This is a genomic window from Paracoccus sp. L-17 (assembly GCF_056857655.1).
The window spans coordinates 167,677-224,190 of record NZ_JBSXNM010000039.1 but is presented as its reverse complement, the minus strand read 5'-3'; the positions used below and the strand labels follow the sequence as shown (position 1 = coordinate 224,190).

Below are 56,514 nucleotides of genomic sequence, written 5' to 3'. Positions count from 1 at the left end.
TCCTGTTCCAGCGCGCGGGCTACGACATCCCGCAGACCCCGATCCCCTATACGTCGGACGACACTCATCTGCGTGCGGCCATTGTCGGGCTGCTGAACACGATCATCGTCTCGGTCCTCGGCTGCGTCGCGGCGACCATCCTGGGCGTCGGGGTGGGTGTGGCGCGCTTGTCGAACAACTGGCTGTTCGCCCGGCTGATGACCATCTATGTCGAGATGTTCCGCAACATTCCCCTGCTGCTGTGGATCCTGATCATCTACGCGCTTTTCACCGAGATCATGCCGGCGCCCAATGCCTATCGCGGCGAGAATCCGGCCTGGTCGAAGATCCTGTTCGACAATGTCGCCCTGACCAACCGCTATACCGCCATTCCCGGACTGGGCATGACCAACGATCCGGGCAGTCTGGATCTGGGCGCGCGCGTGACCATCAGCTGGGCCACGATCGCCTTCGCCGCCGCCCTGATCGCGGGCTGGTTCCTGCGCCGCGCGATCCTGGCATGGGCGCAGGTCACGCAGGACCGGACCGGCCGCCGTCCGACCACCTGGTGGATCAATCTCGGCGTGATGGTCGTGCCCTCGCTGCTGCTGATCTGGTTCTTCGGCCTGCATCTGCTGCCACCGGAGTTGAAGGGTTTCAACTTTACCGGCGGGCTGAACGTCCAGAACGCGCTGGTCGCATTGTGGCTGGCGCTGACCCTCTATACCGGCGCCTTCATCGCCGAGATCGTGCGCGCGGGCATCCTGGCCGTGAACAAGGGTCAAAGCGAGGCGGCCTTCGCGCTTGGCCTGCGGCCGAACCGGACCATGAACCTGGTGATCCTGCCGCAGGCGCTGCGGGTGATCATCCCGCCGCTGATCTCGCAATATCTGAACCTGATGAAGAACAGCTCGCTGGCCATCGCCGTGGGCTACATGGATCTGCGCGGCACGCTGGGCGGGACGACGCTGAACCAGACCGGGCGAGAGCTGGAATCCATCTTGCTGATGATGCTGATCTACTTGCTGCTCAGCCTGATCATCTCGGCCGGGATGAACGTCTTCAATTCCCGCGTGAAGCTGAAGGAGCGTTGACATGAGCGAGATGCACGCCGAAACCGTTCCCTTCGTTCGCGAGACCATGCTGCCGCCCGCGCCGCCGCCCATCCGCGAGGCCGGCGCAGTCAGATGGCTGCGACAGAATCTGTTCTCGGGCCCGGTCAACACGATTCTGACGCTGCTGGGTATCGCGATCATCTGGTTCATCGTCAGCCATTTCTGGCCCTGGTTCGCCCATTCCGTCTGGCGCGCCGACAGCCTGGCGCAATGCCGCGAGATCATCGCCCGAACCTGGGGCGAGGGCGCGTCGGGCGCCTGTTTCGCGGTAATCCGGGAACGCTGGCATCAATACATGTTCGGCTTCTATCCGCCCGAGCTTTACTGGCGTCCGCTTCTGGCCTTCGGCCTGCTGATGGTGGCTCTGGCACCGATCCTGTTTTCGGAATCGCGCATCATCCGCCGCATCGTGCTGATCGTCAGCGCGACGGCGACACTGATCCTGGCGCTGGCGCTTGGCATCCCCACACCGGCGCTGATCCTGGCCGCCACCGCGATGATCGGCGCCATCGCCGTGGCCGAACGGCAGCCGACCCGGCTGCTGATCTTCTCGGCGCTCTATCCGTTTCTGGGCGTCTGGCTTCTGTGGGGCGGCAGCCTTTGGGGGCCGCTGATGGTGCTGGCCAGTTTCGGCCTCGGGGCGCTGGCATGGGTCGTGGTCGCCCGGCTTTTGCCGCTGCTTGCGGCAGCGGCGGCGATCATCGTCGCGCTGGTCTGGTGGATCGGCTTCGCCGGACGGGCCGCCGAGGATCTGCAGAACCTGCTTCCGCTGGCGATCACGCCGGTCGCCTCGGACCAGTTCGGCGGTTTCCTTCTGGCCATCACCATCGGGATCGCCGGAATCGCGCTGTCGCTGCCCATGGGAATCATGCTGGCGCTTGCGCGGCGGTCGGACATGTTCCTGGTGAAATCCCTTTCGGTGATGTTCATCGAATTCATTCGGGGCGTGCCGCTGATCTCGCTTCTGTTCGTGGCCTCCTTGCTGCTGAACTATTTCCTGCCGCCGGGCACGAATTTCGACATCATCCTGCGGGTCATCATAATGGTAACGCTGTTTGCCGCGGCCTATATGGCCGAGGTGATCAGGGGCGGTCTGGCCGCCTTGCCGAAGGGGCAATACGAGGCGGCCGATGCCCTGGGTCTGGATTACTGGAAGGCGCAACGGCTGATCATCCTGCCGCAGGCGCTGAAGATCTCTATCCCCGGGATCGTCTCGACGTTCATCGGCATGTTCAAGGACACGACGCTGGTGACCTTCGTGGGCCTGTTCGATCCGCTGAAGGGCATTTCCGACTTCGTCCGTGCCAATTTCGCCTGGAAGGGCATCTACTGGGAGCCGTTCATCTTCGTCGGTGCCATCTTCTTCATCATCTGCTTCAGCATGTCGCGCTATTCGATGTTCCTTGAACGCCGGCTTGCCCGCGACCACCGATAGGATCCCGCCATGAGCGAAGCCATTGACCGCGACATCAACCGCAGCCACATGAAGGTCAGCGACGAGATCGCCATCGACATCCGCAACATGAACAAGTGGTTCGGAACCTTCCACGTGCTGCGCGACATCGACCTGACGGTGCACAAGGGCGAACGGATCGTCATCGCCGGTCCCTCCGGATCAGGCAAATCGACGCTGATCCGCTGCATCAATCGCCTGGAAGAACATCAGGCGGGCCATATCACCGTGGATGGCGTCGAGTTGACCAGCGACATCAAGAATATCGACAAGGTGCGCTCGGAAGTCGGCATGGTGTTCCAGCATTTCAACCTGTTCCCGCACCTGACCGTGCTGGAGAACTGCACCCTGGCTCCGATCTGGGTGCGCAAGGTGCCGCGCAAACAGGCGGAATCCACCGCCATGGCCTTTCTGGAAAAGGTCAAGATTCCCGAACAGGCGTATAAATATCCCGGCCAGTTGTCGGGCGGCCAGCAGCAACGGGTGGCGATCGCGCGCTCGCTCTGCATGCAGCCCAAGATCATGCTGTTCGACGAGCCGACCTCGGCACTTGATCCCGAGATGATCAAGGAGGTTCTGGACACGATGATCGAACTGGCCGAGGAAGGGATGACCATGCTGTGCGTGACCCATGAGATGGGCTTTGCACAGGCGGTCGCGAACCGGGTGATCTTCATGGATCAGGGCCAGATCGTCGAGCAGAACAATCCCTACGATTTCTTCAACAATCCGCGCTCCGAGCGGACCAAGCTGTTCCTGAGCCAGATCCTGGGGCATTGATCGCGGCCCGATAGGCAGTCTGGGTCGCGGGCGGCCAGAGGCAACCTGCCCGGCCGGCAAGATGATCGAACGGTCAGAAAGGCTCTGCCCGCGGTCAGGCCCGGCCGTCGAAGCGGACGAAATCCATGACGCTGCCCTGACCGGGTTCGGCCTGCGACCATGTGTCGATCTGGAAATCGACGACCAGAGTGGCGCAGGTCGGATAGCGGCGGAAATCCGGGTCCATCGGCGGCCGCGCGGGCAGCAGCGCGGCCAGTTCCGCGATGCCGGGATTATGGCCCAGCATCATCACCGTGGGATGGCTGGCCGTGCGCAGGATCGTCAACATCTTGTCCGGGCTGGCATGATAAAGGCCGGGTTCTATCCGCAGCAGCGGCCGCACCTCCAGCGGGGCGCCCTCGACCATGGCCCAGGTTTCCTTCGTGCGTTGCGACGACGAACACAGGACCTCTTCCGGCTCATGGCCGCGGCTTGCCATCCAGTCGCCCAGTTCGCGCGCCGAACGGCGGCCACGATCGTTCAGCGGGCGGTCGTGATCGCTGAGAGCCGGATCGTCCCATGCCGATTTTGCATGGCGGGTGAGGATCAGTCGTCGATGTCCAAGTGGGGTCATGGGTGGAACTGCCTCATATGCCATTCCGATTGCTGGCGCAGCCTGCCACAGCCCAAGCTGATCGGGCAAGCACGTCTGACACGACAGCCCCCGGTCATGCAGTCGCGCCCTTGGGGCTGGTCGAGAAAATCGTGGCAGCGGGCCGTGATGTAGCCGTCGTCGAATGCCCCGGCCGGGCAGGCGTCGCGGCAGGGCTGCGGGCAGGCCTCGCAGGGGCTGGTGGCGGCAGCGGGCAGGGGCAGAAGCCCCCCCGGCACCCGCAGCGCGCCGCGAAAGCTGATGAGAAGGCCGGCTTCGTCATGGACCAGCATCCCGACCGGCGATGACCAGCAGCGACCGCTGGCCAGCGCCCAGGCGAAGAATTGCGGATAGGGCGGCCCGTCAGAGGGAAAGATCGCCTGCGCATCCAGTCGCCCGGCCCAGGCCCCGATGATCCGCCTGGACCAGCGATCCATCGGATGCGGCCTGCCATCGGCATATTCCGCGGATCGGGTAAAGCGGCGCCAGAACGCGGCGCCCTCGGGCGCGATCAGAACGATCGTCGCGGCGTCGTCGGGGCAAAAGCCCGCGATCATCAGCCCCGCCGGCGCCGTCAGGTTCGGCTCACAGACCATCCTCGCCCTGCCGCAATCCATGTGCCTTGATTCGCGGCTCGGTTGAGCGGATCAGGCTGCCCGCGCCATGTTCGGTGAACAATTCCAGCAGGCAGGCATGGGGCACCCTTCCGTCTAGGATCACCACCGCACGAACGCCCTCGTCGATCGCCTGCAGCGCGGTTTCGGTCTTGGGGATCATGCCGCCGCTGATCCGGCCATCGCCGATCATCTCGCGGACCTGATCGGGGTGAAGTTGCGTCAAGACCTCGCCGGACTGGTCCTTGACGCCCGCGACATCGGTCAGCAGCAGCAGGCGGTCGGCCCTGAGCGCACCGGCAATGGCACCCGCCGCGGTGTCGCCATTGACGTTGAATGTCTCGTTATCCTCCATGCCCGTGGCGACCGGCGCGCAGACCGGGATCATGCCGGCATTGTACAGATCGCGGATGATCTGGATGTTCATCTCGACCGGACGGCCGACAAAGCCCAGTTCGGGGTCGTCCGCCTCGCAGACCATCATGTCGTCATCCTTGCCGCTGATCCCCACCGCGCGGCCGCCCGCATCATTGATTGCCTGCACAATGCGCTTGTTGACCAGGCCCGACAGCACCATTTCGACCACTTCGACGGTTTCCTTGGTGGTGACGCGCTTGCCGCGCACGAAGCGGCTTTCGATACCCAGGCGGGCCAGTAGGTCGTTGATCATCGGTCCGCCGCCGTGACAGACGATCGGGTTCATGCCGACCTGCTTCATCAGGACGATGTCGCGGGCGAATTCGGCCATCGCTTCGTCGTCGCCCATCGCGTTTCCGCCAAATTTCACCACCACCACGGCGCCGGAATAGCGTTGCAGGTAAGGCAGAGCCTCGGAAAGCGTGCGCGCTGTGGCGATCCAGTCCCGGTTCATGTTCTGCTTTTTCATCCCTCAAAGGCCCCCGATGCGACGACGCGGAGCCTAGGACGCCGGCAAGGATCAGTCCAGAGCGGCGATGATCGATCGCAGGGTGGCGATTCCCTGGCCCTTTTCGGAAGAGGTGACCACCAGTTGCGGAAAGGCTGCCGGATGCTTTTGCAGCGCGTCCTCGACCTGCGCCAGCACCGGCTTGATCGCATTCGGGCCGGGCTTGTCAGCCTTGGTCAACACGACCTGAAACGGCACCGCTGATCTGTCCAGCAACGTCATGATCTCGTGATCGACGGGCTTCACGCCGTGGCGCGCGTCGATCAGACAGAAGGCCCGGCGCAAGGTGGGGCGCCCGGCCAGGTAGGATTTCAGCAGGCCCTGCCATCTGGACACGACAGCAACAGGCGCCTTGGCAAAGCCATAGCCCGGAAGATCGACCAGATAGGCCCGATCGCCCAGGGTGAAATAATTGATCTCTTGCGTGCGTCCCGGCGTGTTCGAGGCCCGCGCCAGTCCCTTGCGGCCGGTCAGCGCATTGATGAGGCTTGATTTTCCGGCATTGCTACGGCCGGCAAAGCAGACCTCGGGCCGGTCCGGGGGCGGCAGGCCGTCCATGGCGACGACGCCTTTCAGAAAATCGACGGGGCCCGCGAACAGCAGCCGGGCCGCCTCGGCCGCCTCGGCTTCGGGCTGAGGCGCGACGGGGAAGGCGACCTTCATGCCGAAACCCCGTCGCCGATGGCGATCTCGCCGCCGGTGACGACTTCGGCGAAGATCCCGAAATCGTGGTGCCCGTAGAGGCGTTCCAGCGTCGCAACCATATCCAGATCCCTCGCGCCGGTCCGGGTATCGGCGCTGGTGGCGTCGCAGCGGGCAATGGTGTCGGTCACCCGCAATTCGGTCGCGCCGATGCGGATGATCCGGCCGATCAGTTCGCGCTCGGCAAAGGGGGCCCAGCCCTCGACCCACAGATTGCCGCGCCAGCGGTGAAGACCCAGCGGATGGCCGATCCTTTCCTCCAGCGCCGACAGGCTGGAAAGCGACAGGATCGACAGCCAGGGCCACTTCTGGTCGGTCCAGATCGCGACACCCCTGACCAGGCGGGTCGGCGCCGGCGCGTCGGCGGGCCAGAGCGGACGCAGCCATTCGATCAGGCGGTCCGCTTCCGTTTCGGGATCGAAGCTCAGATCGGACTGCGCCGGTTGCGACAGCGCGATGCGACCATTCCGCCAGCCACCCGCGATGGCCTGAACCGCAGCCGATGAGACGCCGCGGACAAAGCAGGATTTCGGCAGCCAGCGATCCGGCGCACCGCCGCTTTCGCTGGCCCGCGCATGGCGTTCGCCGGCCTCGGTGACGACAGCCCATTCGCGATCGCCGGGCAGCCGGCGCGCGGCTTGCAGGGTCACCTTGTCCAGCCCTTCACCGCCGACCGACTTGATCGGATGCCGGCGGATATGGGCCAGCCGTGCGCTCACTTGCCCTTGCTTCCGGATTTGCTGTCGCGTTTCGGACGTTTCGGGATCGAGGCCTTGATGTTGCCGAACAGATCGGGACGGTGCCCGTGCATCGACATGATCGTGTATTGCTGGATGATGGTGATGGTGTTGTTGGTGATCCAGTACAGCACCAGCCCCGAGGCAAAGCCGCCCAGCATGAACATGAAGACCCAGGGCATCAGCGCAAAGATCATCTTCTGCGACGGGTCGGCCGGGGTCGGGTTCAGCCGCTGCTGCATCCACATGCTAATTCCCAGAATGATCGCCAGCGCCGGCAGCGACAGCGAATGCAGCAGAGTGCCCTGTGCGGGCGGCGCGAAGGGCAAGATGCCGAACAGGTTCAGCAGGCTCGAGGGGTCGGGCGCGGACAGGTCGCGAATCCAGCCGATCCAGGGCGCGTGCCGCAATTCGATGGTGACGAAGATGACCTTGTAGAGCGAGAAGAAGATCGGAATCTGCAGCAGAACCGGAAGGCAGCCCGCGGCGGGGTTCACCTTCTGGGACTTGTAAAGCTCCATCACTTCTTTCTGGTATTTCATCCGGTCATCGCCGGTGCGTTCCTTGATCGCCTCCATCTGTGGCTGCAATTCCTTCATCTTCGCCATCGAGATGTAGGATTTGCGCGCCAGCGGGAAGACCAGCAGCTTCAGGATGAAGGTCAGCGCAATGATCGACCAGCCCATGTTGCCGATCTGCGCGTTCAGCCAGTGCAGGATGCGGAAGATCGGCTTGGTCAGGAAATAGAACCAGCCCCAGTCGATGGAATCGACAAAACGCTGGATACCGGGCGAATCTTCGTAGGCGCTGATCACCCCCCAGACCTTGGCGCCCGCAAAGAGATAACCCTGCGCGGTATAGCTGGCGCCCGGCTGGACATTCTGCATCGGATAGCGCGCCTCGGTCTGATAGATGTCGGCGCCTTCGGCGTATTTTACGACCGCGGTGAAGGATTGACCGGGCGCGGGCGCCAGCGTCGTCATCCAGTATTTGTCGGTAAAGCCGATCCAGCCATTGTCCTTGACGTCGATCACATCCGCACGACCCTCGCGGGCAACCGGGGCCAGATCGGCGATATTCTTGTATTTCAGTTCGACCAGTTCGCCATCACGCATCCCCACCGCACCTTCGTGCAGGACGAAGTAATTCTGCGTGTCGGGTCGGCCGTGGCGGGCGATGATGCCGTAGGGCGCGGCGCTGAAGCTGGCCTCTCCGTTGTTCTCGACGCTCTGACTGACGGTAAAGAGATAGTTGTCGTCCAGTTCGAAGGTCCGGCGAAAGATCTGGCCCGCGCCGTTGTCCCATGTCAGTGTCACCGGCTTGCCGGGTGCCAGCGTGTCGCCGGATTCGAGCGTCCAGATTGTCGATGGGCCGGGCACCGACGCGGGATCGACGCCGGGGCCGGGCGTCCAGCCATAGACGGCGTAATAAGGTTTCGATCCGGTCGTGTCGATGCGGGGATCGGCGGTTGCCGAGGACGGCGCCAGCAAACGGACATTGGGCGAGGACGGATCCAGCGTTTCCTGGTATTTCAGCAGCGACAGATCGTCGATACGGCCCCCGGCCAGCGAGATCGAACCCGCGAGCGCGGGTGAATCGATTTGGACGCGGCCAGCCCTGTCCGCAGCCGGCACGGCTTGGGCCGACAGATCGGCAGTGGCTGTCGCATCGCCCGTCGCCTCGGGCGCCGCCGGCTGGGCGCCGGTGCCCTGCTGGGCCACGGGCTGTGCGGGCTCTGTCGGTGCCGGGGGCTCGGGCGCGAAGACCGTGTACCAGATCAGGATCACCAGAAACGACAGCACCGTCGCCAGGATCAGATTGCGGTTGTTGTCGTCCATGTCCCAAGTCCACCGTCATCGCGTCAGTCGCGCCGGTTCAACAGAAGGGGCCGTCAAAGGTCAAGCGGAATTGGGCCAGACGTCTTTTGCGCGGTCCGTTTCGCGGGGGGGGCTGGCCGTCAAGATAGCCGACCGCGAAGGCCGTCGCACCCGCGGGTCGCGGCGGTGTCAGCCCGCCTTCCGGGGCGGCATCAGGCGCATCGATTCGGCGCGGCGGGCGTGATCGTCGAGAAAAGCGCAGGCTTCCTCGAGGGGCAGGGGGCGCGCGATCGAATATCCCTGGACCTGATCGCATCCCATCTGGGCAAGAAAGGCATGTTCCTCGGAGGTCTCGACGCCTTCGGCCAGCGTCGCGACGCCCAGATGTTCTGCCAGCGCCAGGATGGCAAGGATCATTCGCTGTTGGCCGGGGTCGATATCGCAGCCCATCACGAAACTGCGATCAATCTTGATCCTGTGCACGCCGAACAGCCGGATTGCATCCAGGCTGGCATATCCGGTGCCGAAATCATCCAGATCCAGCCGGCAGCCCGCCTTGGACAGCATTTCCAGATTGGCGCGGGCCTCGCTGTTCGCGGTGACGGGGCCCACGCTTTCGAGAAGTTCAAGCACCAGCCGGTTGGTCGGAATGTTCTGGCGATCCAGTTCCCACAACAGGCTGGCCGCAAAACCGCTGTCGCCCAGTTCGCAGTTCGATATGTTCAACGCCACCGTCGGCACATCGCGGCCTTCGCTATCCCACCGCTGCAGCGCCGCCAGCGATTGTCGCAGCATCGACAGCGTGAGCGCGGCGTGATCCGCTTCGGTCATCTTGGGCATGAAGGCTGCGGGGGGCAGGATCCCGTGGACCGGGTGGTTCCAGCGGGCCAGCGCCTCGAAACCGGTGACCTTGCCGGTGTGGCAACACAATTGCGGCTGAAAATAGGCGATGATCTGACCGTCGGCCACGGCATCCGCGACGCAGGCGGGGATGGCGTCGGTGATCCGCTGCGGATCGTGACTGTAAAGACGCAGATTGCCCAGCCCTTCCGCATCCAACCGCTCCAGACGATGGCGCGCATCCTCGATCATGTCGGCCAGTTCGGCCGATGCGTCGGCATTGGCATGGACCATGACCCCGGTCAGAACCGGGGCCACGGTCCGCCCCGATGCTGCGACCGGTCGCTGCACCTCGCGTTGCAAACGGCTGGCGATTCGCATCGCCTCGATCTCGCAGCGGTCGGAGACGACGACCGCGAAGACGCCGGGCGCGATGATCTGCACCGGATCTTCCGGGCGCATCGCGCGGTTCAGCCTCATGCAGATGCTGACCAGCAGGTGCCCGATTCCGGCCCTGCCCAGATGGTCGGTCAGAACATCGAAATTTTCGAGCCGCATCAGCAGGACGCTGAGGGGGCCCGTGCGATCGCGGGGCTTGCCGTCACGCAACAGTCGCGTTTTCAGCCAGTTCGCGGATCTCATCATTCGGTGGCGCATTCTGTCCCTTCCACGGGTTACCTTTGGCAGGTCTAGCGCAGAATGCTTGTTGTTCAGTTAATGTTCACACAGGGAATCGTCAGCCGCTTGCATCGCATTTGAACGATCCGCGACGAGGCCGGCGAAATTGAACAGGTTCGGGTCCAGCAGATGCGAAGGGCGTGCATTCATCAGGGCACGAAACATGATCTGCCTGCGGCCGGGGCTGCGCGATTCCCATTCGTCCAGCAATTTCTTGACCTGAACGCGCTGCAAGCCTTCCTGGCTGCCGCAAAGATCGCAGGGAATGATCGGATAGGCCATCGCCCGCGCGAACCGGTCGCAATCGGCCTCGGCCACGAAGGCCAGGGGGCGCAAGACCATCAGATCGCCTTCTTCATTCAGCAATTTCGGCGGCATGGTTGCCAGATGACCGCCATGAAAAAGGTTCATGAAGAAGGTTTCCAGAATGTCGTCGCGATGATGTCCCAGAACGACAGCCGAACATCCTTCTTCCCGTGCGATCCGATACAGATTGCCGCGCCGCAACCGCGAGCACAGGGCGCAGTAAGTCCGTCCCTGCGGCACCTTTTCCTTCACGATCGAATAGGTGTCCCGATATTCGATGCGATGTGGCACGCCGCGCGCCGCCAGAAATTCCGGCAGGACCGTGGCCGGGAAACCGGGCTGGCCCTGATCCAGATTGCAGGCCAGCAGGTCCACCGGCAACAGGCCGCGCCACTGCAATTCGTGCAGCACTGCCAGCAGCGTATAGCTGTCCTTGCCGCCCGACAGACAGACCAGCCAACGCGCGCCGGGCCGGACCATGCCATAATCCTCGATCGCGGCGCGGGTTTCGCGCACAAGGCGCTTGCGCAGCTTGCGGAACTCGGTCGATGAGGGGGCGCCGGCGAAAAGCGGATGAATTTCGGTATCGTCAGTGTTATCCGGCATCGCCTGGGCCTTCTCATTCATGATCATGACCCGAGTCTCGGGCCCCGGGAACGGGATCGTGGCCATGTCCGCCCCAGGGGTGGCACCGCGCGATGCGCCGGATTGCCAGCCAGCCCCCCCGGAACGCGCCGTGTCGCTGCAGCGCCTCCAGCGCATATTCAGAGCAGGTCGGCTGAAAGCGGCAACCATTTCCCAGCCAGGGCGAAGCGACCAGGCGATAGGCGCGCACCGGCAGCGCCAGGAGGCGGGCCAGCGGGCTCATCGGTGAATCTTGCGCAGCGCGACCGACAAATCCCGCTGCAAGTCGTCGAAATCGCGCGCGATCGTCGCCTCGGGGCGACCCACCAGGACATAGTCCCAGCCAGCCCGCCCCCCATGCCGCAAGCCCAGCCGGGCGATCTCGCGCAGGCGGCGCCTGGCGCGGTTGCGGGCAACGGCGTTGCCGATCTTCTTCGAGCAGGTGAAGCCCACGCGAAGCGGGCCATCATCGCCGCGATCCCGCGCCTGAAGCATGAAACCCGGCGTTCCCTGACGCCGGGCGCGTGCGGCGGCAAGAAAACCGGCGCGATTCGCAATTACCACGGGCATCTTGCCGCATCCGGCGAGGGGCACGGCAAATGCCGCCCCGCCATCATCCCTTGGCTGCGGTTCAGCGCGGGGATGGGGCAGGGGCGGCATGGTCATTGCCTCGACGTGCGGGGATGTTACCCGGCGGAAAGGCTTACGCCGACAGACGCTTGCGGCCCTTGGCACGGCGGGCGTTCAGCACGCGGCGGCCGCCCTTGGTGGCCATGCGGGCGCGAAAGCCGTGGCGGCGCGCACGAACAAGGTTCGACGGTTGGAAAGTGCGCTTCATGGTCGGTCTCCGGGTCGGTCTTTTGCGGTTTCGATCAATTGTAATTGCGTATGGCGATGTGCAGGGGCAATAACCCCGCGCGATGCGCCGGTTGCAGGAAGTCCGCTGGATAATGCAGCCCAAAGCCCGCGTCAACTGCCGCCGGCAATCTTTCCGACTGCCTCTGGAAAGGGAACCAGCGAATGATCACATTCGTTTGATGTGCAAACCGGCCCCGCGAAAGCCGAAAACACGCAGGCGACGAGCAAGACGATCCGGACAAGATGCGATTGAACACCATTTCCGGCCGATTCGCTGCACTGACGATCATTTTCGTCGTGCTGGCCGAGTTGTTCATCCTGCTGCCGGCCTTGTCACGCTTTCGGCTGGACTTTCTGGAATCGCGTCTGGAGCGGGCGCAGATCGCATCGCTGGCGCTGCTGGCGACCGATGAATCGCTGACCAGCGACCTGGAATCGGAATTGTTGCAGAATGCCGGCGTGCTGAACGTTGTGCTTCGCCGCGATAACGTGCGCCAGCTGGTCCTGTCCTCGCCCATCCGCGATCAGGTCAGCGCGACCTACGATCTGCGCGAAGAAGGCGTCGTGCAGACGATCGACGATGCTCTGGTCACGCTGCTGGACGACAGGGACGAAACCGTGCGCGTCATCGGCTCTCCGGTCAATCAGGCGGGCCAGCTGATCGAGATCACCATGAAGACCGCCCCCCTGCGCGGCGCGATGATCGATTACGGGCTGCGGTTGCTGGTGCTGTCGGCGGCGTTTTCGATACTGACCGGGATCCTGCTCAACATCGCGGCTCAGCGGCTGATCCTGGTGCCGATCCGGCGCGTGATCAGCCATATGACCTCTTACGCGCTGGAACCCGACAACACGCGCCACATCATCACCCCCAACGCCCGCCTGGCCGAATTGCGTGACGCCGAAACGGCGCTGGAGGCGATGCAGAAGACCGTCACCTCGTCGCTGAAGCAGAAGGAGAGGATGGCGCAGCTTGGCGAGGCTGTGGCCAAGATCAGCCACGATCTGCGCAACATCCTGACGACGGCCCAGATCTTTGCCGACCGGCTGGAGGATAGCGCCGATCCCAAGGTTCGCCGCGCCGCGCCCAAGCTGGTGAACTCGATCTCTCGCGCAGTGAACCTGTGCGAAACGACCCTGGCCTTCGGCAAGGCGGAAGAGCCTGCGCCGTCCCTGTCGCGTTTCAACCTGACCCAGCTTGCCGCCGAGGTGATCGAGGCCGAGACGCTGGCGGGCGAAGCCGCGGGGCAGGTCGAATTCGTCACCGACATCGCGCCCAGCCTGACGATCCGCGCCGACCGCGATCAGCTTTACCGTGTGCTGGCGAACCTGTCGCGGAACGCGCGACAGGCGATCGAGGGCACCGGCAGCCCCGGCGCAATCGAGATCGGAGCGGGCGAGACCGATTCCGAATGGTGGATTCGCGTTGGCGATTCGGGCCCGGGTCTGCCCGAGAAGGCGCGCGAATACCTGTTCAAGCCTTTCAGCGGCAGTTCGCGGAAGGGCGGCACCGGACTGGGCCTGACCATCGCCGCCGATCTGATCCGCGGCCATGGGGGCCGGCTGGAACTGGTCCGCAGCGACGAAGAGGGCAGCGAATTCATGATCCACATTCCGCGCGACATGGCGATCTTGCCGGCGCGTGCGGGCGCCGCCGCGCGATAGGGAAAATGGCGTGGAAAATGCGCCGCACCCTCTTGCATCCGCTGGGAGGGGGGGGTAGACCACCGCCCTACGACGGACCCGTAGCTCAGCTGGATAGAGCACCAGACTACGAATCTGGGGGTCGGGCGTTCGAATCGCTCCGGGTCCGCCATTACAGCATCCAACCGTCCCAAGCCGGACTCACATGCCCATCTCTCGCAGGACGGCGGGCAGTGTCTGGGGCAGATCGTCGCCGATCAGTCCGGGGCCGAAGGCGCGAGCCGCCTTGGCATGCAGCAGGGTTCCCCAACCGGCGGCCTCCGGCGCAGGCAGGCCGCGCGCCAGCAGGCCGGCGATGATCCCGGCCAGCACGTCGCCCGCGCCGGCCGTTGCCAGCCAGGGAATGTCGAAGGCGGAGTGAATGATGACCCTGCCATGCGGGTTGGCGCCGTCACAGGACGGCGGCGCAGCGATCACCGTGTCGGGGCCTTTCAACAGCACAATCGCACCGCAGCGCGCGGCGGCCTCGCGCGCGGCGTCTATTCTGGAAAAGGCCGGGCCGCGCTCGGGCAGCGCCCCGAGACGGTCGGCCAGGTCGGGAAACAGCCGCGCGAATTCGCCTTCATGCGGTGTCAGCACGCAGCCTTGGTGCAGCGTCGCGCGCATGGCCGGCGCCCCCGCAATCGCCGTGATCGCGTCAGCATCGATCACGCAGGACCGGCGCGAAGCCAGAAGCGCCGGCAGCAAGACCCCCGCACGGTCCACCCCGCAGCCGGGACCGATCGCCACAGCACGGATCCGGGCGTCGCTCAGCATCCGCTCAAGATCGTCGGCGCTGTCCACACACCGCCGCATCAGCGCGTCGGGCGGTCCAACATGATCGCCCATCGCTGCCTCGGGCGGGCCGATCGTCACCAGACCGGCGCCCACGCGCAGGGCTGCCCGCGCCGTCAGTCGCGCAGCACCGCCCCTGCCGGCCGGACCCGCAAGGACCAGCGCGTGACCATGGACGAATTTATGCGCCGCCTGATCCGATCGTTTGGCCAGCCTTGCGATGCCGGACTCGCGCATCCGTGTCGGGCCGATCGGAGGCCATATCGCTGCAAGCGACGGCGGGACGGGCTTTTGGTCGCGCCAGCCTGAAAGCCCGATATCCGCGATCACCAGATCACCGCAGAGGACAGGGCCGAGGCCGATGAGATGGCCAGGCTTGGGGCTGTCGAAGGCCACGGTCAACGCGGCGCGGGGATCATCCGGGCTGCCCTTGCGCGGCCTGCCCAGCATCGCGCCGCTGTCCATGCACAGGCCGCTGGGGCAATCGACCGCGACCATCCGGTTCCCGAATCTGTCTGTCCCGAGGCCGGCCAGAACGTCTGCGATCGCGCCCTCGGGCGGGCGGGTCAGACCGGTGCCGAAGATCGCATCGACGCAGAGATCCTCGCCCTCGGCGCGCCGCAGGGATTGCCGGGTCAGGGGTTCGACAGGGCCGATCTGGCGCCAGCGTCGCTGCATCTCGGCGGCATCGGCGCCGCGCCGGCTGTCCACGCCCAGAACCCGTGCCCGCCAGCCCGCGCGGGCCAGATGACGGGCGATCACATAGCCGTCGCCACCATTGTTTCCGGGGCCGCACAGGACGGTGACCTGTCCCGGCCTGGGCCAGCGCAGGCGAATCTGGCCCGCTACCGCGGCGCCAGCCCGCTCCATCAGGGTCAGTCCCGAAACCCGGCCGCCGGACATGGCGGCGGATTCGATGGCGCGCATTTGGGCGGTGGTCAGGATTTCCGTGCCTGTCAGCATTGTGTCTGCCTGATATATTGCCATTATGCCTTAAAAACGGGCAATGAATCGCGGTCCGGTGGTTTGCGCCCCCGATCCCCGCCGCGCCGCATTTACCCGCGTGATGAAACCCGCCAATCAGACGTCAGGCAAGCCGCGAGGAAGGATCATTTGTGATGAAAAAGATCGAGGCGATCATCAAGCCGTTCAAGCTGGACGATGTGAAGGAGGCGCTGCAAGAGGTCGGCGTGCAGGGTCTTTCCGTCACCGAAGTCAAGGGTTTCGGTCGCCAGAAGGGGCATACCGAACTGTATCGCGGCGCGGAATACGTGGTCGATTTCCTGCCCAAGGTGAAGATCGAGATGGTGTTGCCCGACGATCAGGTCGAGGCCGCCGTGGATGCGATCGTGGGCGCCGCCCGGACCGAGAAGATCGGCGACGGCAAGATTTTCGTATCGCCTGTCGAGCAGGCAATCCGTATTCGCACTGGCGAAACCGGCGACGACGCAGTCTAAGAGAACCGGCAAGGTCAACACCACTTCCGCACCCGGCGCCCTGACACGCCGGGTCGCAATGACGCAGAAAGGGAAGAGATGAAAATCAAGGATGTCTTGCAATTGATGAAGGACGAAGACGTCGCCTATGTCGATGTCCGCTTCACCGATCCCAAGGGCAAGCTTCAACACGTGACGCTGGATGTCGATCTGGTCGACGAGGACTTCTTCGAGGAAGGCTTCATGTTCGACGGCAGCTCGATCGCGGGCTGGAAGTCGATCGATCAGTCCGACATGAAGCTGATCCCCGATCCGGCATCGTCCTATATCGATCCGTTCTATGCCGAAAAGACGCTCTGCGTTCACTGCAACGTCGTCGAGCCCGATACCGGCGAGGCCTACAGCCGTGATCCGCGCGGCACCGCCGTCAAGGCCGAGGCCTACCTGAAATCGTCCGGGATCGGCGACGCGGCCTATTTCGGCCCCGAGGCCGAGTTCTTCATCTTCGACGATGTGCGCTATTCCGTGACGCCGCAGAAGGTGGCCTTCCAGATCGATGCCGTCGATGCGGCGTGGAACACCGATACCGAATACGAGATGGGCAACCAGGCCCATCGCGCAGGTCACAAGGGCGGCTATTTCCCGGTCAACCCTGTCGATGCCGCTCAGGATATCCGCGGCGAGATGCTGTCCACGATGAAGCGGATGGGCATGAAGGTGGACAAGCACCACCACGAGGTCGCCAGCGCGCAGCACGAGCTGGGGCTGATCTTCGGATCGCTGACCGAACAGGCCGACAATATCCAGAAATACAAATACGTCATCCACAACGTCGCCGCCGCCTATGGCAAGTCGGTGACGTTCATGCCCAAGCCCATGAAGGGCGACAACGGCAGCGGGATGCACGTCAACATGTCGATCTGGAAAGAGGGCAAGCCGCTGTTCGCCGGCGACAAATACGCCGATCTCAGCCAGGAGGCGCTGTATTTCATCGGCGGCATCCTGAAGCACGCCAAGGCGCTGAACGCGCTGACGAATCCCGCGACCAACAGCTACAAGCGCCTGATCCCCGGCTTCGAGGCGCCGGTGCTGCGCGCCTATTCGGCCCGCAACCGGTCCGGCTGCGTGCGGATCCCGTGGACGGAATCGCCCAAGGCCAAGCGCGTCGAAGCCCGCTTCCCCGACCCGGCGGCGAATCCCTATCTGGCCTTTGCCGCGCTGCTGATGGCCGGTCTTGACGGGATCAAGAACAAGATCGATCCCGGCGCCGCCTCGGACAAGGATCTCTATGACCTGCCGCCCGAGGAACTGGCCGAGATCCCGACCGTTTGCGGCAGCCTGCGCGAAGCGCTGGAGGAACTTGAAAAGGACATGGACTTCCTGCTGGCGGGCGACGTGTTCACCCGCGACCAGCTTGAAGGCTATATCGCGCTGAAATGGGAAGAGGTCTATGCCTATGAGCATACCCCCCATCCGGTCGAGTATCAGATGTATTATTCGGTCTGATCGCCCCTGGACAGTGATCGGGAGAAGGGCGCCGCGAGGCGCCCTTTTTCGTCGGCCGGTTTCGCCGGCGCCAAGCCTGCGCTAAAGCGACAGGGATTGACGGTGAGGCAGGAGCGGCATGAGACAGGCCGGACAGATACGATGACACCGGCCGCGCGCATTGCCGCCGCCGCCGATATCCTGGACCGGATCCTCGCCGGCGATCCGGCCGAGGCGGCGCTGCTGCGCTGGTCGCGCGGCAGCCGCTTTGCCGGCTCGGGCGACCGCGCGGCCATCCGCGATCTGGTCTTTCATGCCCTGCGCTGCCGCAACAGCCTTGCCCATCGTAGCGGCGTGATGAGCGGGCGCGGCCTGATGATCGGCCTGCTGCGCGACGAGGGCCGCGATCCCTGCGCGCTGTTCACCGGCGAGGGTCACGCCCCGGCCCCGCTGACTGCCGAGGAAATGACCGACCATCCGGGCGATGCCATCGATCTTCCCGACTGGATCCTGCCGCGCTGGCGGGCGTCGCTGGGGCCGCGCGCCGATGACGAGGCCGCGGCCTTGCGCCTGCGGGCACCGGTCTGGTTGCGGGTGAACCCGTTGCGCGCCACTTTGCCCGAGGCCCTCGCAGCCCTGGCGGAGGACGAGATCGCGGCCGAATCCCACCTGCAACTGCCCTCTGCGCTGCGCGTCACGCGCAACGAGCGGCGTCTTTCCACCAGCCGCGCCTATCGCGACGGAGTGGTCGAGCTTCAGGATCTGTCGGTGCAACTGGCCTGTGCGACGGTTCCGGTTCGGGCGGGGCAGCGGATCCTCGATTACTGCGCCGGCGGCGGTGGCAAGGCGCTGGCCCTTGCCGGGCGTGCCGAGAACCTTCGGATCGCCGCCCACGACGCCGATCGCGCTCGGATGCGCGATCTGCCCGTCCGTGCGGCGCGGTCCGGCGCGAAGGTCCAGATCGTGCCGCGGCCATCGGGGGTCTTCGATCTGGTGGTGGCGGACGTGCCCTGTTCCGGTTCGGGAACATGGCGGCGCAGCCCGGACGCCCGATGGCGCTTGTCCGAACCCGATCTGCAAGCTCTTGTCGCGGCGCAGGCAAGGATCCTGGACGACGCCTCGGGCCATGTGGCGACCGGCGGACTGCTGGCCTACATGACCTGCTCGATGCTGGATGACGAAAATACCAGGCAGATCGCGGCCTTTCTGGCGCGCCGCCCGGATTTCGCCCTTCGCAGCGCGCATCGCTGGTCGCCCCTGTCCGCCAGCGACGGCTTTTTCCTGGCCCTGCTGGAGCGGTCGCGATGAAAAATGTCCACAGGCGCATTAACGCAATCTTAAGCTCGTCCGACCTATCCAGAACGAAACCGCGCAGAAGGGCGATTCGGATGGATCAGTTGGACCGGATGTTGGGATTGTCGCGCAACGCCATGGCTGCCTTGCCGCTGCTGTTGCTGCCGATGGCGATCGGCGCGCTGATTCTGGTGGTGATGCCGGGCAATCCCAGCGGCGCCGCGGCGATCGTGTTCTCGACCATCGCCGTGGCGTGGTATCTGCTGGGCGGCGCGATTTCGCTGGCGCATGGGTTTCAGGGCTACATGGCCCGGCGCGGGCTTTCGGCGCTGCGCCGCGAGGTGGCGTTGGCCGCGGAACCTGTCTGGGTCTGCGATGGCGAGGGTCAGGTTCTGTTTCAAAACGAGGCCAGTGAGGTCTTCGGCGATCTTCTGGGACGCAATATCGTGGCGCTGCTGGGGCAGATGCGCGCCGATGCCGAGGGCGATGCCGAGGATATGCTGGCCCGCGCGGGCAAGGGCGGATACGCCGAGCTGGCGCTTGATACCGGCGCCATGATCGCGCTGACCCGCTCCAGGGATGCGCCACTGCAATTGTGGTCTTTCCACATGCCTGGCGTGTCTCCGGTCGATGACGCGGCCATGGGCCATGCGCGGCCGGACGACGATTTCGACGCCCTGCCGGTCGCGCTGCTTCGGTTGTCGCCGGACGGTCTGATCCGGCGTGCCAATATCGCCGCACGAAAGCTGCTGGATGGCCGCCTGCCGTCCGAGACGCCGATCCAGCTTTCATCGCTGCTGGAAGGTCCGGGGCGGCCCATCGGCGACTGGCTGATCGACGCTCTGTCGGGGCGGCTTGACGGCCGTGCCGAGATGCTGCGGATGCGTGGTGCCGAAGGTCGCGCGGGCGAGCCTGCGCGCGATCGATACTTCCAGGTTGCCCTGGCCCCGGATCCCGTCGATCAGCCGGGTCTGATCGCGGTCTTGCATGACGCCAGCGCGCTGAAGACGCTGGAGGCGCAGTTCGTGCAGAGTCAGAAGATGCAGGCGATCGGGCAGCTTGCGGGTGGCGTCGCGCATGATTTCAACAATCTTCTGACGGCGATCCGGGGACATTGCGATCTGCTGATGTTGCGCCACGACAAGGGCGATCCGGAATTCGCGGATCTCGACCAGATCAGCCAGAATACCAACCGCGCGGCGGCGCTGGTCGGGCAGCTTCTGGCCTTCTCGCGCAAGCAGACCCTGAGGCTGGAGACGCTGGACCCGCGCGATACGCTGGCCGATCTGACGCATCTGCTGAACCGTCTGGTGGGTGAACGGGTCGGGCTGACGATCACCAACGATCCCGCACTGCGTCCGATCCGCGCGGACAAGCGGCAACTGGAACAGGTCATCATGAATCTGGTGGTCAACGCGCGCGATGCCATGCCGCAGGGCGGCGAGATCAACGTTCGCGCCGACAACGTCTCGCTGCACAAACCCTTGTCGCGTGACAGGGTCGATTTGCCGAAAGGCAGCTATGTCCGCATCCGCGTGTCCGACGAAGGCTGCGGCATGTCGCCGGAAGTGCTGGACAAGATCTTCGAGCCGTTCTTCACCACCAAGCGCACCGGAGAGGGTACCGGCCTGGGCCTGTCGACGGCCTATGGTATCGTCAAGCAGACCGGCGGCTATATCTTCTGCGACAGCGAGCCTGGGCGAGGCACCTGCTTTTCGCTGTATTTTCCGGCGCATGATGCCGCCGCCGAAAGTTCGCCCGCAGCCTTGCCCGAACCGGTATCGGGGCGTGAACACGCCCCCGACCATCCCGCCTCGGTCCTTCTGGTCGAGGACGAGGCCCCTGTCCGGGCCTTCGCGGTCCGCGCCCTGCGGCTGAAGGGCTATGAGGTTCACGAAGCCGACAGCGCCGAAAGCGCGCTTGAAATGCTGTCCGACAGCCGGCTGAAGATCGATGTCTTTGTCACCGACGTCGTGATGCCAGGCATGGATGGACCAAGCTGGGTCAGAACCGCGCTGAGGGACCGGCCGAAGACCAGGGTTGTGTTCATGTCCGGCTATACCGACGACATTTTCGGCGAAGGCAGCATGCCGGTCCCGAATTCAGCCTTTCTCGCCAAGCCCTTCACCCTGGCCGAATTGACCCAGACCGTCGCACGTCAATTGTCGGCGCCGCCGGGACCGACGCTGCATTGACCCGCCGGATCGGATCAGCAGACCGGCACGGAGCGGGGCGAAAAAAACGGCAAAGGCAGGCAAAAGCCGACGATCGGGGAATCCGGTAATGATTCGTTAACCGCTCGTCGCGCATCATCGGAGGCAGAATCGCCTCGGTTAACCAATTTCACTTGAAACGAGGTCCCGGATCGGGCATTCAGGCGTGAGAACAAGAAGTGAACAATTCGCGGCGGCCCGGCAGATTGCTACGCCCGGATGGCTGTGAAATACATGTGAGGACGACATGGCACAGGCGAGCATTTTCGACATGAACGACAAACGCGGCGCGGACAAGCAGAAGGCGCTGGACAGCGCGCTGGCTCAGATCGAGCGCCAGTTCGGCAAGGGCTCGATCATGAAACTGGGCGCCGACAATCCGGTGGCCGAGATCGAGTCAACCTCGACCGGATCGCTGGGGCTGGACATCGCGCTTGGAATCGGCGGTCTGCCCAAGGGGCGCATCGTCGAGATCTATGGACCCGAGAGCAGCGGCAAGACGACGCTGACCCTTCATGCGGTGGCCGAGGAACAGAAGAAGGGCGGCGTCTGTGCCTTTGTCGATGCAGAACACGCGCTGGATCCGCAATATGCCCGCAAGCTGGGCGTCAACCTGGAGGAGCTGCTGATCAGCCAGCCCGATACAGGCGAGCAGGCGCTGGAGATCGTCGATACTCTGGTCCGTTCCGGCGCGGTCAGCATGGTGGTGGTCGATTCCGTCGCCGCGCTGACACCCAAGGCCGAGATCGAGGGCGATATGGGCGACCATCAGGTTGGCGCGCAGGCCCGATTGATGAGCCAGGCGATGCGCAAGCTGACCGCCAGCATCGGCCGCAGCAATTGCATGGTCATCTTCATCAACCAGATCCGCATGAAGATCGGCGTGATGTTCGGCAGTCCCGAGACCACGTCGGGCGGGAACGCGCTGAAATTCTATGCGTCCGTGCGTCTGGACATTCGCCGCATCGGCTCGATCAAGGATCGCGACGAGGTGATCGGGAATACGACGCGGGTGAAGGTCGTCAAGAACAAGGTTGCCCCGCCCTTCCGGCAGGTCGAATTCGACATCCTGTATGGCGAGGGCATCAGCAAGGTCGGCGAACTGGTCGATCTGGGCGTCAAGGCCGGCGTGGTCGAGAAATCGGGCGCGTGGTATTCGCATGGCGACGAACGGATCGGCCAGGGACGCGAGAACGCCAAGCAATATCTGCGCGACAATCCCGATATCGCCTATGCGATCGAGGACAAGATCCGGGCCAGCCATGGTCTGGATTTCGGCGTCGCGGGCGGCGAGGACGAAAAGCTGACCGAGGATTGAAGCAACGGGCAGACCGACCATTCGACGCGCGCGGGGGGCAATCCTTCGCGCGTTTTCTTTTCCGGTCGGCGCCTTTCTCCGGCTGGGTATCAGCGCGCGGCGGGATCGCTGGACAGCGGGCACGGCGGACGATAGACCGAACGCCAGCTTTTGCGGCGCGGGGACGCCGCGATATTCCTGCGATGAAGGCCGCTCATGCCAAGTCTGAACGACATCCGATCAACGTTTCTGGGCTATTTCGAGAAAAACGGCCATCGCGTGGTCGAAAGCAGCCCCCTGGTGCCGCGCAACGATCCGACGCTGATGTTCACCAATTCCGGAATGGTTCAGTTCAAGAACCTGTTCACCGGACTGGAGACGCGGGACTACACCCGCGCGACGACGGCGCAGAAATGTGTCCGCGCCGGCGGCAAGCACAACGATCTGGACAATGTCGGCTATACCGCTCGGCACCACACCTTCTTTGAAATGCTGGGCAATTTCAGCTTTGGCGACTATTTCAAATCCGAGGCCATCGCCTTCGCCTGGGAATTGCTGACCCGGGATTTCGGGCTGTCCAGGGACAGGCTGCTGGTCACGGTCTATCATACCGATGACGAGGCCGCGAATATCTGGAAAAAGGTGGCCGGATTGCCGGACGACCGCATCATCCGCATCGCCACGGCCGATAATTTCTGGCAGATGGGTCCGACCGGTCCCTGCGGCCCCTGCACCGAAATCTTCTACGATCACGGCGATCACATCTGGGGCGGGCCGCCGGGTTCGGCCGAGGAAGACGGCGACCGCTTCATCGAGATCTGGAACCTTGTCTTCATGCAGAACGAGCAATTCGAGGACGGCTCGATGCGCGCGCTCGACATGCAATCCATCGACACCGGCATGGGACTGGAACGGATCGGTGCGCTCTTGCAAGGCAAGCACGACAATTATGACACCGATCTGATGCGCAGCCTGATCGAAGCCAGCGCCCATGCCACGAGCGTCGATCCGGACGGCTCGGGCAAGGTGCATCACCGGGTGATCGCGGATCATCTGCGTTCGACCGGCTTCCTGATCGCGGATGGGGTCATGCCCTCGAACGAGGGGCGCGGCTATGTGCTGCGGCGCATCATGCGGCGCGCGATGCGTCACGCGCACATGCTGGGTGCGCAGGATCCGGTGATGTATCGGCTGGTCCCGGCCCTGGTCGGGCAGATGGGCACGGCCTATCCGGAACTGACCCGCGCGCAGCCGCTGATCGAAGAGACCCTGCGCAGCGAGGAAACCCGGTTCCGGCAGACTCTGGACCGGGGATTGCGGCTGCTGGACGAGGAAGTGGCAAAGCTGCCGGAGGGCGCGAATCTGCCGGGCGAGGCGGCCTTCAAGCTGTATGATACCTATGGTTTCCCGCTGGATCTGACACAGGATGCCTTGCGTGAAAAAGGCCGCGCGGTCGACATCAGCGGCTTTGATGCCGCGATGGCCGAACAGAAGGCCAAGGCCCGCGCGGCCTGGGCGGGCAGCGGCGAGACGAAGGACGCAGCGATCTGGCATGATCTGGCCGAACGTCATGGCGCGACCGAATTTCTGGGCTATGACACCGACGAGGCGGAAGGTCAGATCCTGGCTCTGGTGGTGGAGGGGGCCGAGGCTTCGGAAGCGACCGAGGGCGCAGAGGTCCAGATCGTCGTGAACCAGTCGCCCTTCTATGCCGAATCGGGCGGTCAGGTTGGCGATACCGGTCTTGTCAGGACCGAGACAGGCGCCGCGCGGGTAACCGACACCAGGAAGGTCGCGGGCGTCTTCACGCATATGGCCCAGGTGACGCTGGGCACGATTGCAAAGGGTCAGGGTGCGCAATTGTCGGTCGATCGTGACCGGCGCGGCATGATCCGCGCCAACCATTCGGCCACGCATCTGCTGCACGAGGCATTGCGTCGGACCCTGGGCGCCCATGTCGCGCAGCGCGGCAGTCTGAACGCGCCTGACCGGCTGCGCTTCGATTTCAGCCACAACCATGCCGTCACGCCCGAGGAGGTCTCGAAGATCGAGGCGGAAGTGAATGATTTCATTCGGCAGAATTCCCCGGTCGAAACCCGGATCATGACCCCCGACGACGCTCGTGCCCTGGGCGCCCAGGCATTGTTCGGCGAGAAATATGGCGATGAGGTGCGGGTGGTCTCGATGGGTCGGCAGGGCAATTCCGGCAAGGGCACGGATGGCCAGACCTATTCGCTGGAACTTTGCGGAGGCACGCATGTCCTGCGCACGGGCGATATCGGCGCCTTCGCGCTGCTGGGCGATTCCGCTTCCAGCGCCGGAGTGCGGCGGATCGAGGCGCTGACAGGGCAGGCGGCGCTGGACCATCTGCGCGCGGCAGACCGGCAATTGGCCGAGATCGCGACACTGTTGAAAGCGCAGGCGGGCGATGTCGTGAACCGGGTGCGCGCCCTGGCCGATGAGCGCAAGGCACTGGCCAGCGAGGTCGCGCAGTTGAAGCGGCAGCTTGCCATGGGCGGCGGCGGGGCCACCGAAGCCAAGGAAATCGCCGGCGTGAAATTCATCGGCCGCAGGGTCGAGGGCGTCGGCGGCAAGGAGCTTGGGCCTCTGATCGACGAGATGAAAGCCAGGCTGGGCAGCGGCGCGGTGCTGGTCCTGTCGGAAGCCGACGGCAAGGCGACCGTGGCCGCCGGCGTGACGCCGGATCTGACCGACCGTCTCAGCGCCGTGTCCCTGGTGCAGGCCGCCACCGCCGCGCTTGGCGGCAAGGGCGGCGGCGGGCGGCCAGATCGCGCCCAGGGTGGCGCGCCGGGACTGGAGGCCGCCGAAAGCGCCTTTGCCGAAGTCGAGAAACTGATCGGGGCGACACTATGAGCGCGCTGTGGATCGCACATGTCCTCGTGACCGACCCCGAGGCCTATCGCCGCTATGCCGAGGCTGCCGGACCCGCGATCGCGTCGCATGGCGGCGTTTTTCTGGCGCGGGGCGGCCGCTACCGGCAATTCGAGGGGCAGGACCGGCCGCGCAACGTCGTGGCCCGCTTTCCCAGCTTCGAAGCGGCCGTGGCCTGCTACGAAAGCGCCGAATATCAAGCCGCGCTGGCCCATGCCAAGGATGCGTCCACGCGCGAACTGGTCATCGTCGAAGAGACGTCGCCCGCTGCCGATCCGGCATGATCCCTGAACCGCAGGGCTAAATCCGGTCAGGCTCGGTCCGCGGTGCGGGAGGTTCGGTCCCGGTCGGGTTTTCCTTGACAATCGGCTCGGCGTCGGCGGTGGCGGCCGGCACCGTTTCGGAAACCCGACGCGGGGGCTGCGGTGCCGCGGCCTCGGGCAGCGCCGGTGCCGGCTGGGGCTTGCGCACGGGCGCGGCGGCGACGGGATATTCGGGTTGCGGAATCTGCTGCCTTTCGGGTTCTGGCGTCTCGGTGGCGTCTGCCTTGCGGCGGAAAACCAAGAGGTTGTGATAGATCGTCGTCCGCCCCGTCAGGCCGCTGCGTTCGTCGCTGGGCAACACGTCGGCGCGGATATATTCCCAGCCATCCTTTGCCATCCGGTTCAGTTCCTGCGTCACTGCCAGCGCATAGCGGTCGGTCGGGGTCTTGACGTCCCTGGCTTTCTCGCCGCGCGTGGGGGCCGGAATGACGGTGTATTCGAAGGGCATCTGTCTGCGTCCTGAACCTTGCATCAACCAGAAGGTAGAGCAGATGCCGCATCGCTTGCCAAGGGCGGCGGGGTCATCTCCGACAGAGGAAGTGGCCGCCGTTTCAGCCTGCGCGACCCTCTGCCGCCGCAGCCGCTACAATTGCAGCTTTTTTGCGACCAGTTGGTTGACGGCGGCCGGATTTGCCTTGCCGCCGCTGGCCTTCAGCACCTGGCCCACGAACCAGCCCGCCAGTTTCGGATTGGCCCTGGCCTTTTCGACCTGGGCGGGATTGGCGGCGATGATCTGGTCCACGACGGCCTCGATCGCGCCTATGTCCGTGACCTGTTTCATGCCGCGCGCCTCGACGATCCCGGCCGGGTCGCCGCCCTCGGTCCAGATGATCTCGAACAATTCCTTGGCGATCTTGCCCGAAATCTCGCCCTTGCCGATCAGATCGATCACGCCGCCAAGCTGCGCCGCCGAGATGGGCGAGGTCTCGATCGTCAGGCCTTCCTTGTTCAGACGACCGAACAGCTCGTTGATCACCCAGTTCGCGGCCGCCTTGCCATCGCGGCCCTGCGCGACAGCCTCGAAATAATTGGCGTTCTCGACATCCGCGGTCAGCACCCCCGCATCATATTCCGACAGCCCCATCTCCTTGACAAAGCGGGCCTTCTTTTCATCGGGCAATTCGGGCATATCGCCTGCGATGGCATCGACCCATGCCTGTTCGATGTCCAGCGGCAACAGGTCGGGATCGGGAAAATAGCGGTAATCATGCGCCTCTTCCTTGCTGCGCATCGATCGCGTTTCGCCCCGGTCGGGATCGTAGAGGCGGGTTTCCTGCACGATGCTGCCGCCATCTTCCAAAATGGCGATCTGGCGGCGTGCCTCGTGATCGATCGCAGCCTGGATGAAGCGCAGCGAGTTCATGTTCTTGATCTCGCAGCGGGTGCCAAGATGACTGAAATCGCCGGTTTCCTGAAAGCGTTCGTAATCGCCGGGCTTGCAGACCGACACGTTCACGTCGGCGCGCAGGTTGCCGTTTTGCATGTTGCCATCGCATGTGCCCAGATAGCGCATGATCTGGCGCAGCTTGGCGACATAGGCGGAGGCTTCCTCGGGGCCGCGGATGTCGGGGCGGCTGACGATCTCCATCAGCGCGACACCGGTGCGGTTCAGATCGACGAAGGACATGTCGGGATCCATGTCGTGAATCGACTTGCCGGCGTCCTGTTCCATGTGAATACGCTCGATCCGCACGCGCCGCGCAATGCCCGGCCCCATGTCCACGATCACCTCGCCCTCGCCGACGATGGGGTGGTAAAGCTGGCTGATCTGATAGCCCTGCGGCAGATCGGGATAGAAGTAGTTCTTGCGGTCGAAGGCGCTGCGCAGATTGATCGCGGCTTTCAGGCCCAGCCCGGTGCGCACGGCCTGGGCCACGCAGAATTCGTTGATCACGGGCAACATCCCGGGCATGGCGGCATCGACGAAGGAGACGTTGGAATTCGGCTCGGCGCCGAATTCGGTCGATGCGCCGGAAAAAAGCTTGGCCTTGCTGGCGATCTGGGCGTGGACTTCCAGCCCGATGACCAGTTCCCAATCGCCCCTCGCCCCGGCGATGACCTTTGGTTGGGGGGCGGTGAAGCTCAGGTGGTCCAGCATCGGGATCCTCGTCGGCAAATGGCGTCTCGGCGGGTGTTCTAGGGCAGCAGAGGGCGCTTGTCACTGGGGGCCTGCGTCACGCCCGACGCGCGCACCCCGCCTGCCCTGCGACACGTCTTTGTGTGACAGGTCAAGAAGGCCGCCCCGGCATGGTCGATCGGCGGATTTTCGTCGCGCCGCGGGCGTGGCCGGGCGGGATTTCGCCGAAGGATTCCGCGATGCTTGCGGGAATTGCACGCATGGCTAATCCGGAAGCGACGAAACCTTCCAGAGAGGATCCCGATGCACGCTGCGCTTCTGCCCCTGGCCGCTCTTGCCTTGCTGAGCGCCTGTGCGACCACGACGAGCGACAAGGCCGAACGGGCGAAGCAGGCCGAGGCGCAGGCCCGGCAGATGTCGCTGGCGCAAAGGCCGCCGATGCGGTGGGGTCAGCGGTCGGGCGCGGATGCCTGGACCAGGGCGACGCTGACCGCTTTGGATCGCGAGGGGGTGAAGGTGCTGTCGCGCGTGCCCTCGGACATCGACGCCTTCTGCCCCAATTACGCCCAGCTTGGCGCGCCGGGCCGCAAGGCCTTCTGGGCGGGTCTGCTGTCGGCGGTGGCCAAGCATGAAAGCACCTATAACCCGAAAGCCAGTGGCGGCGGCGGCAAGTGGATCGGCCTGATGCAGATCGCGCCCGCGACCTGGCGCAATTACAATTGCGACGGCAATATCCGCAACGGGGCCGACAACATGTCCTGCGCCGTCCGGATCATGTCGCGACAGGTCGCGCGCGACAATGCGGTGGCCAATGACGGCAGCGGCTGGCGCGGCGTGGCGCGCGACTGGGCGCCGATGCGCAACCCCGAGAAGCGCGCCGATATAGCCGCCTGGACCAGCAGCCAGAGCTATTGCACGCCACGGGGATAGAAGCGGCGTTTCAGGTCGGCCTGCGCGGCGCTGCCGGGAAGACCGGTGCCAAGGACCGCCGATGGCGCCAAAGGCGATTGGAAAGAGAACGAGACGGAAGAAAGGTCGCTCCGGCTGCCGGCTCAGGGGGCTTGGCGGGAAACCGGAGCGCCTCGCTCTCTTGCGGTCATCGGCGCCTCCGCCTGTACCGCGATTCGCAGTCTTGTCCGCAATTGCTTAATTTGTCGTTAATCGCCCCTCGCCCTCTTTTCAAATACCTCGGGGGGTGAGGCCCCCTGGGGCCGAGGGGGGCAGCGCCCCCCTGCCGCCCGCCTATCGCAGGGCCGCAAGGATGCGCGCCCAGGATCGCGCGCCTTTGGCGAAGCTTTCGACGTCGTATTTCTCGTTCGGGGAATGGATCCGGTCATCGTCGCGGCCAAAGCCGATCAGCAGGGAATCCATGCCCAGAATATGCTTGAAATCACCTGCGACGGGAATCGAGCCGCCGGCGCCGATAAAGGCGGCCTCGCGCCCCCATTCCTCGCTCAGCGCGGATTTGGCGGCCGCGAAGGCGGGATCCGAGGTGTCCATGACGCTGGCCGGGCTGCCGCCGTGGTCGTGAAATTCCACCGTGCAGTCGGCTGGCAGGAAGCCGCGGACATGATTGCGAAAGGCCTCGCGCACCGCTGCGGGATCCTGCCGGCCGGTCAGGCGGAAGCTGACCTTGGCGCGGGCTTCGGCGGGCAACACGGTCTTGAAACCATCGCCGGCATAGCCTCCGGCAATGCCGTTGATCTCGGCGGTGGGCCGGTTCCAGACCATTTCCAGCGGGGTACGGCCCTTTTCCCCGATCGGCTGCGACAATCCGACACGGGACAGGAAATCCCGTGCGTCGAAATCAAGCGCCTGCCAGTCGCGGCGCAGCGTCTCGGGCAGATCGGCCACACCCTCGTAGAAGCCCGGCAGGGTGACGCGACCCTCCGCGTCCTTCAGCGCCGCCAGCGCGCGCGTCAGGATCATGATCGGGTTCGCGGCCAGCCCGCCGAAACTGCCCGAATGCAGGTCGCGATCGGCGGCTCGGATCACCACTTCCTCGCCGACCAGGCCGCGCAATTGCGTGGTGATGGCGGGGCGGCCATCCGCATAGAGCCCGGTGTCGCAGATCATCGCCAACGAGGCCGACAGGCGGTCCTTCTGCGCCAGTAGAAAGGGGCGCAGCGAGGGCGAACCGGATTCTTCCTCGCCCTCGAACAGCAGGATCAGATCGCCGGGCAGGGCGCCGTGAACCGCCTTCCAGGCGCGAAACGCCTCGACAAAGGTCATCAATTGGCCCTTGTCGTCGCTGGCGCCGCGGCCGCGAATGACGTCACCGGCATCGGTGGACTGGATTTCCGGCTCGAAAGGCGGACGGTCCCACAGGGCCAGGGGATCAACCGGCTGCACGTCGTAATGGCCATAGAACAGCAGCGGACGCGCCCCGCTGGGCGGCGAGGTCGCAATCACCATCGGATGGCCTTCGGTCGCCATCACGCTGGCCTCGAAGCCCAGCGAGGCAAGCTGTGCGCAAAGCCATTCCGCCGCGTCGCGCACGTCGCCCGCATGGGCCGGATCGGTCGAGATCGAGGGGATTCGCAGAAAGTCCAGCAGCCGCTGCAAGGCCGGCTCAAGCCCCCGGTCCAGCTCTGCCAGAACCGCCTCCAGCCTGTCATCCTGCGCCATGTGGTCGTCCTTTCCCGGTGGTGTTTGCAGCTTCCGCGCCCTGTTCCTTGGTCGTGTCACGGCGATTTTGGTCTGTTCTTGCCGGAATTTGACGTGTATCAACTTGGGGCCGCGCGTGATCTGACAATGATCGCACCCAGCCAGCTACGCAAGGGAACGCCCGCACATGGACTATGACGCCGCCCTGGATCAGGCCATCGCACGTTTGCACGACGAGGGCCGCTATCGCACATTCATCGATATCGAACGATCGAAGGGGCAGTTTCCCCTGGCCGTCTGGACCCGTCCCGATGGCAGGAAACAGGACATCACCGTCTGGTGCGGTAACGATTATCTGGGCATGGGCCAGCATCCCGCGGTCCTGGGCGCGATGCACGAGGCGCTGGATGCGGTCGGCGCCGGGTCGGGCGGAACGCGCAATATCAGCGGCACCACCGTCTATCACAAGCGGCTGGAGGCCGAACTGGCCGACCTGCACCGCAAAGAGGCAGCATTGGTGTTCACCAGCGCCTACATCGCCAATGACGCCACGCTTTCGACCCTGCCAAAGCTGTTTCCGGGCCTGATCATCTATTCCGACGCGCTGAACCACGCCTCGCTGATCGAGGGGATCCGGCGCAATGGCGGCGCCAAGCGGATCTTTCGCCACAATGACGTGGCGCATCTGCGCGAACTGATCGAAGCGGACGATCCGGCCGCGCCCAAGCTGATCGCCTTCGAATCGATCTATTCCATGGATGGCGATTTCGGACCGATCGAGGCGATCTGCGATCTGGCCCGTGAATTCGGCGCGCTGACCTATCTGGACGAGGTTCACGCGGTCGGCATGTACGGGCCGCGCGGCGGCGGTGTGGCGGAACGCGACGGGCTGGCGGGGCGTATCGACATCATCAACGGCACGCTGGGCAAGGCCTTTGGCGTGTTCGGCGGCTATATCGCGGCCAGCGCCACCATGTGCGACGCGATCCGATCCTACGCGCCGGGCTTCATCTTCACCACCTCGCTGCCGCCCGCGGTGGCCGCCGGGGCAGCCGCCTCGATCCGGCTGCTGAAGACGGCCGAAGGGCAGACGCTGCGCGATGCCCAGCAATTGCACGCGAAGATCCTGAAAATGCGGCTGCAATCGCTGGGGATGCCCATCATCGATCATGGCAGCCATATCGTGCCGGTCCATGTCGGGCACCCGGTCCACTGCAAGCAATTGTCCGATATGTTGCTGCGCGATTACGGCATCTACGTGCAACCGATCAACTTTCCCACGGTGCCGCGCGGCACCGAGCGCCTGCGGTTCACGCCCTCGCCAGTGCACGATCCTGGACGAATTGATCAGCTGGTGCGGGCGATGGATGCACTTTGGTCGCATTGTGCGTTGAATCGCGCCGAAATGAGCGCGTGACACAATCGACGGGTGAACTGCTCTCGCGTCCGTGATAACCTTGGTTTAAACAAGGCAGGATATCGTTCCGATTCGGGCGATACGGTCAGCGGGCAAAGAGGCAGGCAGGAATGAGCAGGCTGCGGGCTGAAATCCCGGCAGAGGAGTTGATGCAGGTGGAGGAAGTGGACCATTTCCTCGATGACGACACACGTCTCGGCGACATCATGCGCGGCGAGCGGGCGACGCTGGGCAAATCGCTGCTGGATGTGCAGCGCGAATTGCGGATCCGGGCCTCCTATGTCGCCGCGATCGAGAATTGCGACATCACGGCTTTCGATACGCCCAGCTTCATCTCGGGCTATGTGCGATCCTATTCGCGGTATCTGGGCATGGACCCGGACTGGACCTTCCGCCGCTTCTGTCTTGAATCGGGCTTCCAGCCGACGCATGGCATGGCGCCCTCGGCCTCGGGGCCGAAACCTGGGCGCAGGCCGTCGGAACCGGCCGAGGCGCTGGCCAATCCTCATGCCTTGTTCCTTCCTCAGCGCGAAAGCTTCTGGACGCAGATCGAACCCCGGGCGATGGGCTCGGTCCTGGTGCTGATCGCGATCATGGGCGGGCTGGCCTATGGCGGCTGGGCCGTGCTGCAAGAGGTGCAGCGGGTGACGCTGACGCCGGGCGAAACCACCCCAGGCGTGGTGACGGAACTGGATCCGGCTGCCGGTGCCGGAATGTCGGTGCCGTTGCTCGAAAGTGGCGATACCGCTGAAATCGCGCAGAATCTGCCGCAGCCCGAGGGACTTGACCGGATCTACCGGCCGCAGATTCTGGAGGCGCCGGTGCTGACTTCTCGCGACGGCCCGATCGCGGCCATCGATCCGGGGCTTGCACGGCAAACGGCGACGGCGCAAGGCGGCGACATGACGGCCGGTTCCGCCGAAGGGGCGGACGCGATCCAGCGTGCGCTGGCCTCGGCCGGGGCGGGCGAGGCGGTGGAATACGGACCGCAGATGCCGGAAAGCCAGCACTCGGTCACGATGGCGGCGGATGCGCCCGAGCTTCAGTTGCTGGCCGCCCGGCCCGCCTGGGTGCGGGTCACCACCTCGGACGGGACGGTGCTGCTGGAAAAGATCATGGATGCCGGCGAACGCTTCAGCCTGCCCAAGCTGGAAGAACCGCCGGTGCTGCGCACGGGCAATTCGGGCGCCATCTATTTCGCGGTGAACGGCAAGACCTACGGTCCCGCGGCGCCGGGGCCTCAGGTGGTCAAGAATATCCGTTTGTCACCTGATGCGCTGACCGGAACATTTGCGCTGGCCGATCTGAACGCCGATCCCGAACTGGCGCAGATGGTGGCGCTGGCCCAGGCCGCGCCGGTAAATGGCGAGGCGCAGGCGACCGAGTAGCGCGGCCCGGATCGCCGAGGCGCGGGCATCGGGGAGGCCGCGCCCATGATGGCCGGGTGATGAACCGGCCGTCGGGGTCAGTTGCCCCAGACCCGCGCCAGCAGGGAAATCCAGTTTTCACCGGCGATCTTGCGAATCAAGGCGTCGCCATAGCCATGCGCCTCCATCGCGCGGATCAGGGCGGGCAGGGCGGCCGCGTCGGCCAGTTCCTCGGGCATCAGCGCACCGTCGAAATCCGAACCCAGGCCGACTCCGTCCTCGCCCAGGACCGCCAGCAGGCGATCGAGATGGCGCAGGATCGTGTCAAAGCCCTTTAACGGCAGCCGCTTGCCGTCCTCGCGCAGAAAGCTGGAGGCATAGTTCAGCCCGACCAGCCCGCCGCTGTCGCGGATGACCTGCAACTGGCGGTCGGTCAGGTTGCGGGCCGAGGGGCAGATAGCATGCACGCAGCTGTGGCTGGCTACCAGCGGCGCGTCGGACAGGCGTGCCACATCATCGAACCCGGCCTCGTTCAGATGCGACAGATCCAGCATGATCCGCAAGACGTTGCATTCGCGGACCAGATCGCGCCCCTGCGGTGTCAGTCCCGCGCCGATATCGGGGCCGGCCGGATAGGCAAAGGGCACGCCTTCACCGTAGGCCGTGGGCCGCGACCAGACCGGTCCCAGCGATCGCAGTCCCGCCGCGTGCCACAGATGCAGCGCATCCATGTCGCGGATCGCTTCGGCCCCCTCCATGTGCATGACCGCGGCGAAGCGATTTTCGGCGATCGCGCGGCGCAGACCGGTGGCGCTGGTCACGACCTCCAGCGTGCCGGTGCGTTCCAGCATCTTCAGTGCCGCCGCCTGCCGGAAGGCGAATGGCAGGGCGCTGTCATGCGCGATCTCGTCGGGCAGCGGCAGGTGAAAGGGCGGATCCTGCATCAGCGCGATGGATTCGACATCATTGGGATTGGCGGGCGAAGGCACCCAGAGAGCGAAAAATCCGCCGACCAGCCCGCCCGCCCTGGCGCGCGGCAGATCCAGATGGCCGGTCCCGTCGCCTTCCAGCCAGATCCGCGCCCCGTCCTCGCCCGCCGCGACGACGCGCTGGATGAAATCGTTGTGACCATCGAACACCGGGATCATGCAATGCCTCCTTTGCCGCCCGCGCCGACCATGCACCCTGGCGCGAGCGCCGGCAATGCCGCGCAGTTGCCACTTTGCGTGCTGCGGATTTCCCCCTAGGCTGGGCGCCGGGATGCGTCAGCAGAGGAGGGGCCAGCCATGCCCGATATCAGGACCGAATTCGACGGCCAGACCGTGATCACCACCTTCGAGGTGACGCCCGGCAGCGCGCAGGACGTGCTTGAGATGCTGACCGCCGCCTGGGATCAGGTGATCCGCCGGCAACCCGGCTTCATCGCCGGCGCGGTTCACCTGAACGACGCGCAGACCCGGATCGCCACCTATTCGCAGTGGCGCGACCGCAAGGATTATCAGGCGATGCTGCGTAGCGACGAGATGCGTCGCCGCAACCGCGAGATCCATGCGATGTGCAAAAGCTTCGAGCCGGTGATGTACGAGGTTCAGGCAGTTTTCGGCGATTGATGTCGCGGCCCGCAAGATAGCCCGTGCAATCGCTGAACCGGCCCGATACGTTTTGGAAAGCGCGTGACGAGGAGGCAGCGATGGCAGGCAGGATCATCACCGTCGCCCAGCAGAAGGGCGGCTCGGGGAAAACCACCCTGGCGATCAATCTGGCCGTGTGCCTGCATCAGCGCGGCCATTCCGTCGCCCTGGTCGATACCGATCCGCAAGGCAGCATGGGCCGCTGGTTCATCGAGCGGCTTCAGGCGCAGGGCGAGGACGAGGCCATGGATTTCTCGACCTCATCGGCCTGGGGGGCCAGCTACGAATCCGAGAAGCTGAAGAAGCGTTTCGATTACGTGATCGTGGACACGCCGCCCAAGATCGACAGTGACCTGCGCCCCGCGCTTCGGGTCGCCGATCTGGTTCTGGTTCCGGTCGCCACCAGCCATGTCGATCTGTGGGCGACCGAGGGTGTGCTGGATCTGGCGCGGCGCGAGAAATCGCCGGTTCTGGTGGTGCTGAACCGGGTCCGGCCGCATACGCGCCTGTCGGTCGAGGTGGCCCGGAAGGCGGCCGATCTGGGCGCCGATGTGGCCGGCACGCAGGTCGCCAACCGCGTCGCCTATGCCGAGACGCTGGGCCAGGGCCTCGGCGTTGCCGAACGCGCCCGAAACGGCGTGGCGCGCGACGAGATGGCCGCGCTGACGGACGAGGTTCTGGCCGCTTTCGGCTGAGAATTGCGCCGGCGGTCACACTGGCAGGATGGCGGGTCCATCCGGCGTCTCGATGCGACGCGCGGTGATGCCGAAGGCCCGGTTCAGCAGCGCGTCGTCCAGCACCCGGTCGGGCGGGCCGTCGGCCAGGATGCGGCCCTCGGCCAGAAGGACCAGCCTGCTGCAGAAGCGGGCGGCAAGGCCCAGATCGTGAATCGAGGTCAGGATGCCCCGGCCCCCGGACGCCAGATCGCGGAACAGGCGCAGGCAGGCCAGTTGCTGTGCCGGATCGAGACCGGCGATGGGTTCGTCCGCAATCAGAAGGGGGGTGTCCTGGGCCAGCGCCCGCGCGACCAGGACGCGGTTCTGTTCCCCCCCGGACAGGCGCAGCGCGGTGCGTTTGCGGAACGGTGCAAGGCCCATGCGCGCGATGGCGGCCTCGATGGCGTCGCGGTCGGCGGCGCTGCGGCCGCCGCCGGGCCAGGGAATGCGCCCAAGCGCGATCAGATCCTCGACGCTGACGGGCCAGGCGATTTCGCGCGATTGGGGCAGAAAGGCGGCCGCGCGGGCCCGATCGCGCGCCGTCATCGAGGCCAGCGAGGACGCGCCGCTGAAGGGGATCAGATCCAGCGCGGCCTCCATCAGCGTGGATTTTCCGGCACCGTTGGGGCCGATCAGCCCGACCACCTCGCCCTCTTGCAAGGTCAGGTCGATGCCGCGCAGCACCGGGCGATTGCGACGGGTGACGGCAAGGTTCGCAAGCGCCAGCAGCATCAGACGCGCCCCCCGCTGCGGGTTTTCCAGATCAGGTGCAGGAACAGCGGCGCACCGACGATGGCGGTCAGGACGCCCAGTTTCAGATCGCGTTCGGGCAGGATCAGACGCACCGCGACATCGGCCGCCAGCAGCAGGATCGCCCCGCCAAGCGCCGAGGCCGCCAGCAGGACCGAGGGGCGCGCGCCGACCCAGGGCCGCATGACGTGGGGAACGACAAGGCCGACGAAACCGATCGCGCCCGCCACCGCCGTGGCCGGACCGACGATCAGCGCGACGCCCGCGATCATCCGCCAGCGCAGCCACGGAGGCGAGACGCCCATCGCCGCCGCCGCGCCTTCGCCAAGGGTCAGCGCATCCAGCGGCCGCCCCGCCGACAGGATCAGCGCCGCGCCCAGCAGCATGGGCGGCAGGACCAGCCAGACATGCACCATCGAGCGATCGGCCAGCGATCCCATCAGCCAGAACACGATCTCGTTGGCGGCGTAGGGATTGGGCGACAGGTTCAAAACCAGCGCCGTGCCCGCCCCCGCCAGCGCCGAGATGGCGACGCCGGCAAGGATCAGCGTCACCGAACCTCCGCGCGGCCCGGCCAGCGCCACCAGCAGGCCGACGCCCATGGCCGCTCCGGCCAGCGCCACCAGCGGCAGCGCCAGCGGGGCAGATAGCGACAGCCCGGTCTGGATCGCGATCACCGCGCCAAGTGCCGCCATGCCCGACACGCCGATCAACCCCGGCTCGGCCAGCGGGTTGCGCAGATAGCCTTGCAGGGCCGCGCCCGTCAGCCCGAGTCCGCTGCCGATCAGCAGCCCCAGCATGGCCCGCGGCAGGCGGATTTCGCGCATCACGATGGGCGCCGGGCCTTCGCCGCCGAACATCAGCGCCGACAGGCCGCGCCACGCGCCCAGCCCCGCCGGACCGGTCAGCAGCGAAACCAGGAAAAGCGCGGTGGCGAGAACAGCGAGGATGACGAAAAGAGGCTTCATTCCAACCCTTCGACGGCGCGCAGGATGAAAGGCGTGCCACAGACCCAGTCGCGATCGGTGACATCGGCTCTGCGATCCGTCGCCTCGGACAGCGCGGGATGGTCCAGGATGGCCTCGCTTCGTGATCTTCCCGGCCATCGCGCGCCCGTGATGAGGCGGTCGGGCTGCGACATGACCAACAACTCCAGCGGCAGCGGCGCGGTATTCTCGATGCCGTAATCGCTGGCGATGTTGCGATACCCCGCTGCGTCCAGGATCTCGCCCGCCAGCGTGCCGCGACCCGAGGTGAAGCCATTCGCATAATACAGGGCGGCGCGGTCGCGGCCCGGAGCACGGCGCAGCGCGGCGAGGCGGGCGTCGAAATCCGCGATCACGGTTCGGGCGCGGGATTCGCGTCCCAGCAGCGCGCCGATCCCGGCGATCTCGTCGCGAATGGCGGCGATGCTTTCGGCGGGGTCGCGGACCTCGACCCGGATTCCCAGCCGGCGCAGCATGGAGACCGTCGCCGAGGATGCGAACTGGCCCGCGATGACCAGGTCCGGGCGCATCAGATAGATTTCCTCGGCCCGGCCATAATTCACGTCATAGGCCTGCGCCGCGTCCGCCATCGGCGACATGCGCGGATCCTGCGCCAGATCGCTGACCGAAATCAGCTGGCCCGGCGCGGCCAGCAACATCGCAACCTGGTCGGTGCACAGATTCATCGATACCACCCGCCGCGGCGCTGCCACGGCGGGCAGAGCCGCAACCAGAAGCGCCGCAGCCGCGCATATCAGGTCAGAAATCCGCACGCAGCCCAACATAGACGGCCCGGTCGGACGTGCCATAGCCCTGGTTCTGCTGATATTCGCGGTCGAGCACATTCTCGACCCGCAGATAGACGTCGGCACCATTCGGCAGCGGATGGCTGGCGGTCAGATCCAGCGTCGCGAAGCTGGCCATGTCGCGCGGGCGATCGGCCTCGACATGCAGGGACATTCCGGCCCTGGTGCCGGCGGCGACTTCGGTCTCGGCGCCAAGGTTCAGAACGTGGCGGGGTGCCTCGGCCCAATCTGTCGTGGCAGCGTTGTCGGTATAGGTATAGGAACCCCGAATCGCGGTGGCCGCGCCGATGGCCCAGCGACCATCCAGTTCGATCCCGCGCCGACGCGACTGGCCCTGGACCTGTGCATAGCAACCGAAAAGCTGGCCGCATGCTGTGGCATCGGCATCGAAGCCGATCAGGTTCTCGGCCTGAAGCCAAAAGGCGGTGGCGCGCAGATAGCTGTCATCGCCCCAGCGTTTCTCGACCCCGATCTCGGCGGTGCGGCTTTCCTCTCGATCCAGCCCGGCATCGCCGTAGGGGCCGAACAACTCATAGAGCGAGGGCGCACGAAAGCCGGTTCCGATGGCGGCGCGGACCAGCAGGTCCGGCCGTGCCCGCCAGACGGCCGAGACCCGGCCCGAGGTGAAGCCGCCAAAGCGCGAATGATCGTCACGACGCAGCGAGGCGCTGAGATCGATATCGCTGCCGATCGGGGCGTCAACTTCGGCAAAGACCCCGCTGATGCGGCTGTCGCCCATGCCATCGGCCTTCTCTTTCTCGGTATCGGCGCCAAGGATCGCGCGTGCGCCGGTCGTGCCCAGGTCGGTCGCGCCCTGCCATGACACCTTGGTGCGGGACCCGATGAAGGGCGTTTCGACGCCGTTCGACCAGCTTCTCCGGTCGATCCGATAGCGGGTCAGGGCAAGGCTTTGATCGATGGATCCGGTCGTGACCTCGGCGAAGGCGCGCAGGCCGTAGGATTTGCGGGTGGTGTATTCGTCGCCCGGCGTGCCGGTCATGTCGCCGCCGAATTCGTCGAATTCGGCGCGGCTCTTGTCCCAGAAGCCGTTGATGCCGACCTTGCCGCCATTTTGCAGCTCTCGCGCGGCATAGAAGGACAGGCGCGATGCGTTGTAGCTGTCGGTCTCGAAGTTGCCGTCGTTTTCGTCGCGGGCGGAAAATCCCTGGCTGGTCACGCGGCTGGCGGTGAAGGCCAGGTCCGTGCCGTCACGGCGCAGAGCCGCGCCGTAGCTTGCGGCGAAGGTCTGGTATTGGCCGGCCTCGATGGCGAAATTCTGGCGCAATCCGTCCTCGGTCGGGCGCAGGGTGTCGATCGACAACACGCCGGCGATGGCGCGCGATCCGTAAAGCGCCGATTGCGTGCCGCGCAGCAATTCGATCCGGCCGACGCCGGCCGTGATCAGTCCGCCGATATCGAAATAGGGCTGGCCCGCCGCCGGGTCCGAAACGTCGATTCCGTCGATCAGGACCGGCGTATATTCGGGCGGTGCGCCGCGCACCTGAAGCGCGCCGGTCGTGCCCAGCGGCCCGGACTGGCGGATCGCCACGCCGGGCAGTTCGGCGATGCTGTCGGCGATCGGCTGGGCGGTGCGATCGGCCAGCGCGGCCGCACCGATTACCGAAACCGAACTGCCAGAGCGACCGATTTCGGTCTGCTCGCGATTGGCGGTCAGGGTGATTTCCGGCAATACATACGGCGTCTGCTGGCCAAGGGCGGGGGGGGCGGCGGCGATTGCGGCCAGGATGGCTAGGCGTTTCATGATGTCCCTTCCGGGTCGCCCGGACGGATGCCGGGGCGGGATGCGGTCTGTCCGGAAGGGCTTTCCGGACGGCGAACATCACCACAACGGACGATCCGTCAAGCACATGCGCCCCGCATGTCCTTGGGGTGATCGCCTGGGCAGGTCTCCTGGCTTGCGGGTCAAGGCTTGGCCGGGCCTTCCCATCCGCGAATTCGGCGGACAGTGGCATTCTCCGGCCTCGCTCTCCGCTGACAGTTGCGGGGGCAGCCGCGGAATTGCACCGCGTTCCCTTTTCACCGGGCGCGAACCCGGAACCGAGGCAGCCCGGGGCATAGCCGATCGGGCCGTCGCGGCGCAAGGAATTTCGCCTCAGGCGGGCAGCGAGGCGACCCACTCGGGCACGATCCGCGAGGCCGGGCCCAGAATCTGGCGGTCGAAGTCCGGAGCATTGGCGCCGGCTTCCAGGTTGAGGGCGACGCATTCCGCGCCCATCCGGGCGGCGTGCCGGGCGAAACCGGCGGCCGGATAGACATTTCCCGACGTTCCGATGGCTGCGAAAAGGTCGCTATGCGCCAAAGCCTGCCAGATCCGCTGCATGTGACAGGGGATCTCGCCGAACCAGACGATGTCGGGTCGGGTCCGCCTTGCCCCGCAGCCGGGGCAGCCGTCCTCGGATGTCATCGTCATCGGCGCATCCCAGCACGCCCCGCAGGCGGCACAGCGCGCGCGGCTCAGGCGGCCATGCATGTGGATCACATCGGCGCAGCCGCCGCGTTCGTGAAGATCTTCCACATTCTGCGTCACCAATGTCACGTCATGGTTCCGCGACAGCCGGGCCAGGGCCCGATGGGCAGCATTGGGCTGCGCGCCGGCTGCCTTCTGCCGTCGTTCATTGTAGAAGCGATGGACCAGCGCCGGGTCGCGGGCAAAACCCCCCGGTGTCGCCACATCCTCGATCCGGTGCCGTTCCCACAATCCCGTGCCGGCGCGGAAGGTGGCCAGGCCGCTTTCAGCGGAAATGCCCGCGCCGGTCAGGACCGTGATCCGCATGCGTCAGCGGCAAAGGGCCTCGGCCCTGCCGGCGAAACGCTTGTAGCGCGCCCAGAACGCGTTGTCGGCATCGCGTTTCGACATCCGCACGGCCTGCGCCTGATTCGGATCGCGGAAGAACGCGGCCGCGCGGCGCTGGTCTGAACGCGACAGGGTCTGGTCCGCGACCTGCTGGATGCAGCCGCAAAGCGGCGCGTTGCCGCGGGCGCGGTCGGATCGCACACAGGCGGTGTCGATAGGGCCGGACATGGCAAGCGGCGCTGTCATCATCACGGCGGATGCCGCGATCGCGATGCGGTTGAGCATGGAACTGTCTCCTCGGTTTCCTGATCCTCATGAAAGCGGGCATGGCCGGTTTTTCCCGATCTGGAATGCCCTTTCTGCACCACCAGACATAGCAAAAAGCTCATTCGGGCTCAATCACCGGGACGTGAGGAATTGTTGCGCTGACAGCGCGGCCTCATCAATATCTTGTGTCGTGGTCCCGATCCGGAGCGACCGGACAATTCGCTGCGGTTTGACTTTGCGCGCGCTGCATGGTTCCGCTGCGCTGCCGGACGGAGGATGACATGATCGAGGCAATCGGGCTGGATGCGGATGATACGCTATGGGAGAACGAGACCTTCTTTCGCGTCACCGAGGCCGAATTCGCATCGCTTCTGGCGGATCATGCCGAGATCGACGACATCGCGGGCAGGCTCTATGAGGTCGAATGCGCGAATCTTGAACGATACGGTTTCGGCATCAAGGGCTTCGTGCTGTCGATGGTGCAGACCGCGATCGAACTGACCGACGGGCGGATCGACGGCCAGGCCATCGGTCGCATCCTTGAACTGGGACGGGACATGCTGGCCCATCCGGTCGAGCTGATCGAGGGAGTCGAGGCTGCGCTGGACGCGCTGTCGGGGCGGCGCCTGGTGCTGATCACCAAGGGGGATCTGATCGATCAGGAACGCAAGATCGCCGCCTCGGGCCTTGCCGGACGTTTCGCGGCGATCGAGATTCTGGCCGAAAAGACGCCCGCGGCCTATGCCCGCGTCCTGGACCGTCTCGGCATCGCCTCGGGCGGTTTCGTGATGGCGGGCAATTCGATGAAAAGCGATGTCCTGCCGGTGATTTCACTGGGCGGACATGGCGTCTTCATTCCACACCAGATGACCTGGGCCGCCGAACATGCCGACCCGGGCCCGGATCCGCGCCTGCATCATCTGGACAGGATCGCGGATCTGCCTGACCTGATCACGCAGATCGAGGCGGTGCCATGAGCGTCAATGCCCGGGCGGCCCTGCTGATGACGCTGGCGATGGCGGGCTTTGCCTTCGAGGACGCGCTGCTGAAATTCCTGTCCTCGGATCTGTCGATCGGACAGCTTCTGCTGCTGCTGGGCTTTGGCGGCATGGTCGCCTTCGGCGCCTGGGTTGCCCTGGGCCCCGAGGGACTGCGCTGGCGCGATCTGTTCCATCCCGGCGTATTGCTGCGCAATCTTTGCGAGGCGATCTGCGGCGTCTTCTTCCTGACCGCCATTTCGATCGGCGATCTGGCCATCGCCTCGGCCATCCTGCAGGCGCTGCCTTTGCTGATGACGCTGGGCGCGGCGCTGATCCTGGGCGAAAAAGTCGGTTGGCGCCGCTGGGCTTCCATCGGTGCGGGGTTCCTGGGCGTGCTGATGATCGTGCGGCCGGGAACGGATGCGTTTCAGCCGGGATCGGTGCTGGCCCTGGTCGCGGTGCTGTTTCTTGCGGTGCGCGATCTGGTCACGCGACGGCTGCCTGCCTCCATCGGGTCGGGGCTGCTGACGGCCTCGGCCTTCGGGTCGATGTCGCTGGCCGGGGCCGCGCTGGTCGTCGTCGGAGGACAGCCGCTGATCGCGCCCGACCCCGCACAATGGGGCCTGATGGCGGCCTCGCTGATCTTCGGGCTGTTCGGCTATCTGACCATGGTGATCGCGACCCGGATCGGAGAGATCGGCGCGATCGCACCCTTCCGCTATTCCCGGCTGGTCTTCGCCATCATCCTGGGATTGCTGGTCTTTGCCGAACGCCCCGATGGCTGGATGCTGACGGGGGCTGCCATTATTGCCGTCGCGGGCGGCTATACGATGTGGCGCGAGGCGCGGCTGAATCGCGCCGCGCGCCGGATCCCCGCCGGCAGCGTCGCGCGGCCAGGCTGAAAGACGGGAAACCGGGGCGGCGGCAGCCTCGCCAGCGGCCTTGCGAAATCCTCTTTTCGCGGGCATGACGCCCCTGTATAGCCGCGCCATGACCAAGCTGTCCCTGATCCGCAATTTCTCGATCGTGGCCCATATCGACCACGGCAAATCCACGCTGGCCGACCGGCTGATCCAGCTGACCGGCACCGTCGCCGAACGCGACATGAAGGCCCAGATGCTGGACGCCATGGATATCGAGCGCGAACGCGGCATCACCATCAAGGCCAATACGGTCCGCATCGCCTATCCGGCGCAGGACGGCCAGACCTATATCCTGAACCTGATCGACACGCCGGGCCATGTCGATTTCGCCTACGAGGTCAGCCGGTCCATGCGCGCCGTCGAAGGATCGCTGCTGGTCGTGGACGCGACCCAGGGGGTCGAGGCGCAGACATTGGCCAATGTCTATCAGGCCATCGACGCCGATCACGAGATCGTCCCGGTCCTGAACAAGATCGACCTGCCCGCCGCCGAGCCCGATCGCGTCAAGGCGCAGATCGAGGACGTGATCGGCATCGACGCCAGCCAGGCGATCCTGATCAGCGCCAAGACCGGCCTCGGCATCCCTGATGTGCTGGAGGCGATCGTGCAGCGCCTGCCCGCGCCGACGGGAGATGCCGACGCGGCCTTGAAGGCGATGCTGGTCGATTCCTGGTATGACAGCTATCTGGGCGTCGTCGTGATGATCCGGGTCATGGACGGCACCATCCGCAAGGGCGATCAGGTCAAGATGATGCAGACCGGCGCCACCTACCGGCTGGACAAGCTGGCGGTGCTGACGCCTGCGATGAAGGACATCGCGGAACTGGGGCCGGGCGAGATCGGCGTTTTCACCGCATCCATCAAGCAGGTTCGCGACACCCGTGTCGGCGATACGATCACGCACGAGAAAAAGCCCGCCGCCACCGCCCTGCCGGGTTTCAAACCCTCGCAACCGGTGGTGTTCTGCGGGCTGTTTCCGGTCGATGCGAACGATTTCGAGGCGCTGCGCGACGCGATCGAGAAACTGGCCCTGAACGACGCCAGCTTCAGCTCCGAAATGGAGACTTCGGCCGCGCTTGGCTTCGGCTTCCGCTGCGGCTTTCTGGGGCTGTTGCACCTGGAGGTGATCCGCGACCGGCTGGAACGCGAATATGATCTGGACCTGATCACCACCGCGCCCAGCGTCGTTTTCCGGCTGCACATGCGCGACGGCGAGATGCGCGAATTGCACAACCCCGCCGACATGCCCGACCTGACCCTGGTCGACCATATCGAGGAGCCGCGCATCAAGGCCACGATCATGGTGCCCGACGATTACCTGGGCGACGTTCTGAAACTGTGCCAGGACCGGCGCGGCATCCAGCTGGATCTGACCTATGCCGGTTCCCGCGCGATGGTCGTCTATGACCTGCCCCTGGCCGAGGTCGTCTTCGACTTCTACGACCGGCTGAAATCGGTGACCAAGGGCTATGCCAGCTTTGACTACCAGATCAGCGAATACCGCGAGGATTTCCTGGTCAAGATGTCGATCCTGGTGAATGACGAGCCGGTGGACGCGCTGTCGATCATGGTCCACCGCGACCGCGCGGAATCGCGCGGCCGGGTCATGGTCGAAAAGCTGAAAGAGCTGATTCCGCGCCACATGTTCAAGATCCCGATCCAGGCCGCCATCGGCAGCCGCGTCATCGCGCGCGAGACCCTGTCGGCCATGCACAAGGACGTGACCGCCAAATGCTACGGCGGCGATGCCACGCGCAAGAAGAAGCTGCTGGAAAAGCAGAAGGCCGGCAAGAAGAAGATGCGCCAGTTCGGGAAAGTGGAAATTCCGCAGACGGCGTTCATTCAGGCGTTGAAGATGGAATAATATTTTAGCAATTAATAAATATATTATATTACTTGAAATTTATTGCCATAGAGTTATTATTTTTATGCGCAAGTTCGCGTAGCTTTAAATTTGTGGAGTTAGTATAATGCCAGAGGAAGTGTATCGCTTCAGCGAGGGGGCTATAGAGGCGGCGACGGGCCGGGCAGCGGAGTTTGGACAAGAGTTTGATGGAAGAAGCCTTCAGGGAAAGCCAGCACAAGACAGTACTTTTTCGATAAGGGCTGAGTGTCTCGACGTAAAAGTCGGAAAGAAGGGCGTTTGCGTTGGATTGCCCTTTGGGCTTGGGGACGTGTGTATCCCAATTCCGGTTGGAATCGATTTGGGTACGGCGGCGAAGGCATGTTTGGATATATACTATAAGACCGTCTTCGGAATCAAATTGCCTGCCGGTGTTGAGGTGACAATTTACGTTGCCGGCCAGCAAGTTGCTAAAGTAAGATTTGGGCTCTAGCTTTAGAACCGCATGAGAAGAGTCTAGTTAGCAAGCTTGGGATCGGGTTTCGCTCCGCATCAATTCGATGCTTCATAAGCAATCGCATCGAAATGACCCTACGGCATAAACACTTGACGTAGGTGAAATTCAATTCTAGAGCCGAATGCGAAAACGGCCCTCCGCGCCAAGGGCACGGAGGGCCGAGGTCTGCTGGATGCGGGCCGGTTACTGCGCAGTGATCGTGGTCATCACCGGCTTTTCGTCCACCCGGATCGGGCCGTCTTCCTTGGCGCCCAGGGAATATTCGAACATGCCGGTCTTGCTGCCGCCCTCATCGCCATGGACCATCAGCATCAGCATGTCGCCCGATGCGACCTCTTCGGTCAGGATCGCGGCCACGTCGGAGGTTTCACCTTCACGAACCGGCGCGTAACCCACGACGGGGCCCGGCTTCATCTCGGAATCGGTGCGGTGGACGACCAGCCAGCCATTGGCGGGTGCCACGACCTTGGCTGCGCTGACAACGCCGTTGGATACAGACTGATCAGAGGCATCGATCATCGGTGACATGTCGGCAGTCTGGGCAAGGGCGGCGCCCCCGGCGAGCATTGCAATTGCGGCGGTGAGAGTAATGGTCTTCATCGTCGTCCTCCTGAGAATTGGACAGCCGTACGCGACTGCTTCACTCAGGAACGGATGGCGACGCGCAAAGTTGCGCAGATCACGGGATGGTCAGACGGATCAGGCCCGTTTTCGCACCAGAGAATTGACCAGGCCTCGCCGCCTGCCTGTTCAGTCCAGCCAAAAAGGCCACACCCTGCGGCAATGGTTGCCGACGGCCGCGCCGACCGAAAGTGAGCCGTCGCGCGGACCCTTTCCGAATTGCGACAGGCCCGCGCCATCGGCCTTTTTCGCCGGGTCCAATGTGAAGACGATGCCGAGCCCGGCCTCGCGCGGCCTGGGCGTGGCACGCCACAGGCGGGTCTTGCCCGAGAGGTTCAGCCGGCGTTCGGCGAAATCGCCCGCAGCGCACCAGTAATCGGTTTCTCGCGCCCAGCTTTCGAATTGGACGGCGATTTCAGTCGGGCCGATCCGGCGCGCATCCATGCCGTTCTGGGCGATGAAAGCCTGCGCCGGCAGCGGCAGGATCAGCAGGGAAAGAAAAGTGATCGCGCGCATCGGAACAACCCCCGTTCTTTCGAGAATAACCGGTTGGGCCGGGGCCGCAAGTCCCCGAGGCGCGCCGTTCGGCCGGCGATGGCTTTCCCTAGAACGCCACGCCGGACCAGAGGCCGATATTGGCGTAGGGCGTGAACTCGCCCGTCCGCACAAGGGCACGGGCCCGATGCGTCAGGGCCTTGAAATCGGCATGAGGCAACGTTTCGATCTGCCCGATGCTGCGCGCGCGAAAGGCCCGGTCCAGTTCGGGCGCAGCCTCGCTGGCGATGGCCGAACGCTCGACCACCAGTTCGCTCAGCACGGCGTCCAGAACGGCAAACAGGCTTGGAACGCCGCCGGTCACGGCCAGGTCGATCACCCGCACGTCCGGCGGCACCGGCAGGCCCGCGTCGCCGATTACCAGAAGATCGCCATGGCCCATCGCGGCGACCAGCCCCGACAATTCGGCATTCAGCAACGCACCGCGTTTCATGTCTCGTCTCCCGGCAGGGTTTCGCGCAGATAGCGCATCATGTTGCCGCCCATCACCTTGGCGATCTGGTCGTCGGTCAGCCCCGCATCCATCAGAGCCTGCGTCAGCGCGACCAGATGCGCGGCGTCGAAAGGCGCATCGACCGAGCCATCGTAGTCCGAGCCCAGCGAAACCCGATCCTCGCCCACGAGCGCGATCGCGGCCCGGATCGAGGCAGCGATGTCTTCGGGCGTGCCACCGCAATTCACGTCCGACCAGAAGCCGATTCCGATCAGCCCGCCTTTCCGCCCGATCCGGGTGACAAGATCGTCGGGCAGGTTGCGGCTGCTGTCGCATTGGCTGCGGATGCCGGTGTGGGACAGGATCGGGCGGGTGCCGTCAATCGCCAGCACGTCGCGGACCAGTTGCGGCGCGGCGTGGGCCAGGTCGATGATCATGCCTCTGTCCATCATCGCCTGAACCACCTGCCGGCCGAAATCGGTCAGGCCGGCGTCGGCGCCGCCCTCGCCATGCAGGCTGCCGCCCAATTCGTTGTCAAAGAAATGCGTCAGTCCGATCAGCCGGAACCCGGCAGCGTAGAGAACGTCCAGATTGGCCAGTTCGCCCTCCAGCGGGTGGCCGCCCTCGCTGCCCAGGATCGCGCCCAGAACCTTTGTGCCATTCGCGCGCAGGGCCAGAAGCGCGTCCATATCGCCGCGCGTCCGGATCAGCCGCAGCCTGTCGGGCGCGCGCGCGGCCGCATCGCGCAGGGCCCTGGCCTGGACCAGCGCGCGTTCCTTCAGCGAGAACCAGGACCGGACCGGCCGCAACTGGCCGATGAACAGCGGCGTGATGTTGTCGGGGGCATCGGCGCTGTTCCGGTCATAGTTCTGGCCGCGCGGGCTTTTGGTGACGGTGGTAAAGACCTGCACCGCGACATTGCCTTCCAGCAGGCGCGGCACATCGGTATGGCCGCGGTCCACGCGCGTCAGGATATCGCGATCCCACAGCAGTGGATCGGCATGCCAGTCGCCGATGATCAGGCGGTCATGCAGCGCGCGGGCCTCGGCGCTGACGGGCCAGCCTTGATCGGGCATGGTCATCGGGTTCAGCGACCGTTCGACATAGGCGGGCGCGAAGGCAAGAAAGGCGGCCAGCCCGGCCACGATCAGAACCGCTGCTCCCAGAAGGATCCGTTTCAGCATCCGGTCTCCGTCATGTGTCCCTGCGCCAGCATAGCGCAGCGGGCGGGCAGAACCATGACAAAGCGCCCCGCGAAGGAGAGGAAAAAGGACAAGGGGCGCAACAGAGTGACGTGACACCGGTGGCGGCGCATTCGGCAGCAAGGTCGCCGGTCGCGGGGCGGCGGATCACGCCTCCAGTGCTTCCAATTCGTCGATGAAACCCTCGATCATCGACAGGCCCTTGTCCCAGAAGGCCGGATCGGATGCGTCCAGCCCGAAGGGCGCCAGCAATTCGCTGTGGTGCTTGGACCCGCCTGCCGCCAGCATGTCGAAATACTTCGCCTGAAAGTCCGGCAACCCGTCCTCGTAGGCCGCGTAAAGCGCGTTCACCAGCCCGTCGCCGAAGGCATAGGCATAGACGTAGAAAGGCGAATGGACGAAATGGGGCACATAGGTCCAGAAGGTTTCATAGCCCGGCATGAAATCGAAGACCGGGCCAAGGCTTTCGGCCTGCACGCTCATCCACAGGGCGTTGATGTCGTCGGGGGTCAGTTCCCCCTCGGCGCGGGCCGCGTGCAGCTTGCATTCGAAATCGTAAAAGGCGATCTGCCGGACGACGGTGTTGATCATGTCTTCGACCTTGCCGGCCAGCAGGGTCTTTTTCTGTGCCGGATCGGTGGTCTTGGCCAGCAGCGCGCGGAAGGTCAGCATCTCGCCAAAGACCGATGCGGTTTCGGCAAGCGTCAGCGGCGTCGCGGCCAGCAATTCGCCCTGATCCGCCGCCAGCCGCTGATGGACCCCGTGGCCCAGTTCGTGGGCCAGCGTCATCACGTCGCGCGGTTTGCCGAGATAGTTCAGCAGGACATAGGGATGCGCGGTCGTCACCGTGGGATGGGCAAAGGCGCCAGGCGCCTTGCCGGGCGTGACGGCGGCATCGATCCAGCCCTTGTCGAAAAATGGCCGGGCCAGTTCGGCGAGTTTGGGCGAGAAACCGGCATAGGCGTCCAGCACGGTGGCGCGGGCCTCGGGCCAGGCGATGACGCGCGGCGCCTCGGTCGGCAGCGGCGCGTTGCGGTCCCAGACCTGCAACCTGTCCAGCCCCAGCCATTTTGCCTTCAGCGCGTAATAGCGGTGCGAAAGGCGCGGATAGGCGGCGGTGACGGCGTTGCGCAGTGCCTCGACCACCTCGGGCTCGACATGGTTGGACAGATGGCGGCCATATTGCGGCGTGGGCATCTTGCGCCACTTGTCCTCGATGGCCTTTTCCTTGGCCAGCGTGTTGTGGATGCGGGCAAACAGCTTGAGATTGTCGCCAAAGACGCGGGCCAGCGCATGGGCCGCGGCCTCGCGCCGGGCGCGGTCATGTTCGGTCAGCAGGTTCAGCGTGGCTTCCATCCCCAGCACCTCGCCATCGACATCGAATTCCAGCGCGGCCGTGGTTTCGTCGAACAGCCGGTTCCAGGCGGCGGCGCCGACAACGGAATTGTCGTGCAGGAACTGTTCCAGTTCGTCGGACAATTGGTGCGGACGCATGGCGCGCATCCGGTCGAAGACCGGCTTGTAGCGGGCGGGACCGTCGGGCGCGGTAAACACGGCCTCGTAGGTCTGGTCCGGGATGCGGTTGAATTCAAGGCTGAAGAAGACCAGCGGCGTGGTGATGTCGGTGACCTTCGCCTGCAGATCGCCCAGCATCTTGGCGCGGCCGGCATCGGTGGTGTTCTGGTAATAGCGCAGGCCCGCATAGGACATCAGCCGTCCGGCGATAATGTCGATCACCTGATAGGCCTCGATGCAGTCCAGCATGGCGGGCGCATCCAGTTCGGCCAGCTTGCCCTGCCAGGAGGCGGCGAAATCATTGACCAGATCCGCAAGCCGGGCCAGATCCGCCGTCAGTTCCGGCGCGTCGGGACCGGGATAGAGATCGCTCAGATCCCAGACGGGCAGATCGCCGAAACGGGTATCGGCGGCAGGTTCGGTAGAATCGAAGACCGGCAAGGTGGCCATGAGCATGTCCTTTCGCTTTGGCCTCAGATGTAACCTGCATGGCCCTGTGTGCAAGGCTTGCGCGACGCTGCGGCCGGGCGGGGCGGCGCAGCCGCCCGCGAAAGCCGGTCCCCTCGATGGGGCCGGCTTTCGCAGCCCCTTGCGCCGGCCTAGACCGCCTCGAAGGCAGGTGCGTGACGGATCCTGGCACCGGCAGGCAGATCGCCGGCGACCTGCAGGAAGGGTCCGGCATGGGGCGAATCCAGATCCGCCGGACGAAAGCCCAAGCGGGCATAGTAATCGGGTGCGCCCAGCACCACGACCGGACGCGATCCGGCCCCGGCCAGTGCCGCGCGGACCAGCGCCTGCCCGAGGCCGCGCCGCTGCATGGCGGGCGCGACGGCAACGGGGGCCAGCGCAAAGGCCGCTTCATCCCCGGTCATGGGCGACAGCCCGACATGGCCGAGGATCATTCCGTCCGCCTCGGCGACCAGCGACATCGAAAGATCACCGGCCGCGCGCAGCGCCTCGACCAGCCGCGCCTCAACCTCGCCCGCGAAGGCATCGCGCAGCAGGCGCGAGATCGCGTCCGCATCCGGCCGCCTCTCGGGCCGGATCGCAGGCATCGCCTCGCGCCTGTGGAAGTCGCGTGCAATATCCCTGCTGTCGCGGCCCCAGGCGCTGGCCTTCGTGCGCTGCTGATGGGCTGCAAAGGCCTCGCCATCGGTGAACAATTCCGACAGATGCCAGACCAGCGGATCCTCGTCCTGCCGCAGATCGAAACGCAGGCATCCCGGTTCGGCCCGGCTCTGATCGACATGATCCGGCAGCAGCGTCAGCGCGGTCATCAACTGCGCCGGATCGGCACAGATCAACCTTCCGGTCAGCGCGATCATCGGCCGATCCAGCGCGATCGTCGGGCCCTCGGCCTCGCAGCCGGTTTCGTGGCGGGGATGGTGATGGCCGCAGGCGCAGCTCATGTCTTCAGCCTTTCGATCAGAGCCATCGCGGCGGCCGGGTTGCGCAGCTTCTGACCCGAGATGACGTAGAGAAACAGGTCGCGCTGCTTGCCCGCTTTGCGTGCGGCCTTGGCCCATTTGTCGAGATCGGCCCCCGAATAGCCCTGTTCCAGATCCGTCGTGCCCATCAGGCGCCAATAGGCGAAATCGGCGGTATCGGCCTCGATTTCCGGAAAGTCCGCATCGGCGCCGCGAATGATGGCGACATTGTGCTGCCTGCACAGATCGGCGGCCTCGTCGGCGGCGAAACTGTCATGGCGCGGTTCCACCGCATGCCGCAGGGCGACGCCCTCATGGCTGTCGGGCAGCAGCTTCAGGAAGGCACCGAAATCGTCCGGCTCGAATTTCTTCGTCTCCGCGAATTGCCAGTTGATCGGACCCAGCTTGGCGCCCAGTTTCGTGATGCCGGAATCGAGAAACCTTGCCACGCTGTCGCCGCTTTCGGCCAGCACCTTCCGGTTGGTGGCAAAGCGCGGCCCCTTGATCGCGAAGACGAAATCATCGGGCGTCTCGTCATGCCATTTCTGGAACGTCGCGGGCTTCTGGCTGCCGTAATAGGTCGCGTTCACCTCGATCGAGGTCAGTTGCCTGCTGGCATATTCCAGTTCGCGCCGCTGGGGCAGGTCGTCGGGATAGAAGACCCCGCGCCATTCCGCGAAATTCCAGCCGCCGATTCCGATGCGGATCATCTGTGCCTCCGGATTGTCAGACGCTTCTATCCCGCGCGGCGCGGTTCGCCGTCAAGTCAGACCACCGTGCCATCCGACATGCGCCGCAAGAAGGCGGCGGCATCGGCGCGGATCGCCCTGCGCTTGTCCGCATCCATGCGGTCCCAGTTGCCATAGATCCGCGACATGCGGGGATTGGTCTCGAACCGGTCGCGGTGGCGGATCAGGAAATCCCAGTAAAGCAGGTTGAACGGGCAGGCCGTCTCGCCCGTCCTGACGCTGACCGAATAGGCGCAACTGCCGCAATAATCCGACATCTTGTTGATGTAGTTGCCCGAACTGACATAGGGCTTGCTGCCGACGATTCCGCCATCGGCGAACTGGCTCATCCCGATCGTGTTCGGCGCCTCGACCCATTCATAGGCATCGATATAGACGGACAGATACCATTCATGCACCCGGGCCGGGTCGATCCCGGCCAGCAGCGCGAAATTGCCGGTGATCATCAGGCGCTGGATATGGTGGGCATAGGCCAGCCGTCGCGTCTGTCCGATCGCGGCCTTCATGCAGGCCATGCGCGTCTCGCCGCCCCAATACATCCAGGGCAGCTTGCGACGGTGGTCCAGCGCGTTGCGCCCGGTGTAATCCGGCCCTTCGAGGAAATAGATGCCGCGCATGTATTCCCGCCAGCCGAGGATCTGGCGGATGAACCCTTCGGCGGAATTGAGCCGCACCTTGCCATCGACATGGGCGGTCGCGGCGGCCGCGCAGACCTCGTGCGGCGACAGCAGCCCGGCATTGAGATAGGGCGACAGGATCGAATGGTTCAGATGCGGGTCCTCCAGCAGCATCGCATCCTGATAGGGACCGAATTCGTCCAGCGCATGATCGATGAAATGACGCAGCGCCTTCAGTGCGCCGGGCCGGTCGGTGGCATAGCGGAACGGCCTCAGGTCACCGAAATTGTCGGGAAAGCGCGCCGCGACCAGATCCAGAACCCCGGCCGTCACCGCGTCGGGTTCGAATTCGGGCGGTTTCTGTCGCAGCAGGTCGGGCCGGGCAGGCTTGCGGTTGTCGTGGTCGAAATTCCAGCGACCGCCGGCAGGCCGGTCGCCATCCATCAGCAGGCCGGTCTTGCGGCGCATGTCGCGATAGAACCATTCCATCCGCAGTTCCTTGCGCCCCTCGGCCCAATTCTCGAATTCGGCATGGCTGGCGAAGAAACGGTCATCGGGGCGCTGATGCACCTTGATCGGCAGATAGGTCAGGATATTGATCAGCCGCCATTCGCCCGGTTCGGTCGCGATCACCTCGGTCGCGTCGAATTCCGATGCGCGGCGTATCAACTCGCCGCCGATCTTCTGGCTGTTCTCGGGATCGTCCAGCCGCGTATAGGCGACGGTCAGGCCCTTGCCCCGCAGGTGGTTCGCGAACTTGCGCATCGCGGCAAAGACGAAGGCGATCTTCTTTGGGTGGTGGCGGACATAGCTGGCTTCGTCCATGACCTCGGCCATGACCACGACATCGCCCTCCCGCGCCTCGCGCAGCGCGGACAGATTGTCTGACAACTGGTCCCCCAGAACAAGGATCAGACGCGGCATGGTCCCTCGATTGAGCGAAGCCCGATCAGGCCGTCATTCCCATTCTATGGTGCCCGGCGGCTTCGAGGTGATGTCATAGGTCACACGGTTGATGCCCTTGACCTCGTTGATGATCCGCGTCGCGGTCTCGCCCAGGAAATCGTGCGGAAAGGGATAGTAGTCCGCGGTCATCCCATCGACGCTGGTCACCGCGCGCAGCGCGCAGGCAAAGTCATAGGTGCGCCCGTCACCCATCACGCCCACCGTGCGGACCGGCAAGATCGCCACGAAGGCCTGCCAGATTTCGTCATACAACCCGTGCCGGCGGATCTGGTCGATGAAAACCGCATCGGCGCGGCGCAGAATCTCCAGCTTTTCGCGGGTGATCTGGCCGGGGCAGCGGATCGCCAGGCCGGGGCCCGGAAAGGGGTGGCGGCCGATGAAGCTGTCGGGCAGGCCAAGCTCGCGGCCCAGGGCGCGGACCTCGTCCTTGAACAATTCGCGCAGCGGCTCGACCAGCTTCAGGCCCATCTTCTCGGGCAGGCCACCGACATTGTGGTGCGACTTGATGGTCACCGAAGGCCCGCCGCTGAAACTGACGCTTTCGATGACATCGGGATAAAGCGTTCCCTGGGCCAGAAATTCGGCGCCCTCGATCTTGCCCGCCTCGCGCTGGAAGACGTCGATGAACAGCTTGCCGATGGTCTTGCGCTTGACCTCGGGGTCGGAAACACCCTCCAGCGCGCCCAGGAACAGGTCCGCCTCGTCGGCGTGGATCAGCGGAATGTTGTAATGGTCGCGGAACATCGTCACGACCTCGTCGGCTTCGTTCAGACGCAACAGGCCGTGATCCACGAAGACGCAGGTCAACTGGTCGCCGATCGCCTCGTGGATCAGCACCGCCGCGACGCTGCTGTCGACGCCGCCGGAAAGGCCGCAGACAACCCGCTTGTCGCCGACCTGATCGCGGATCCTGCGGATCGCCTCGTCCTTGTAGCTGGCCATCGTCCAGTCGCCGGCAAAGCCCGACAGCCGAACGAAGTTTTCCAGCATGATCCGGCCATGCGGGGTGTGATGCACCTCGGGGTGGAACTGCACGGCATAGAAATGGCGGGCCTCGTCGGCGATCATCGCCAGCGGCGCGTGGGGCGATGTCCCGATGACCTCGAAGCCCGGCGCCAGTTCGGTGACACGGTCGCCATGGCTCATCCAGACTTCTTCGCGACCGGTGCCGAACAGATCCGCGAAGATGCCGTCCTGCTTGTGGCCCGGCGCCGGGGCGATGAACGCGCGGCCATATTCGGCGTGATGACCCGCTTCGACCTTGCCGCCAAGCTGGTCCATCATCACCTGCTGGCCATAGCAGATGCCGAAGACCGGAACGCCCAGATCGAACACCGCCTGCGGGGCGCGGGGACTGCCATCCTCGGTCACGCTGGCCGGGCCGCCCGACAGGATGATCGCCTGCGGCGGGTCGGCGCGCAGTCCGTCATCGGTCAGGGAATTGAAGGGCCGGATCTCGCAATAGACGTTCAATTCGCGCAGGCGGCGCGCGATCAGTTGCGTCACCTGGGATCCGAAATCGACGATCAGAAGGCGCTGGTGCTGGGTCATGGATGCGCTTTAAGGGCGGTTGCGCAGCCGCGCAAGAGGGGCGGCGCGTGAGCACCCTCTGTCGCAGCGCGCTCTTTGGTCGGGCCGCAAATGCGGCGCAGGTTCGGCGCGGGCACGGCCGCCGGGGGCCGATCTACCGCTCGGGCACCAGCCCGCGGGGCGCGAAGCGCAGCACCAGCAGCAGGACGAGGCCCATCGCGATGAAGCGCATCTGGGCCGAGCTGTCCAGAAGATGCGCCTTCAACCCGCCATCGGGCAGGGGCAGGACCAGCAGGCCCATCAGCGCCGGTCCCCAGACCTCGGCCTTGATCCACAGGAACCAGATCAGGACCGCGCCCAGGACCGCACCCCAATTGTTGCCCGACCCGCCGACGATCACCATGACCCAGATCAGGAAGGTATAGCGCAGCGGGTTATAGCCGACCGGCGCCATCAGCCCGTCCTGCGTGATCATCATCGCCCCCGCGATCCCGATCACGGCCGAGCCCAGCACGAAGACCTGCAAATGCCGCGCGGTGACATCCTTGCCCATCGCCTCGGCCGCGGTCTCGTTGTCGCGGATGGCGCGCATCATCCGCCCCCAGGGCGATTTCAGCGCCAGTTCGGCCAGCAGGATCACCACCAGCAGCACCACAAGAAACAGCGAGAGATAGCTGATCTTGACCCAGATGCCGGATGCCTCGGCCGCGCTCATCGACAGGCGGTTGGCAAAGCTTTGGAAGGCCGGGTTCTGTTGCAGGTCGATCTCGTAGGCGACGGGTCGCGGGATCGAGGTGACGTTCTTGACGCCACGGGCCAGCCAGTCCTCGTTCTTCAGCACCGCCACGATGATCTCGCCGATCCCCAGCGTCGCGATCGCCAGATAATCCGAGCGGAGCCCAAGCGCGACCTTGCCCACCGCCCAGGCGGCGGCGGCGGCAAAGACCCCGCCCACCGCCCATGACAGCAGGACGGGCAGGCCCAGGCCGCCGATATTCCCGTGGCGGGCGGGGTTGTTGGCCTCGATCGCGATGACGGCCGGGTCGAAGATGGCGCGATAGGCGATGAAGCCCGCAATCAGGATCGCAAGCAGCACCAAGCCGCGCAGCCGCCCCCGGGCCATGCGCTTCCAGGCCTGCGCCGCCAGCGCCAGCGTGCCAATGCCCAGGGCAAGCCCCAGCAGGATGCGCGGGCCGCCCGCCTGCCATGCGCCGTCCACCGGGGCGGTCGCGACCAGGACCGGCGCCAGCCCGCCAAGCGCCAGAAAGCCCACGACGCCCACGTTGAACAGGCCCGCATAGCCCCATTGCATGTTCACCCCAAGCGCGGTGATGGCCGAGATCAGGCCCATGTTCAGAATGCCGAGCGCAGTGTTCCAGCTGCCCGAAAACATCGCGTTGCGCACCGTGCCCTCCAGCACGAACAGCACCGCAAGCGCCAGAAACAGCAGCGGCGCGCGCCAGCGGCTGGAGGTGTTGGCCTGACGAGTGTTGGACATGGCGACCCCCTTCTAGACCGACCTGCCGCGGAACAGGCCGGTCGGCTTGAACAGCAGCACCACGATCAGAATGACGAAACTGACGGCGAACTTGTATTCGGTGCCCAGAAGCTGCAGCAACCCGCCCGGCTGCCAGTCCGGGAACAGATAGCCCACCACTTTCAGCCATGGATAGGTGATCGCGACCTCGGAAAAGGCCACGACGAAACCGCCGGCGATGGCG

General features: G+C 65.0%; 53 protein-coding genes, 1 tRNA gene and 1 riboswitch (2 of these 55 cut by a window edge). Of the genes, 21 read left to right on the top strand and 33 right to left on the bottom strand.

All coding sequences use genetic code 11. The annotated features are described in order from the left end of the window. The 3 genes in view from AC13CR_RS11180 to AC13CR_RS11170 are tightly spaced (at most 9 nt apart) and all read left to right on the top strand, a layout consistent with a single transcriptional unit that may run on beyond the window. On the top strand, positions 1-1,073 hold the 3' portion of the coding sequence (locus AC13CR_RS11180) for an amino acid ABC transporter permease (protein ID WP_292958550.1). Its footprint begins 184 nt before the window's first position; the window shows 1,073 of its 1,257 coding nt (coding positions 185-1,257); its start codon lies beyond the left edge, outside the window; it ends in the stop codon at positions 1,071-1,073. 1 nt (position 1,074) lies between these two features. After that, a complete protein-coding gene (locus AC13CR_RS11175; protein ID WP_292958552.1) occupies positions 1,075-2,529 on the top strand; it encodes an amino acid ABC transporter permease in 1,455 nt (484 codons plus the stop codon). 9 nt (positions 2,530-2,538) lie between these two features. Next, positions 2,539-3,327 (top strand): amino acid ABC transporter ATP-binding protein, encoded by a 789-nt coding sequence (locus tag AC13CR_RS11170; protein WP_293013886.1) that lies wholly within the window; start codon positions 2,539-2,541, stop codon positions 3,325-3,327. 94 nt (positions 3,328-3,421) lie between these two features. Here AC13CR_RS11170 and AC13CR_RS11165 read toward each other — a convergent pair whose 3' ends face one another. The 11 genes from AC13CR_RS11165 to rpmH all read right to left on the bottom strand — a co-directional run bounded on the left by AC13CR_RS11165 (position 3,422) and on the right by rpmH (position 12,039). After that, the gene (locus tag AC13CR_RS11165) at positions 3,422-3,940 is read right to left on the bottom strand and encodes a SixA phosphatase family protein (RefSeq protein ID WP_292958556.1); all 519 of its coding nucleotides are present in this window, start codon (positions 3,938-3,940) and stop codon (positions 3,422-3,424) included. Then, the gene (locus AC13CR_RS11160; protein ID WP_292977928.1) at positions 3,937-4,554 is read right to left on the bottom strand and encodes a ferredoxin; all 618 of its coding nucleotides are present in this window, start codon (positions 4,552-4,554) and stop codon (positions 3,937-3,939) included. Before AC13CR_RS11160 ends, AC13CR_RS11165 begins: the two co-directional genes overlap by 4 nt. Then, positions 4,544-5,443 (bottom strand): acetylglutamate kinase, encoded by a 900-nt coding sequence (gene argB / locus AC13CR_RS11155; protein ID WP_292958664.1) that lies wholly within the window; start codon positions 5,441-5,443, stop codon positions 4,544-4,546. The genes AC13CR_RS11160 and argB overlap by 11 nt, the downstream gene beginning before the upstream one ends. A gap of 66 nt (positions 5,444-5,509) precedes the next feature. Then, positions 5,510-6,160 (bottom strand): ribosome biogenesis GTP-binding protein YihA/YsxC, encoded by a 651-nt coding sequence (yihA, locus tag AC13CR_RS11150; RefSeq protein WP_292958560.1) that lies wholly within the window; start codon positions 6,158-6,160, stop codon positions 5,510-5,512. Then, positions 6,157-6,918, bottom strand: coding sequence for an MOSC domain-containing protein (locus tag AC13CR_RS11145; RefSeq protein WP_292958562.1), 762 nt, complete (start codon positions 6,916-6,918; stop codon positions 6,157-6,159). Before AC13CR_RS11145 ends, yihA begins: the two co-directional genes overlap by 4 nt. Then, the gene (gene yidC, locus AC13CR_RS11140) at positions 6,915-8,774 is read right to left on the bottom strand and encodes a membrane protein insertase YidC (RefSeq protein WP_292958564.1); all 1,860 of its coding nucleotides are present in this window, start codon (positions 8,772-8,774) and stop codon (positions 6,915-6,917) included. Before yidC ends, AC13CR_RS11145 begins: the two co-directional genes overlap by 4 nt. Before the next feature lie 168 nt (positions 8,775-8,942). Continuing rightward, positions 8,943-10,238 (bottom strand): GGDEF domain-containing phosphodiesterase, encoded by a 1,296-nt coding sequence (locus AC13CR_RS11135; RefSeq protein ID WP_292958566.1) that lies wholly within the window; start codon positions 10,236-10,238, stop codon positions 8,943-8,945. Positions 10,239-10,307: 69 nt separating this feature from the next. Beyond that, positions 10,308-11,183, bottom strand: a complete 876-nt coding sequence (ttcA, locus tag AC13CR_RS11130; protein ID WP_446233587.1) for a tRNA 2-thiocytidine(32) synthetase TtcA — start codon at positions 11,181-11,183, stop codon at positions 10,308-10,310. Between the two features lie 13 nt (positions 11,184-11,196). Continuing rightward, positions 11,197-11,445, bottom strand: coding sequence for a membrane protein insertion efficiency factor YidD (gene yidD, locus AC13CR_RS11125; protein ID WP_292958570.1), 249 nt, complete (start codon positions 11,443-11,445; stop codon positions 11,197-11,199). Continuing rightward, positions 11,442-11,861 (bottom strand): ribonuclease P protein component, encoded by a 420-nt coding sequence (gene rnpA, locus AC13CR_RS11120; RefSeq protein WP_414692190.1) that lies wholly within the window; start codon positions 11,859-11,861, stop codon positions 11,442-11,444. Before rnpA ends, yidD begins: the two co-directional genes overlap by 4 nt. 43 nt (positions 11,862-11,904) lie before the next feature. Then, positions 11,905-12,039 carry a 50S ribosomal protein L34 gene (rpmH, locus tag AC13CR_RS11115; RefSeq protein ID WP_028725980.1) on the bottom strand — a complete coding sequence of 45 codons (135 nt, stop codon included), beginning with the start codon at positions 12,037-12,039 and terminating at the stop codon, positions 11,905-11,907. A 263-nt stretch (positions 12,040-12,302) separates the two neighbouring features. Between rpmH and AC13CR_RS11110 the strand changes: the two genes are divergently transcribed. Together AC13CR_RS11110 and AC13CR_RS11105 are read left to right on the top strand one after the other, a co-directional pair. Further along, positions 12,303-13,724: a sensor histidine kinase gene (locus tag AC13CR_RS11110; RefSeq protein ID WP_292958583.1), complete on the top strand. Its 1,422-nt coding sequence runs from the start codon at positions 12,303-12,305 to the stop codon at positions 13,722-13,724. 74 nt (positions 13,725-13,798) lie between these two features. Further along, positions 13,799-13,875 (top strand) — tRNA-Arg (locus AC13CR_RS11105). A 29-nt stretch (positions 13,876-13,904) separates the two neighbouring features. On the opposite strand, the gene AC13CR_RS11100 is transcribed toward AC13CR_RS11105, so the two are convergent. Continuing rightward, on the bottom strand, positions 13,905-15,500 hold the full coding sequence (locus tag AC13CR_RS11100; protein WP_446232492.1) for an NAD(P)H-hydrate dehydratase: 1,596 nt from the start codon (positions 15,498-15,500) through the stop codon (positions 13,905-13,907). A 155-nt stretch (positions 15,501-15,655) separates the two neighbouring features. Between AC13CR_RS11100 and AC13CR_RS11095 the strand changes: the two genes are divergently transcribed. The 7 genes from AC13CR_RS11095 to AC13CR_RS11065 all read left to right on the top strand — a co-directional run bounded on the left by AC13CR_RS11095 (position 15,656) and on the right by AC13CR_RS11065 (position 25,437). Further along, on the top strand, positions 15,656-15,994 hold the full coding sequence (locus AC13CR_RS11095; RefSeq protein WP_292958587.1) for a P-II family nitrogen regulator: 339 nt from the start codon (positions 15,656-15,658) through the stop codon (positions 15,992-15,994). A 78-nt stretch (positions 15,995-16,072) separates the two neighbouring features. Continuing rightward, positions 16,073-17,479: a type I glutamate--ammonia ligase gene (glnA, locus tag AC13CR_RS11090; protein WP_292958589.1), complete on the top strand. Its 1,407-nt coding sequence runs from the start codon at positions 16,073-16,075 to the stop codon at positions 17,477-17,479. Between the two features lie 141 nt (positions 17,480-17,620). After that, positions 17,621-18,766: an RsmB/NOP family class I SAM-dependent RNA methyltransferase gene (locus tag AC13CR_RS11085; protein ID WP_446234830.1), complete on the top strand. Its 1,146-nt coding sequence runs from the start codon at positions 17,621-17,623 to the stop codon at positions 18,764-18,766. 80 nt (positions 18,767-18,846) lie between these two features. Next, positions 18,847-20,946 carry a hybrid sensor histidine kinase/response regulator gene (locus AC13CR_RS11080; RefSeq protein ID WP_292977930.1) on the top strand — a complete coding sequence of 700 codons (2,100 nt, stop codon included), beginning with the start codon at positions 18,847-18,849 and terminating at the stop codon, positions 20,944-20,946. Between the two features lie 265 nt (positions 20,947-21,211). Further along, positions 21,212-22,282: a recombinase RecA gene (gene recA / locus AC13CR_RS11075; RefSeq protein WP_292958595.1), complete on the top strand. Its 1,071-nt coding sequence runs from the start codon at positions 21,212-21,214 to the stop codon at positions 22,280-22,282. A gap of 195 nt (positions 22,283-22,477) precedes the next feature. Continuing rightward, the gene (gene alaS, locus AC13CR_RS11070; RefSeq protein WP_292977931.1) at positions 22,478-25,135 is read left to right on the top strand and encodes an alanine--tRNA ligase; all 2,658 of its coding nucleotides are present in this window, start codon (positions 22,478-22,480) and stop codon (positions 25,133-25,135) included. Continuing rightward, positions 25,132-25,437, top strand: a complete 306-nt coding sequence (locus AC13CR_RS11065; protein WP_292958599.1) for a DUF1330 domain-containing protein — start codon at positions 25,132-25,134, stop codon at positions 25,435-25,437. The genes alaS and AC13CR_RS11065 overlap by 4 nt, the downstream gene beginning before the upstream one ends. Before the next feature lie 16 nt (positions 25,438-25,453). Here the strand turns inward: AC13CR_RS11065 and AC13CR_RS11060 are convergent, their stop codons facing one another. Together AC13CR_RS11060 and gatB are read right to left on the bottom strand one after the other, a co-directional pair. Next, positions 25,454-25,924: a DUF4177 domain-containing protein gene (locus AC13CR_RS11060; RefSeq protein ID WP_292958601.1), complete on the bottom strand. Its 471-nt coding sequence runs from the start codon at positions 25,922-25,924 to the stop codon at positions 25,454-25,456. 135 nt (positions 25,925-26,059) lie between these two features. Further along, positions 26,060-27,574 carry an Asp-tRNA(Asn)/Glu-tRNA(Gln) amidotransferase subunit GatB gene (gatB, locus tag AC13CR_RS11055; RefSeq protein ID WP_292958603.1) on the bottom strand — a complete coding sequence of 505 codons (1,515 nt, stop codon included), beginning with the start codon at positions 27,572-27,574 and terminating at the stop codon, positions 26,060-26,062. A gap of 282 nt (positions 27,575-27,856) precedes the next feature. Here gatB and AC13CR_RS11050 point away from each other — a divergent pair, with 282 nt between their 5' ends. Then, positions 27,857-28,483, top strand: a complete 627-nt coding sequence (locus AC13CR_RS11050; protein ID WP_292958605.1) for a lytic transglycosylase domain-containing protein — start codon at positions 27,857-27,859, stop codon at positions 28,481-28,483. Positions 28,484-28,795: 312 nt separating this feature from the next. On the opposite strand, the gene AC13CR_RS11045 is transcribed toward AC13CR_RS11050, so the two are convergent. Further along, a complete protein-coding gene (locus tag AC13CR_RS11045) occupies positions 28,796-30,181 on the bottom strand; it encodes a M20/M25/M40 family metallo-hydrolase (RefSeq protein WP_292958607.1) in 1,386 nt (461 codons plus the stop codon). A 166-nt stretch (positions 30,182-30,347) separates the two neighbouring features. Here AC13CR_RS11045 and hemA point away from each other — a divergent pair, with 166 nt between their 5' ends. Together hemA and AC13CR_RS11035 are read left to right on the top strand one after the other, a co-directional pair. Continuing rightward, entirely contained in the window at positions 30,348-31,577 is a 1,230-nt protein-coding gene (gene hemA / locus AC13CR_RS11040; protein WP_292958609.1) for a 5-aminolevulinate synthase, read from the top strand. Positions 31,578-31,687: 110 nt separating this feature from the next. After that, positions 31,688-32,965 carry a helix-turn-helix domain-containing protein gene (locus AC13CR_RS11035; RefSeq protein ID WP_292958611.1) on the top strand — a complete coding sequence of 426 codons (1,278 nt, stop codon included), beginning with the start codon at positions 31,688-31,690 and terminating at the stop codon, positions 32,963-32,965. Between the two features lie 77 nt (positions 32,966-33,042). On the opposite strand, the gene AC13CR_RS11030 is transcribed toward AC13CR_RS11035, so the two are convergent. Continuing rightward, positions 33,043-34,092 carry a dipeptidase gene (locus AC13CR_RS11030; protein ID WP_292958613.1) on the bottom strand — a complete coding sequence of 350 codons (1,050 nt, stop codon included), beginning with the start codon at positions 34,090-34,092 and terminating at the stop codon, positions 33,043-33,045. A 138-nt stretch (positions 34,093-34,230) separates the two neighbouring features. Here AC13CR_RS11030 and AC13CR_RS11025 point away from each other — a divergent pair, with 138 nt between their 5' ends. Then, positions 34,231-34,554, top strand: coding sequence for an antibiotic biosynthesis monooxygenase family protein (locus AC13CR_RS11025; RefSeq protein WP_292958615.1), 324 nt, complete (start codon positions 34,231-34,233; stop codon positions 34,552-34,554). Between the two features lie 80 nt (positions 34,555-34,634). Further along, positions 34,635-35,270: a ParA family partition ATPase gene (parA, locus tag AC13CR_RS11020; protein ID WP_292958617.1), complete on the top strand. Its 636-nt coding sequence runs from the start codon at positions 34,635-34,637 to the stop codon at positions 35,268-35,270. A gap of 15 nt (positions 35,271-35,285) precedes the next feature. Here the strand turns inward: parA and AC13CR_RS11015 are convergent, their stop codons facing one another. The 6 genes from AC13CR_RS11015 to AC13CR_RS10990 form a co-directional block, all read right to left on the bottom strand. Then, the gene (locus AC13CR_RS11015) at positions 35,286-36,026 is read right to left on the bottom strand and encodes an ABC transporter ATP-binding protein (protein ID WP_292958666.1); all 741 of its coding nucleotides are present in this window, start codon (positions 36,024-36,026) and stop codon (positions 35,286-35,288) included. Beyond that, on the bottom strand, positions 36,023-37,009 hold the full coding sequence (locus AC13CR_RS11010; protein ID WP_292958619.1) for a FecCD family ABC transporter permease: 987 nt from the start codon (positions 37,007-37,009) through the stop codon (positions 36,023-36,025). The genes AC13CR_RS11015 and AC13CR_RS11010 overlap by 4 nt, the downstream gene beginning before the upstream one ends. After that, complete coding sequence (locus AC13CR_RS11005; RefSeq protein ID WP_298858499.1) at positions 37,006-37,713, bottom strand: ABC transporter substrate-binding protein; 708 nt, start codon at positions 37,711-37,713, stop codon at positions 37,006-37,008. Before AC13CR_RS11005 ends, AC13CR_RS11010 begins: the two co-directional genes overlap by 4 nt. A 73-nt stretch (positions 37,714-37,786) precedes the next feature. Then, positions 37,787-39,595 (bottom strand): TonB-dependent receptor plug domain-containing protein, encoded by a 1,809-nt coding sequence (locus AC13CR_RS11000; RefSeq protein ID WP_293013901.1) that lies wholly within the window; start codon positions 39,593-39,595, stop codon positions 37,787-37,789. A gap of 122 nt (positions 39,596-39,717) precedes the next feature. Then, positions 39,718-39,911: riboswitch (cobalamin riboswitch) on the bottom strand. A gap of 35 nt (positions 39,912-39,946) precedes the next feature. Further along, on the bottom strand, positions 39,947-40,627 hold the full coding sequence (locus AC13CR_RS10995; protein WP_292958625.1) for an NAD-dependent deacylase: 681 nt from the start codon (positions 40,625-40,627) through the stop codon (positions 39,947-39,949). 3 nt (positions 40,628-40,630) lie between these two features. Next, the gene (locus AC13CR_RS10990) at positions 40,631-40,933 is read right to left on the bottom strand and encodes a hypothetical protein (RefSeq protein ID WP_292958627.1); all 303 of its coding nucleotides are present in this window, start codon (positions 40,931-40,933) and stop codon (positions 40,631-40,633) included. Positions 40,934-41,196: 263 nt separating this feature from the next. Between AC13CR_RS10990 and AC13CR_RS10985 the strand changes: the two genes are divergently transcribed. The 4 genes from AC13CR_RS10985 (at position 41,197) to AC13CR_RS10970 (ending at position 45,154) form a co-directional block, all read left to right on the top strand. Beyond that, entirely contained in the window at positions 41,197-41,892 is a 696-nt protein-coding gene (locus AC13CR_RS10985; RefSeq protein WP_292958629.1) for an HAD family hydrolase, read from the top strand. Further along, positions 41,889-42,797 (top strand): DMT family transporter, encoded by a 909-nt coding sequence (locus tag AC13CR_RS10980; RefSeq protein WP_482900831.1) that lies wholly within the window; start codon positions 41,889-41,891, stop codon positions 42,795-42,797. The genes AC13CR_RS10985 and AC13CR_RS10980 overlap by 4 nt, the downstream gene beginning before the upstream one ends. Positions 42,798-42,885: 88 nt before the next feature. Beyond that, positions 42,886-44,682, top strand: coding sequence for a translation elongation factor 4 (gene lepA, locus AC13CR_RS10975; protein ID WP_482900830.1), 1,797 nt, complete (start codon positions 42,886-42,888; stop codon positions 44,680-44,682). Between the two features lie 106 nt (positions 44,683-44,788). Beyond that, positions 44,789-45,154, top strand: coding sequence for a hypothetical protein (locus AC13CR_RS10970; RefSeq protein ID WP_482900829.1), 366 nt, complete (start codon positions 44,789-44,791; stop codon positions 45,152-45,154). A 207-nt stretch (positions 45,155-45,361) separates the two neighbouring features. Here AC13CR_RS10970 and AC13CR_RS10965 read toward each other — a convergent pair whose 3' ends face one another. From AC13CR_RS10965 to AC13CR_RS10915, 11 genes are all read right to left on the bottom strand, one after another. After that, positions 45,362-45,778 (bottom strand): DUF7282 domain-containing protein, encoded by a 417-nt coding sequence (locus tag AC13CR_RS10965; RefSeq protein ID WP_292958635.1) that lies wholly within the window; start codon positions 45,776-45,778, stop codon positions 45,362-45,364. Between the two features lie 150 nt (positions 45,779-45,928). After that, positions 45,929-46,315 carry a hypothetical protein gene (locus AC13CR_RS10960; RefSeq protein ID WP_292958637.1) on the bottom strand — a complete coding sequence of 129 codons (387 nt, stop codon included), beginning with the start codon at positions 46,313-46,315 and terminating at the stop codon, positions 45,929-45,931. 88 nt (positions 46,316-46,403) lie between these two features. Then, a complete protein-coding gene (gene rbsD / locus AC13CR_RS10955; protein WP_446232260.1) occupies positions 46,404-46,787 on the bottom strand; it encodes a D-ribose pyranase in 384 nt (127 codons plus the stop codon). Then, complete coding sequence (locus AC13CR_RS10950) at positions 46,784-47,971, bottom strand: dipeptidase (protein ID WP_292958640.1); 1,188 nt, start codon at positions 47,969-47,971, stop codon at positions 46,784-46,786. The genes rbsD and AC13CR_RS10950 overlap by 4 nt, the downstream gene beginning before the upstream one ends. A gap of 165 nt (positions 47,972-48,136) precedes the next feature. Next, positions 48,137-49,954, bottom strand: a complete 1,818-nt coding sequence (locus AC13CR_RS10945; protein WP_292978497.1) for a M3 family oligoendopeptidase — start codon at positions 49,952-49,954, stop codon at positions 48,137-48,139. A gap of 149 nt (positions 49,955-50,103) precedes the next feature. Further along, positions 50,104-50,913, bottom strand: a complete 810-nt coding sequence (locus AC13CR_RS10940; RefSeq protein WP_482900828.1) for a GNAT family N-acetyltransferase — start codon at positions 50,911-50,913, stop codon at positions 50,104-50,106. Next, a complete protein-coding gene (locus AC13CR_RS10935; RefSeq protein WP_292954767.1) occupies positions 50,910-51,641 on the bottom strand; it encodes a DUF72 domain-containing protein in 732 nt (243 codons plus the stop codon). The genes AC13CR_RS10940 and AC13CR_RS10935 overlap by 4 nt, the downstream gene beginning before the upstream one ends. A 56-nt stretch (positions 51,642-51,697) precedes the next feature. Next, positions 51,698-53,221 carry a cryptochrome/photolyase family protein gene (locus AC13CR_RS10930; protein WP_292954769.1) on the bottom strand — a complete coding sequence of 508 codons (1,524 nt, stop codon included), beginning with the start codon at positions 53,219-53,221 and terminating at the stop codon, positions 51,698-51,700. Positions 53,222-53,254: 33 nt separating this feature from the next. Next, complete coding sequence (gene guaA / locus AC13CR_RS10925) at positions 53,255-54,814, bottom strand: glutamine-hydrolyzing GMP synthase (RefSeq protein ID WP_293013911.1); 1,560 nt, start codon at positions 54,812-54,814, stop codon at positions 53,255-53,257. Between the two features lie 133 nt (positions 54,815-54,947). Beyond that, on the bottom strand, positions 54,948-56,291 hold the full coding sequence (locus AC13CR_RS10920) for a branched-chain amino acid ABC transporter permease (RefSeq protein ID WP_292953960.1): 1,344 nt from the start codon (positions 56,289-56,291) through the stop codon (positions 54,948-54,950). A gap of 12 nt (positions 56,292-56,303) precedes the next feature. Further along, positions 56,304-56,514 carry the 3' portion of a branched-chain amino acid ABC transporter permease gene (locus AC13CR_RS10915; protein ID WP_292953957.1) on the bottom strand. It continues 797 nt past the right edge of the window, so only the last 211 of its 1,008 coding nucleotides appear in the window; the start codon falls outside the window, past its right edge; its stop codon occupies positions 56,304-56,306.

Coding starts and splice junctions, on each gene's coding strand:
- AC13CR_RS10980 (WP_482900831.1), top strand. CDS start 41,889: ATGAGCGTCAATGCCCGGGCGGCCCTGCTGATGACGCTGGCGATGGCG.
- AC13CR_RS11010 (WP_292958619.1), bottom strand. CDS start 37,009: ATGAAGCCTCTTTTCGTCATCCTCGCTGTTCTCGCCACCGCGCTTTTC.
- rnpA (WP_414692190.1), bottom strand. CDS start 11,861: ATGCCGCCCCTGCCCCATCCCCGCGCTGAACCGCAGCCAAGGGATGAT.
- argB (WP_292958664.1), bottom strand. CDS start 5,443: ATGAACCGGGACTGGATCGCCACAGCGCGCACGCTTTCCGAGGCTCTG.
- AC13CR_RS11025 (WP_292958615.1), top strand. CDS start 34,231: ATGCCCGATATCAGGACCGAATTCGACGGCCAGACCGTGATCACCACC.
- AC13CR_RS11050 (WP_292958605.1), top strand. CDS start 27,857: ATGCACGCTGCGCTTCTGCCCCTGGCCGCTCTTGCCTTGCTGAGCGCC.
- guaA (WP_293013911.1), bottom strand. CDS start 54,814: ATGACCCAGCACCAGCGCCTTCTGATCGTCGATTTCGGATCCCAGGTG.
- yidD (WP_292958570.1), bottom strand. CDS start 11,445: ATGAGCCCGCTGGCCCGCCTCCTGGCGCTGCCGGTGCGCGCCTATCGC.
- AC13CR_RS10935 (WP_292954767.1), bottom strand. CDS start 51,641: ATGATCCGCATCGGAATCGGCGGCTGGAATTTCGCGGAATGGCGCGGG.
- AC13CR_RS10960 (WP_292958637.1), bottom strand. CDS start 46,315: ATGCGCGCGATCACTTTTCTTTCCCTGCTGATCCTGCCGCTGCCGGCG.
- AC13CR_RS10970 (WP_482900829.1), top strand. CDS start 44,789: ATGCCAGAGGAAGTGTATCGCTTCAGCGAGGGGGCTATAGAGGCGGCG.
- AC13CR_RS11000 (WP_293013901.1), bottom strand. CDS start 39,595: ATGAAACGCCTAGCCATCCTGGCCGCAATCGCCGCCGCCCCCCCCGCC.
- AC13CR_RS11100 (WP_446232492.1), bottom strand. CDS start 15,500: ATGCTGACAGGCACGGAAATCCTGACCACCGCCCAAATGCGCGCCATC.
- AC13CR_RS11080 (WP_292977930.1), top strand. CDS start 18,847: ATGGATCAGTTGGACCGGATGTTGGGATTGTCGCGCAACGCCATGGCT.
- AC13CR_RS11035 (WP_292958611.1), top strand. CDS start 31,688: ATGAGCAGGCTGCGGGCTGAAATCCCGGCAGAGGAGTTGATGCAGGTG.
- AC13CR_RS11060 (WP_292958601.1), bottom strand. CDS start 25,924: ATGCCCTTCGAATACACCGTCATTCCGGCCCCCACGCGCGGCGAGAAA.
- lepA (WP_482900830.1), top strand. CDS start 42,886: ATGACCAAGCTGTCCCTGATCCGCAATTTCTCGATCGTGGCCCATATC.
- AC13CR_RS10930 (WP_292954769.1), bottom strand. CDS start 53,221: ATGCCGCGTCTGATCCTTGTTCTGGGGGACCAGTTGTCAGACAATCTG.
- AC13CR_RS11175 (WP_292958552.1), top strand. CDS start 1,075: ATGAGCGAGATGCACGCCGAAACCGTTCCCTTCGTTCGCGAGACCATG.
- AC13CR_RS10990 (WP_292958627.1), bottom strand. CDS start 40,933: ATGCTCAACCGCATCGCGATCGCGGCATCCGCCGTGATGATGACAGCG.
- AC13CR_RS11165 (WP_292958556.1), bottom strand. CDS start 3,940: ATGACCCCACTTGGACATCGACGACTGATCCTCACCCGCCATGCAAAA.
- AC13CR_RS11135 (WP_292958566.1), bottom strand. CDS start 10,238: ATGATGAGATCCGCGAACTGGCTGAAAACGCGACTGTTGCGTGACGGC.
- rbsD (WP_446232260.1), bottom strand. CDS start 46,787: ATGAAACGCGGTGCGTTGCTGAATGCCGAATTGTCGGGGCTGGTCGCC.
- gatB (WP_292958603.1), bottom strand. CDS start 27,574: ATGCTGGACCACCTGAGCTTCACCGCCCCCCAACCAAAGGTCATCGCC.
- AC13CR_RS11045 (WP_292958607.1), bottom strand. CDS start 30,181: ATGGCGCAGGATGACAGGCTGGAGGCGGTTCTGGCAGAGCTGGACCGG.
- yidC (WP_292958564.1), bottom strand. CDS start 8,774: ATGGACGACAACAACCGCAATCTGATCCTGGCGACGGTGCTGTCGTTT.
- AC13CR_RS11160 (WP_292977928.1), bottom strand. CDS start 4,554: ATGGTCTGTGAGCCGAACCTGACGGCGCCGGCGGGGCTGATGATCGCG.
- ttcA (WP_446233587.1), bottom strand. CDS start 11,183: ATGCCGGATAACACTGACGATACCGAAATTCATCCGCTTTTCGCCGGC.
- AC13CR_RS10940 (WP_482900828.1), bottom strand. CDS start 50,913: ATGAGCTGCGCCTGCGGCCATCACCATCCCCGCCACGAAACCGGCTGC.
- yihA (WP_292958560.1), bottom strand. CDS start 6,160: ATGAAGGTCGCCTTCCCCGTCGCGCCTCAGCCCGAAGCCGAGGCGGCC.
- AC13CR_RS11170 (WP_293013886.1), top strand. CDS start 2,539: ATGAGCGAAGCCATTGACCGCGACATCAACCGCAGCCACATGAAGGTC.
- recA (WP_292958595.1), top strand. CDS start 21,212: ATGGCACAGGCGAGCATTTTCGACATGAACGACAAACGCGGCGCGGAC.
- AC13CR_RS10985 (WP_292958629.1), top strand. CDS start 41,197: ATGATCGAGGCAATCGGGCTGGATGCGGATGATACGCTATGGGAGAAC.
- AC13CR_RS11095 (WP_292958587.1), top strand. CDS start 15,656: ATGAAAAAGATCGAGGCGATCATCAAGCCGTTCAAGCTGGACGATGTG.
- AC13CR_RS11085 (WP_446234830.1), top strand. CDS start 17,621: ATGACACCGGCCGCGCGCATTGCCGCCGCCGCCGATATCCTGGACCGG.
- glnA (WP_292958589.1), top strand. CDS start 16,073: ATGAAAATCAAGGATGTCTTGCAATTGATGAAGGACGAAGACGTCGCC.
- alaS (WP_292977931.1), top strand. CDS start 22,478: ATGCCAAGTCTGAACGACATCCGATCAACGTTTCTGGGCTATTTCGAG.
- AC13CR_RS10945 (WP_292978497.1), bottom strand. CDS start 49,954: ATGGCCACCTTGCCGGTCTTCGATTCTACCGAACCTGCCGCCGATACC.
- hemA (WP_292958609.1), top strand. CDS start 30,348: ATGGACTATGACGCCGCCCTGGATCAGGCCATCGCACGTTTGCACGAC.
- AC13CR_RS11005 (WP_298858499.1), bottom strand. CDS start 37,713: ATGAATCTGTGCACCGACCAGGTTGCGATGTTGCTGGCCGCGCCGGGC.
- AC13CR_RS10965 (WP_292958635.1), bottom strand. CDS start 45,778: ATGAAGACCATTACTCTCACCGCCGCAATTGCAATGCTCGCCGGGGGC.
- AC13CR_RS10920 (WP_292953960.1), bottom strand. CDS start 56,291: ATGTCCAACACTCGTCAGGCCAACACCTCCAGCCGCTGGCGCGCGCCG.
- parA (WP_292958617.1), top strand. CDS start 34,635: ATGGCAGGCAGGATCATCACCGTCGCCCAGCAGAAGGGCGGCTCGGGG.
- AC13CR_RS11065 (WP_292958599.1), top strand. CDS start 25,132: ATGAGCGCGCTGTGGATCGCACATGTCCTCGTGACCGACCCCGAGGCC.
- AC13CR_RS11030 (WP_292958613.1), bottom strand. CDS start 34,092: ATGATCCCGGTGTTCGATGGTCACAACGATTTCATCCAGCGCGTCGTC.
- AC13CR_RS11110 (WP_292958583.1), top strand. CDS start 12,303: ATGCGATTGAACACCATTTCCGGCCGATTCGCTGCACTGACGATCATT.
- rpmH (WP_028725980.1), bottom strand. CDS start 12,039: ATGAAGCGCACTTTCCAACCGTCGAACCTTGTTCGTGCGCGCCGCCAC.
- AC13CR_RS10950 (WP_292958640.1), bottom strand. CDS start 47,971: ATGCTGAAACGGATCCTTCTGGGAGCAGCGGTTCTGATCGTGGCCGGG.
- AC13CR_RS10995 (WP_292958625.1), bottom strand. CDS start 40,627: ATGCGGATCACGGTCCTGACCGGCGCGGGCATTTCCGCTGAAAGCGGC.